The organism is Rhizobium sp. B21/90, assembly GCF_019355815.1.
Lineage (GTDB): Bacteria > Pseudomonadota > Alphaproteobacteria > Rhizobiales > Rhizobiaceae > Rhizobium > Rhizobium rhododendri.
Window position 1 is genome coordinate 748,885 of the sequence record NZ_CP072163.1, and the last position, 57,360, is coordinate 806,244.

The 57,360-nt window shown below is 59.4% G+C and carries 53 protein-coding genes and 2 pseudogenes (1 of these 55 only partly in view); 23 read left to right on the top strand and 32 right to left on the bottom strand.

The genetic code is table 11. The features are described 5' to 3' along the window. The 3 genes in view from J5278_RS21615 to J5278_RS21625 are tightly spaced (at most 37 nt apart) and all read left to right on the top strand, a layout consistent with a single transcriptional unit that may run on beyond the window. Nucleotides 1–617 carry the 3' portion of an ABC transporter substrate-binding protein gene (locus J5278_RS21615; protein ID WP_209185837.1) on the top strand. It extends 724 nt beyond the left edge of the window, so 617 of the gene's 1,341 nt are visible here — the last part of the coding sequence; its start codon lies off the left edge, out of view; its stop codon occupies nt 615–617. Between the two features lie 19 nt (nt 618–636). Continuing rightward, the gene (locus tag J5278_RS21620) at nt 637–1,407 is read left to right on the top strand and encodes an ABC transporter ATP-binding protein (protein ID WP_209185836.1); all 771 of its coding nucleotides are present in this window, start codon (nt 637–639) and stop codon (nt 1,405–1,407) included. 37 nt (nt 1,408–1,444) lie between these two features. Beyond that, on the top strand, nt 1,445–2,677 hold the full coding sequence (locus J5278_RS21625; RefSeq protein WP_209185835.1) for an acyl-CoA dehydrogenase family protein: 1,233 nt from the start codon (nt 1,445–1,447) through the stop codon (nt 2,675–2,677). Between the two features lie 34 nt (nt 2,678–2,711). On the opposite strand, the pseudogene J5278_RS21630 reads toward J5278_RS21625, so the two are convergent. The 4 genes and pseudogenes from J5278_RS21630 to J5278_RS21645 form a co-directional block, all read right to left on the bottom strand. After that, nucleotides 2,712–2,933 (bottom strand): annotated as a pseudogene (locus tag J5278_RS21630) (VIT1/CCC1 transporter family protein); the annotation flags it as partial. A gap of 414 nt (nt 2,934–3,347) precedes the next feature. After that, complete coding sequence (locus J5278_RS21635) at nt 3,348–6,449, bottom strand: efflux RND transporter permease subunit (protein ID WP_209185834.1); 3,102 nt, start codon at nt 6,447–6,449, stop codon at nt 3,348–3,350. Further along, on the bottom strand, nt 6,446–7,579 hold the full coding sequence (locus J5278_RS21640; protein ID WP_219259092.1) for an efflux RND transporter periplasmic adaptor subunit: 1,134 nt from the start codon (nt 7,577–7,579) through the stop codon (nt 6,446–6,448). The genes J5278_RS21635 and J5278_RS21640 overlap by 4 nt, the downstream gene beginning before the upstream one ends. Beyond that, complete coding sequence (locus J5278_RS21645; RefSeq protein ID WP_374108315.1) at nt 7,576–8,985, bottom strand: efflux transporter outer membrane subunit; 1,410 nt, start codon at nt 8,983–8,985, stop codon at nt 7,576–7,578. Before J5278_RS21645 ends, J5278_RS21640 begins: the two co-directional genes overlap by 4 nt. A 345-nt stretch (nt 8,986–9,330) precedes the next feature. On the opposite strand from J5278_RS21645, the gene J5278_RS21650 reads away from it, so the two are divergent. The 3 genes from J5278_RS21650 to J5278_RS21660 all read left to right on the top strand — a co-directional run bounded on the left by J5278_RS21650 (nt 9,331) and on the right by J5278_RS21660 (nt 11,949). Next, nucleotides 9,331–10,014 (top strand): response regulator transcription factor, encoded by a 684-nt coding sequence (locus J5278_RS21650; protein WP_209185833.1) that lies wholly within the window; start codon nt 9,331–9,333, stop codon nt 10,012–10,014. Beyond that, nucleotides 10,014–11,279, top strand: a complete 1,266-nt coding sequence (locus tag J5278_RS21655) for a HAMP domain-containing sensor histidine kinase (protein ID WP_209185832.1) — start codon at nt 10,014–10,016, stop codon at nt 11,277–11,279. Before J5278_RS21650 ends, J5278_RS21655 begins: the two co-directional genes overlap by 1 nt. 172 nt (nt 11,280–11,451) lie before the next feature. Continuing rightward, the gene (locus tag J5278_RS21660; protein ID WP_219259187.1) at nt 11,452–11,949 is read left to right on the top strand and encodes a TetR/AcrR family transcriptional regulator; all 498 of its coding nucleotides are present in this window, start codon (nt 11,452–11,454) and stop codon (nt 11,947–11,949) included. Between the two features lie 140 nt (nt 11,950–12,089). On the opposite strand, the gene J5278_RS21665 is transcribed toward J5278_RS21660, so the two are convergent. The 5 genes from J5278_RS21665 to J5278_RS21685 all read right to left on the bottom strand — a co-directional run bounded on the left by J5278_RS21665 (nt 12,090) and on the right by J5278_RS21685 (nt 14,146). Next, the gene (locus J5278_RS21665; protein WP_142831663.1) at nt 12,090–12,368 is read right to left on the bottom strand and encodes a hypothetical protein; all 279 of its coding nucleotides are present in this window, start codon (nt 12,366–12,368) and stop codon (nt 12,090–12,092) included. A gap of 9 nt (nt 12,369–12,377) precedes the next feature. Further along, complete coding sequence (locus tag J5278_RS21670; protein WP_219259094.1) at nt 12,378–12,677, bottom strand: DUF982 domain-containing protein; 300 nt, start codon at nt 12,675–12,677, stop codon at nt 12,378–12,380. 74 nt (nt 12,678–12,751) lie between these two features. Further along, entirely contained in the window at nt 12,752–13,225 is a 474-nt protein-coding gene (locus J5278_RS21675) for an Hsp20 family protein (RefSeq protein WP_219259096.1), read from the bottom strand. 262 nt (nt 13,226–13,487) lie between these two features. Then, on the bottom strand, nt 13,488–13,778 hold the full coding sequence (locus J5278_RS21680; RefSeq protein ID WP_219259098.1) for a hypothetical protein: 291 nt from the start codon (nt 13,776–13,778) through the stop codon (nt 13,488–13,490). A gap of 95 nt (nt 13,779–13,873) precedes the next feature. Continuing rightward, complete coding sequence (locus J5278_RS21685; RefSeq protein WP_219259100.1) at nt 13,874–14,146, bottom strand: usg protein; 273 nt, start codon at nt 14,144–14,146, stop codon at nt 13,874–13,876. Nucleotides 14,147–14,414: 268 nt separating this feature from the next. On the opposite strand from J5278_RS21685, the gene J5278_RS21690 reads away from it, so the two are divergent. From J5278_RS21690 to J5278_RS31180, 3 genes and pseudogenes are all read left to right on the top strand, one after another. Continuing rightward, nucleotides 14,415–14,729 carry a co-chaperone GroES gene (locus J5278_RS21690; RefSeq protein WP_219259102.1) on the top strand — a complete coding sequence of 105 codons (315 nt, stop codon included), beginning with the start codon at nt 14,415–14,417 and terminating at the stop codon, nt 14,727–14,729. 53 nt (nt 14,730–14,782) lie between these two features. Continuing rightward, on the top strand, nt 14,783–16,411 hold the full coding sequence (gene groL / locus J5278_RS21695; protein ID WP_219259104.1) for a chaperonin GroEL: 1,629 nt from the start codon (nt 14,783–14,785) through the stop codon (nt 16,409–16,411). A gap of 195 nt (nt 16,412–16,606) precedes the next feature. Beyond that, a pseudogene (locus J5278_RS31180) lies at nt 16,607–16,825 on the top strand (type II toxin-antitoxin system VapC family toxin); the annotation flags it as partial. Between the two features lie 100 nt (nt 16,826–16,925). Here J5278_RS31180 and J5278_RS21700 read toward each other — a convergent pair. After that, nucleotides 16,926–18,029: an alanine racemase gene (locus J5278_RS21700; protein ID WP_374109217.1), complete on the bottom strand. Its 1,104-nt coding sequence runs from the start codon at nt 18,027–18,029 to the stop codon at nt 16,926–16,928. 365 nt (nt 18,030–18,394) lie between these two features. Between J5278_RS21700 and J5278_RS21705 the strand changes: the two genes are divergently transcribed. The 5 genes from J5278_RS21705 to J5278_RS21725 all read left to right on the top strand — a co-directional run bounded on the left by J5278_RS21705 (nt 18,395) and on the right by J5278_RS21725 (nt 23,199). Next, complete coding sequence (locus J5278_RS21705) at nt 18,395–19,534, top strand: ROK family transcriptional regulator (RefSeq protein ID WP_142831656.1); 1,140 nt, start codon at nt 18,395–18,397, stop codon at nt 19,532–19,534. Next, nucleotides 19,531–20,301: an ATP-binding cassette domain-containing protein gene (locus J5278_RS21710; RefSeq protein ID WP_219259106.1), complete on the top strand. Its 771-nt coding sequence runs from the start codon at nt 19,531–19,533 to the stop codon at nt 20,299–20,301. Before J5278_RS21705 ends, J5278_RS21710 begins: the two co-directional genes overlap by 4 nt. A 32-nt stretch (nt 20,302–20,333) precedes the next feature. Further along, the gene (locus J5278_RS21715; protein ID WP_142831655.1) at nt 20,334–21,374 is read left to right on the top strand and encodes a sugar ABC transporter substrate-binding protein; all 1,041 of its coding nucleotides are present in this window, start codon (nt 20,334–20,336) and stop codon (nt 21,372–21,374) included. A 62-nt stretch (nt 21,375–21,436) separates the two neighbouring features. Next, complete coding sequence (locus tag J5278_RS21720) at nt 21,437–22,432, top strand: ABC transporter permease (protein ID WP_219259108.1); 996 nt, start codon at nt 21,437–21,439, stop codon at nt 22,430–22,432. Continuing rightward, nucleotides 22,429–23,199, top strand: coding sequence for an SDR family oxidoreductase (locus tag J5278_RS21725; RefSeq protein WP_142831653.1), 771 nt, complete (start codon nt 22,429–22,431; stop codon nt 23,197–23,199). Before J5278_RS21720 ends, J5278_RS21725 begins: the two co-directional genes overlap by 4 nt. 27 nt (nt 23,200–23,226) lie before the next feature. On the opposite strand, the gene J5278_RS21730 is transcribed toward J5278_RS21725, so the two are convergent. From J5278_RS21730 to J5278_RS21740, 3 genes are all read right to left on the bottom strand, one after another. After that, on the bottom strand, nt 23,227–23,838 hold the full coding sequence (locus J5278_RS21730; protein ID WP_219259110.1) for a TlpA disulfide reductase family protein: 612 nt from the start codon (nt 23,836–23,838) through the stop codon (nt 23,227–23,229). Next, complete coding sequence (locus J5278_RS21735; protein WP_257623473.1) at nt 23,831–24,343, bottom strand: hypothetical protein; 513 nt, start codon at nt 24,341–24,343, stop codon at nt 23,831–23,833. The genes J5278_RS21730 and J5278_RS21735 overlap by 8 nt, the downstream gene beginning before the upstream one ends. A gap of 121 nt (nt 24,344–24,464) precedes the next feature. Then, nucleotides 24,465–24,905, bottom strand: coding sequence for a DoxX family protein (locus J5278_RS21740; RefSeq protein WP_219259112.1), 441 nt, complete (start codon nt 24,903–24,905; stop codon nt 24,465–24,467). A gap of 115 nt (nt 24,906–25,020) precedes the next feature. On the opposite strand from J5278_RS21740, the gene J5278_RS21745 reads away from it, so the two are divergent. Then, nucleotides 25,021–25,914, top strand: a complete 894-nt coding sequence (locus J5278_RS21745; RefSeq protein WP_219259114.1) for a LysR family transcriptional regulator — start codon at nt 25,021–25,023, stop codon at nt 25,912–25,914. A gap of 192 nt (nt 25,915–26,106) precedes the next feature. Further along, nucleotides 26,107–26,583 (top strand): Hsp20 family protein, encoded by a 477-nt coding sequence (locus J5278_RS21750; RefSeq protein WP_142831692.1) that lies wholly within the window; start codon nt 26,107–26,109, stop codon nt 26,581–26,583. Nucleotides 26,584–26,644: 61 nt separating this feature from the next. Here J5278_RS21750 and J5278_RS21755 read toward each other — a convergent pair whose 3' ends face one another. From J5278_RS21755 to J5278_RS21790, 8 genes are all read right to left on the bottom strand, one after another. After that, nucleotides 26,645–27,451: an ABC transporter permease gene (locus J5278_RS21755; protein WP_219259116.1), complete on the bottom strand. Its 807-nt coding sequence runs from the start codon at nt 27,449–27,451 to the stop codon at nt 26,645–26,647. After that, on the bottom strand, nt 27,448–28,317 hold the full coding sequence (locus tag J5278_RS21760; protein ID WP_219259118.1) for an ABC transporter permease: 870 nt from the start codon (nt 28,315–28,317) through the stop codon (nt 27,448–27,450). The genes J5278_RS21755 and J5278_RS21760 overlap by 4 nt, the downstream gene beginning before the upstream one ends. Before the next feature lie 59 nt (nt 28,318–28,376). Next, nucleotides 28,377–29,552, bottom strand: a complete 1,176-nt coding sequence (locus J5278_RS21765; protein ID WP_374109209.1) for a PotD/PotF family extracellular solute-binding protein — start codon at nt 29,550–29,552, stop codon at nt 28,377–28,379. Nucleotides 29,553–29,620: 68 nt separating this feature from the next. Next, on the bottom strand, nt 29,621–30,679 hold the full coding sequence (locus J5278_RS21770; protein ID WP_219259123.1) for an ABC transporter ATP-binding protein: 1,059 nt from the start codon (nt 30,677–30,679) through the stop codon (nt 29,621–29,623). A 2-nt stretch (nt 30,680–30,681) separates the two neighbouring features. Beyond that, a complete protein-coding gene (locus J5278_RS21775; RefSeq protein WP_219259125.1) occupies nt 30,682–32,739 on the bottom strand; it encodes a hydantoinase/oxoprolinase family protein in 2,058 nt (685 codons plus the stop codon). Next, entirely contained in the window at nt 32,736–34,430 is a 1,695-nt protein-coding gene (locus tag J5278_RS21780) for a hydantoinase B/oxoprolinase family protein (RefSeq protein ID WP_219259127.1), read from the bottom strand. Before J5278_RS21780 ends, J5278_RS21775 begins: the two co-directional genes overlap by 4 nt. Nucleotides 34,431–34,539: 109 nt before the next feature. Next, nucleotides 34,540–37,215 (bottom strand): LuxR C-terminal-related transcriptional regulator, encoded by a 2,676-nt coding sequence (locus J5278_RS21785; RefSeq protein WP_219259131.1) that lies wholly within the window; start codon nt 37,213–37,215, stop codon nt 34,540–34,542. Nucleotides 37,216–37,547: 332 nt separating this feature from the next. Further along, complete coding sequence (locus J5278_RS21790) at nt 37,548–39,248, bottom strand: PAS domain-containing methyl-accepting chemotaxis protein (RefSeq protein ID WP_219259133.1); 1,701 nt, start codon at nt 39,246–39,248, stop codon at nt 37,548–37,550. Nucleotides 39,249–39,628: 380 nt separating this feature from the next. On the opposite strand from J5278_RS21790, the gene J5278_RS21795 reads away from it, so the two are divergent. From J5278_RS21795 to J5278_RS21825, 7 genes are all read left to right on the top strand, one after another. Next, on the top strand, nt 39,629–41,371 hold the full coding sequence (locus J5278_RS21795) for a sensor domain-containing diguanylate cyclase (protein WP_219259135.1): 1,743 nt from the start codon (nt 39,629–39,631) through the stop codon (nt 41,369–41,371). 166 nt (nt 41,372–41,537) lie between these two features. After that, a complete protein-coding gene (locus tag J5278_RS21800) occupies nt 41,538–42,146 on the top strand; it encodes an outer membrane protein (protein ID WP_209187786.1) in 609 nt (202 codons plus the stop codon). 150 nt (nt 42,147–42,296) lie between these two features. Further along, nucleotides 42,297–42,770 (top strand): hypothetical protein, encoded by a 474-nt coding sequence (locus J5278_RS21805; RefSeq protein WP_209187785.1) that lies wholly within the window; start codon nt 42,297–42,299, stop codon nt 42,768–42,770. Nucleotides 42,771–43,066: 296 nt separating this feature from the next. Further along, nucleotides 43,067–43,216, top strand: a complete 150-nt coding sequence (locus J5278_RS21810; RefSeq protein WP_153816505.1) for a hypothetical protein — start codon at nt 43,067–43,069, stop codon at nt 43,214–43,216. A 94-nt stretch (nt 43,217–43,310) separates the two neighbouring features. After that, nucleotides 43,311–44,033 carry a response regulator gene (locus J5278_RS21815; protein WP_142832606.1) on the top strand — a complete coding sequence of 241 codons (723 nt, stop codon included), beginning with the start codon at nt 43,311–43,313 and terminating at the stop codon, nt 44,031–44,033. Next, nucleotides 44,030–45,358, top strand: coding sequence for an ATP-binding protein (locus J5278_RS21820; RefSeq protein WP_142832607.1), 1,329 nt, complete (start codon nt 44,030–44,032; stop codon nt 45,356–45,358). The genes J5278_RS21815 and J5278_RS21820 overlap by 4 nt, the downstream gene beginning before the upstream one ends. Nucleotides 45,359–45,481: 123 nt before the next feature. Beyond that, the gene (locus J5278_RS21825) at nt 45,482–46,138 is read left to right on the top strand and encodes a DUF3313 domain-containing protein (protein WP_219259137.1); all 657 of its coding nucleotides are present in this window, start codon (nt 45,482–45,484) and stop codon (nt 46,136–46,138) included. 101 nt (nt 46,139–46,239) lie between these two features. Here J5278_RS21825 and J5278_RS21830 read toward each other — a convergent pair whose 3' ends face one another. From J5278_RS21830 to J5278_RS21880, 11 genes are all read right to left on the bottom strand, one after another. After that, complete coding sequence (locus J5278_RS21830) at nt 46,240–48,738, bottom strand: ATP-binding cassette domain-containing protein (RefSeq protein WP_219259139.1); 2,499 nt, start codon at nt 48,736–48,738, stop codon at nt 46,240–46,242. 69 nt (nt 48,739–48,807) lie between these two features. After that, nucleotides 48,808–49,875, bottom strand: coding sequence for a substrate-binding domain-containing protein (locus J5278_RS21835; RefSeq protein ID WP_142830999.1), 1,068 nt, complete (start codon nt 49,873–49,875; stop codon nt 48,808–48,810). Nucleotides 49,876–49,900: 25 nt separating this feature from the next. Continuing rightward, a complete protein-coding gene (locus tag J5278_RS21840; protein WP_209186492.1) occupies nt 49,901–50,896 on the bottom strand; it encodes an ABC transporter permease in 996 nt (331 codons plus the stop codon). Nucleotides 50,897–51,050: 154 nt separating this feature from the next. Next, nucleotides 51,051–51,200: a hypothetical protein gene (locus J5278_RS21845; protein ID WP_209186491.1), complete on the bottom strand. Its 150-nt coding sequence runs from the start codon at nt 51,198–51,200 to the stop codon at nt 51,051–51,053. Between the two features lie 316 nt (nt 51,201–51,516). Beyond that, nucleotides 51,517–52,575 (bottom strand): ketopantoate reductase family protein, encoded by a 1,059-nt coding sequence (locus tag J5278_RS21850; protein ID WP_209186490.1) that lies wholly within the window; start codon nt 52,573–52,575, stop codon nt 51,517–51,519. Nucleotides 52,576–52,650: 75 nt separating this feature from the next. Further along, nucleotides 52,651–52,950: a Dabb family protein gene (locus J5278_RS21855; protein WP_142830997.1), complete on the bottom strand. Its 300-nt coding sequence runs from the start codon at nt 52,948–52,950 to the stop codon at nt 52,651–52,653. A 17-nt stretch (nt 52,951–52,967) separates the two neighbouring features. Continuing rightward, complete coding sequence (locus J5278_RS21860; protein ID WP_209186489.1) at nt 52,968–54,047, bottom strand: maleylacetate reductase; 1,080 nt, start codon at nt 54,045–54,047, stop codon at nt 52,968–52,970. A gap of 2 nt (nt 54,048–54,049) precedes the next feature. Then, a complete protein-coding gene (locus J5278_RS21865; protein ID WP_142830995.1) occupies nt 54,050–54,964 on the bottom strand; it encodes an intradiol ring-cleavage dioxygenase in 915 nt (304 codons plus the stop codon). 93 nt (nt 54,965–55,057) lie between these two features. After that, a complete protein-coding gene (locus J5278_RS21870) occupies nt 55,058–56,041 on the bottom strand; it encodes a zinc-binding dehydrogenase (RefSeq protein WP_219259141.1) in 984 nt (327 codons plus the stop codon). 13 nt (nt 56,042–56,054) lie between these two features. Then, complete coding sequence (locus J5278_RS21875) at nt 56,055–57,068, bottom strand: Gfo/Idh/MocA family protein (protein WP_142830993.1); 1,014 nt, start codon at nt 57,066–57,068, stop codon at nt 56,055–56,057. Then, nucleotides 57,065–57,349, bottom strand: a complete 285-nt coding sequence (locus J5278_RS21880) for a YciI family protein (protein ID WP_111221658.1) — start codon at nt 57,347–57,349, stop codon at nt 57,065–57,067. The genes J5278_RS21875 and J5278_RS21880 overlap by 4 nt, the downstream gene beginning before the upstream one ends. Nucleotides 57,350–57,360 lie beyond the last annotated feature (11 nt).

Below are 57,360 nucleotides of genomic sequence, written 5' to 3' on the forward strand. Positions count from 1 at the left end.
GGGGCGTGATGTCGCCGGTTGGCCTGAAGACTGCGGCCCGCGTCGGCTTCCCGGCCGACCACATCATAGGCGATATATGGACCGGATCGGAAGAAGACGCGCGTCCCGCCGGACCAGCCGCCAAAAATTATCTGGCGGTCTCCGTGTTCCCGTCTGGGACAGATTTCAAGGTCAGCCAGGAGATTAAGAAGAACATCATCGATGCCGGCAAGGGAGATCTGAGCGACGGCTCGAAGTTCGGTTCGGTCTATTACAATGCCGGCCTGCTGCAGGCGATCCTCTACACCGAGATCCTGCGGACGGGACAAGCCAAGTACGGAAACCGGCCTTTGACTTCAGCCGAAGGGCAGTGGGCCGTTGAACATCTCAACCTGACCGCCGAGCGTATCGAGGAACTCGGTGCCACGGGCCTCATAAGCCCAATCAAGGTGACGCCACAGGATCACGAGGGCAGTCCCGCTGCCAAGATCGTCCAGTGGGACGGCACGAGATGGACGGCAAAAACCGATTGGCTGAAAGGAGATCGACCGCTGTTCAAGGATGCCATCTACGCCAGGGCCGCAGCCTACGCGAAAGAAAAAGGCATCACGCCCCGTCCGTCCGACGCGGTCAACTAACACTAAAAGGATATGTGACATGACCACACAGGCGGAAGGGTTTCTCGAAGTCAAGGAGATAGAGGCCGTCTACGGGCAGGCCGTTCTCGCCGTGCGGGATGTGTCGCTTTCGGTCGGGGAAGGCAAGATAGTTGCCCTCCTCGGCGCGAACGGCGCCGGTAAGACGACAACCCTGAAGGCGATCTCCAATCTCTTGGGCTCCGAGCGCGGTAAGGTAAGTCGTGGCAGCATCAGTTGGCGCGGCCAATCCGTTAGTACGTCGTCAGCTTCAAGGCTGGTGGGCAAAGGACTCGTTCAGGTTCTGGAGGGTCGCCATTGCTTCCCGCAACTGACAGTCGAAGAGAACATTCTCGCTGGCGGATTTGTCCGAAAACCGTCGCGCCGGGCGTTACTCGACGATCTCGAGCAGATCTATGCTTGGTTCCCGCGTCTTCGCGACAAGCGTCGAACAAAAGCTGGCCTGACCTCGGGCGGCGAGCAGCAGATGGTGGCAATCGGTCGAGCATTGATGACAAAGCCCAGCCTCGTACTGCTGGACGAGCCGTCAATGGGCCTGGCACCGATTATCGTCCAGGAGATATTCGAGATCATCCGGGCGCTGAACAGACAGTCTGGCGTCAGCTTCCTGCTGGCTGAGCAGAATGCCAATCTCGCGCTCAAATACGCCGACTACGGCTACATCTTGGAAAATGGGCGCATCGCCGTTTCGGGGACTGCAGCTGACTTGCGCGCTCGCGAGGATGTTCAGGATTTTTATCTTGGCGGCGCGGCAGCAGTCACAATTAACTGACGGTTCCTTTAGATCCAAAACTGACAAGGACTTCATGATGACCACCCAGATAGATCTTGCATGGGGTGCAGGCCCAACCGAACGCTATGAGGAACTGGCTTCGAGCTTCCGCCCTCTGTTCAACGATATTGCCAAAGGCGCGCTCGACCGCGAGTTGATGCGTACCTTGCCACAGGCCGAGATCGACCGGTTGAAGCAAGCGGGACTGGGCGCACTGCGCATACCGGTCGCCGAAGGCGGAATGGGTGCGAGCTTGCCGGAACTGGCCAACATACTGATCGAGCTTTCCAACGCCGATTCAAACATTACCCAAGCGCTACGCGGGCATTTCGGATTTGTCGAGGATGTCGTTAACAAGGCGCCCGGCGGGTCTCGCCAGCGCTGGGTCGAACGCATTGTCCGAGGCGAGATAGCTGGCAATGCGTGGACGGAGGTCGGGGCCGCCAAGCAGGATGCCTTCTCGACGCGGGTCTCGCGCAAGGACGGCGGGCTCGTCGTTAACGGCACCAAATACTACACCACCGGATCCATCTTCGCCGACTGGATCGACGTCGGCGCGACAGGGCTGGAGGGAGAGGGCGTCTCGCTACAGGTTCGGCGTAACGATCCCGGCGTCAACGTTGTCGACGACTGGGACGGTTTTGGCCAGAAGCTGACGGCGAGCGGCACGACCGTCTTTACGGACGCGGTTGTCGATCCCGGTGACATTGTCGTCGACGACGACAAGTTTCGCTACGGCGCTGCCTTCTACCAGCTGGTCCATCTTGCCACTCTCGCAGGTATCGGCCGTTCGCTCGCTAACGAGGTGGCGCAGGCTGTAGCGGCGCGCACTCGCCATTATTCGAACAGCGCCGGGCCGCGCTCAAGCCAGGACCCACAGGTTCTGCAGGTAGTCGGTCGCTTGCGGTCCAACGCTTATGCTGCAAGTGCGATTGTGCTGCAGGTTGCCGCCGCCGTGGAGCGGGCCCATAAGGCCCATTTTGCCGGCGATCCAGAGGCCGAGGAGAGGGCCAATGCCATCGCCGAGCTGGAAACCTCGCAGGCCGTCACCGTCACAAGCAATCTCGTTCTCGAAGCCGCAACGATTGCCTTCGACGCGCTTGGGGCGTCCGCCACCCGGATTTCAGCCGGCCTCGACCGCCATTGGCGCAATGCCCGCACGCTGGCATCACATAATCCACGCATTTACAAAGATAGAATCGTTGGCGATTTCGCCGTGAACGGCACGCCGCCGCCTTATCAGTGGCGGATCGGATTGGCCCCGACCTGACCTGGCCAGAAGAAGCTTGAACTATGCAGTGTTCACGCTGACTGACGGATACATACTTGCCAGCCGCCATCGACATTGCACCCGCCACCATGCCGGCGATGGCGGCCACGAGTATATCCGAAGAAGCAGTGGAGGTGGACGCTACACCAACGATCAGGCTCGCCGTCGCGACGATACCGTCATTTGCGCCGAGAACCGCGGCGCGAAGCCAGCCGATGCGAGAGACAAGATGGTTTTCTACGTGCAATCGCTGAATGAGAACAGCCAATTCCGGATTGAGACAATTCAAGATTCAAAAAGACCGCATCCAGAGCGCCTATTGAGGTCATAATACAGGAACAGGACGGAAAGAACGAGCTCGTTGCGCAGAATGTCCAGGACCTAGGCGTCTGTGTCCCCGAATAAGCGGTCAAGACCAAGGTCAGCCGAGCGTTATTCCTCCAATCGGAAATCTCCTCGGCCCATAGCGCGTCATTTCGAGGGTGATGGGTGCCGAATTGAAGGTTAATCGGCTGCAGCGAGTCGTCGGCGCGCGCAAAGCCGCCAGCGGGCCGATGAGAATGACCGGCTTGCGGCTGCATAGGGGCGAAAGGCCGGCTTTGGACGCACGAAATCGGCGAGGGGCTTTTACCGTCGAGCCGAAGTCCCCCCGTGACTGGGATGATCCAGATCATTTTGTTGCCGTTGCCGTCGTCGTTTGCAGGCCCTCTGCCGACTGCTCCGCCTTGCTTGCGAACAGTCGTTTTAGCAGGCCGACGAGGTCGTCCACGAAGGTGTAGACGGTCGGGATGATGAGCAAGCTGAGGAACGTCGATGTAATCAGGCCTCCCAGGACCACGATCGCCATCGGCTGGCGAAAGCTAGAATCGCCGCCACTCAGGCTCATGGCGGCCGGCATCATGCCTGCTCCCATGGCGATGGTTGTCATGATGATGGGCCGGGCTCGCTTGTGGCAGGCGTCGACCAGTGCCTCGAAGCGCGCCATGCCGTTTCGGCGGGACATGATCGCGTACTCGACGAGGAGAATCGAGTTCTTGGACACCACGCCCATCAGCAGGATCAGCCCGATAATGGCTGGCATGGAGAAGCTCGTTCCCGTGATGAGGAGCGGTGCCAATGCACCGCCGAGTGCGAGCGGAAGCGCCATCAGGATGGTGACGGGCTGGAAAAAGTCATGAAAGAGCAAAACAAGGACCGCATAGATGCAAAAGATCCCGATGCCCATTGAGGTCCCGAAGCTGGTGAAAAGCTCGGAACTGCGCTGCAACTCCCCCTGCTCCACCTGGTGAACACCCTGAGGAAGCTGGCGAAGTGCGGAGAGCGCCTGGGCCTCCTTGTTGACGTCCCCCAGAATGCGCCCGTTCAACTCGATGGACAGCGTGATGTTTCGAGCACGATCGATGCGATCGAGCTCGGATGGACTGCCGCCGATCGAAATCGCGGCGATGCTTCCGAGCGCGACCTTGCCGTTCGCGCCGGCCACCTGCAGCTGCGATATGGCATCGATATCCTCGCGGGAGTTTGCATTGAAACGCACGCGGATTGGAATTTGGCGTTGCGGCAGATTGAGTTTGGCCAGTGCGCTGGAGTAATCGCCATTGGTGGACACCCGGACCGCCTCGGCGATCGTCTCGGATGTGATCCCCAGCGCCGCAGCCTTTGCGAAATCAGGCCTTATCTGGATTTCTGGGGCTTGCAGCGATGCACTCGATGTGACCGCACCGATGCCCTTGAGTGTCCGGAGCTGTTCCTCGAGCGCACTTCCCGCCTGCTCCAAGCTGGTGGGATCATCACTGGCCAGCGTCAACTCGAGCTTGGTGCCATTGCCGCCGGTCCCGACCTCGACGCGCACGCCGGCAAGAGAGGAGAGCGCGTTACGGATGTCGCTCTCGATCGCAGCCTGCTTTCTGCTGCGCTTCTTGATGTCGGTCAGGTTCACGACGAGGGTCGCCTTCGTCACATCCGCCGTTGTCGTGGAATCTATCCCGCTGCTGCTTGAGGAACTGCCGACGACGCTGAAGACCTGCGTGACATCGGTGAGTTTGGAGACGATGTCGCTCGCACGTCTCGATACGGCATCCGTCTGGTCCAGTGTGCTGCCGGGTTGAAGCGTCAGGGTGACCTGCGTCTGGGCATCGTCCGAGGCAGGGAAAAAGCCGGTTTGCAGGAACGGGATGCTCGACAAGGACAGGACAAGGAAGATGCCGGTCACTAGCATCGTCATCTTGCGATGGTTGAGGCAGGTTTTGACCAGCGCGATATAGGCCCTCATTATTCGGCCGTCCGCCGCTTCAGCCTGACCCGGCTTCAACAGATAGGCGGCCATCATCGGCGTCAGAAAGCGGGCCACCAGAAGCGAGGATAGCACGGCAACGGAGGCAACGATCCCGAATTGCCGGAAAATCAGACCGGGAATGCCGCTCATGAAGGCCGTTGGTAGAAAAACCGCAACAAGAGTGAATGTGGTTGCGATGACGGCCAGACCGATTTCGTCGGCAGCTTCGATCGCCGCGTTCATCGGCGTCTTGCCCGCCTGGAGATGGCGGGAAATGTTCTCCACCTCGACGATAGCGTCATCGACCAGAATGCCGACCACGAGCGACAATGCCAGGAGTGTAACGGTATTGAGGCTGTAGTCGAAGAAATGCATCACCAGGAAGGTGGGGATGATGGACAGCGGCAGGGCTATTGCGGACAGGCATGTTGCCCGGAAGTCCCGCAGGAATAGCCATACGACGATGACAGCGAGAATGGCGCCTTCGTAAAGCATCTCCATCGAGCCGTCGTAATTTTCGATGACGGGATTGACTGTCGTATACGCATCGACGATCTCCACTTCGGGATGCTGCGACGCGAACGCCTTCATCTCCTTTTGAATATCTTCGGCAACGGCCGTGTCCGAAAACCCATTGGATCGCTTGATCTGAACGGCAATCACCCGGTCTCCATTCAGATAGGCAAGGGACGAGCGCTCCGCAAAGCTGTCCGTCACTTTCCCAAGCTCGTCGAGCCGGACACTCTGTCCCGTCGAGAGGGGGATCGCCAACGTCGCTATATCCTCGACGGACGGAACGGCACCGAGCGTGCGAATGGTCTGACGCGAAGAGCCGATGTCGCCGCGACCGCCGGACTTGTCCGACTGCACAGATTTAACCCGTGCAGACACATCTGATGCGGTCACCCCGAGCGAGGTCATGGTGTTGGCATCGAGGTCGATATGGACCTCGCGATCAACCCCGCCCAGCCGATCGACCTCCCCTACCCCGCCGACCGACAGGAGCGCCTTGGTCATGTCGTTGTCGACGAACCAGGAGAGCTCGGTCTCGTTCAGTTGCTTCGAGCGCACGGCGTAGGCGACGAGGACGGATGATTGGACCGTAACCTTCGAGACCGTTGGCGAATCCATTTCCGACGGAAGATCGCTCTTGGCGCTGTCGACCGCGTTGCGCACTTCGTTCAGTGCGCTTTCGCTGTTTTTTTCGAGCTTGAACGAGACGCTGATGGCGACAGACCCGTCGGTGATCGTCGTCGTTATGTGATCGAGAAGGCTCAGGGTCGCGAGCTTGTCTTCGATCTTCCGTGCCACCTCCGTCTCGAGCTGGGTCGGCGCCGCGCCTTCCAGCGATGCGGCAATCTTGATGGTGGGAAGATCCATGTCCGGAAAATTCTGGACCTGCAGCTTGGAGAACGCCAGCAGCCCACAAACGGTCAACAATGCGAAAAGCAGGATTGGCGGGACAGGGTTGCGGATGGACCATGCGGAAATATTCATTGTGCCGCCCCGTAAACCTTCACGAGCGCGCCTTCCGACAGGAAAGCACCGCCAGACTGAACGATTGCCTCATCGCCCTTCAAGCCAGAAGAAATTTCGACCCGGTTGTCCCTGCGGCGACCGACATCGACGCGTGTCCGGTGAACCTTGTGCGCCTGATCGATTGTGAAAACGTAATTGATGCCGTCTTTGAAGACCAAGCTGGATTCCGCCACAGTCAGGGCGTCCTTGTTGCCGATATCGATTGTGCCCGACACATAGAGGCCCGACCTGGGCTGCGGCTCCTTGGGCAAGGCCACGTACACGATCGAGCGACCCGTATCGGTGCTGACTGTCGGCGCGATGAGCCTGACGGTACCCTTGAAAGTTGCGCCGTCGGGACGTCTGATCTCCGAGGTTTGCCCCTCTTTGATTTTCATAAGATATTGGGTCGGAATCTCAGCCTGCCACTCGATGCGTTGCTGACGCGTGAGACGAAACAACTCCGTTCCTGTGGATACCACGGCACCCAAGGACGCGGATCGCGACGTGATGATGCCGTCATCGACGGCGGCAATCGTGGTTTGCGCAAGTTTGATGCGCTGGCTTGTAAGCGTAGCCTGTTCGGAATCGAGGTCCGCCTGCGCACTTTGTTCTGTCGTGAGATATTCAACTTGCTTCTGATCGGAAAGTGCTCCCGAACCGCTCATTTGGCGGGCCCGGTCAGCATCCGCTTTCGCCTTTGTCAGGGATGCCTGCTTGGATACGACAGCGGCTTCCTCCTTGCGCAGATCCGCAATTACTGTCTCCTGGTTGAGCCGAACCAGAATGTCGCCCTTTTTTACAACGCTGCCGACGTCCGCCAGGACCTCGGTGATACGCAGCCCACTCGTTTCGGATTCAATGACGGCTTCATGCCACGGCTTGAGCCAGCCGGTCGCCGGCACGGTTTCGGGCCAGTCCTTGGTTTCCGGCTTGACCGCGACCACCGTCAATGCAGCTGCTCCCTCGGTCTTTGCCTGTTCTTCCGCCGAGACCTGTGCCACGCCTACCCAACAGGTGACGATGGCAGTCGCCAGCACCCGATGAACGAGACGGTTAGAGCGATGTCGGGAATTTTCAGTCGGTTCGATTTGGCGCGAATTTGTCATTGGGCGATTGGCTTTGCTGGTAGGTGCGGCGCTTCGACCAGGTCGCGCGCGGCAGGCTGTGAAATGTCAATTGGGCCGGTCCAACCGCCCCCGAGGGCTTTGTTCAGCGAGACGTAGTAAGTGGCGATATCGGTCCTGGTCTCGATGAGGTTCTGTTGAGCGGAGTACAGCGAGCGCTCGGCGTCCAGCACATCGAACAGATCGCCTTCACCGGATGTCTTGAGCTTTTTGGAGAGATTGGCGGCCGTGCGATAGCCTTCGACAGCCTTGCCGAGGTCCACCGACCGGGCACGCGATCGATTGAGGGAAACGATGGCGTTTTGAACGTCCTCCAAAGCGGAGAGGACGGCTGACTGATAAGCGAACACGTATTGGTCGCGCTGCGCCTTGGCGACATCGACCGCTGCCTTCAACTGGCCACCCTTGAAGATTGGGATTGTAAGCGACGGCCCGAACGACCAGCCGATCGTGGATTTCTTTCCGAGCTCCGAAACGCTCGCAGCAGATGAATTTATGGATCCCGTCAGGCTCACAGAAGGATACCGGTTGGCCTCGGCCTCACCGATCTTTGCGGTCGCCTGGGCCAGTTGCCGTTCAGCCTGGCGGACGTCGGGTCGGGTGTTCAAGATGTCAGCGGGTATTCCGACCGATAGCCTCGGAGGAGGCGCTGGAAGCCTCGATTTTTTGCCAAGAAGGCCGTCAAGCAGGAGAGGGGACTTGCCGAGCAGCACACCCAACCTGTTGACGGACTTGGCATAGGAGATTTCATAGGTCGGGATATCGGCATGGGTGGAGGCAGCCTGCGCCTCGGCCTTGGAGACATCCACCATCGATGAGCCGCCCGCCCCATATTCCGTCCGTGTGAGCGATGCGGTCTGGCTCTGGGATTTGGAAGAATCGCGAGCCAGTTCGGTGAGCTGCTGGTATTCCCGTGCCTGAATGTAATAGGTGGCAACGTCCCCGATCAGGGTCACGAGCGTATCGCGCAATTCCTCGTCTGCCGCATCGACCCCGTATTTCGCGGCTTCCGCCGCGCGCTTGTTGCCTCCGAACAGATCGAGTTCCCAGCTTGCATCGAAGCCCGGCTGGTAATTGTTGTAGATCGTCGCCGGCGCGCCGGCGGCAGCGGCGGTGCGATTGCGCGTCGCAGATGCCGTACCCTCGAGCGTTGGAAGCAATGTGCCCACCTGCTCTCGATAGCTGGCACGCGCTTCGCGCACCTTGGCCTTTGCGGTGGCAACATCTAGGTTCGCGGCAACGGCCTGCGCGATGAGATCGTCCAGAATTGGGTCCTTCATTTGCTTCCACCACTCAGCCAACTGAGGCGGCTTATCGGCATGGACGGCCGCCTTCCCGCTCCAGCTTGCAGCCATAGGGAAGCTTGGCTTCTGGTAGTCCGGACCCACGACGCAGCCACTGAGCCCGCCGGCGACCAGAAGCAGCGCGCACAACTGGCGGGGCGCTCCGTTAAGGCCTGCCCAGAGACGATGATGTCGGGCAACATGGAAATGGCGGTTGGCCGGTAATGCGCCGTTGGACCTGGGAGGAGCATTTTCACGGACGCTCGGCCAGAGAAACCGGGCTTGGGCTATGGTCATCTTGGTCAAACTGGCTCCGAGGCAATTGCCGACGGATCTTCTGATAGCGACTGCGATGTTAAGCGCCGTTAAGGAAGTGTAAAGTTGTGTAAAACTTCTACCGGTTCGCCATCTTCTGTATATTCGTTTATCTCTGACAACGTGGAAGCCAAGATGCCGAAAGTTCTTCTCATCGACGATGATATCGAGCTGACGACGCTTCTCAGCGAATATCTCGTGGAAGAGGGATTCGACGTCGAAACATCGACTGACGCCCGGGTCGGCATCTCCGGTGCCGCCGACCAATCGGTCGACATCATCGTTCTCGACGTCATGATGCCGAGAATGAACGGCATCGATGCGTTGCAGCGTATCCGCCGCCTTGGCAATGTTCCCGTCCTGATGCTCACGGCGAAAGGGGACGACATCGACCGGATTTCCGGCCTTAACCTCGGCGCCGACGATTATGTCGCCAAGCCCTGCTCTCCGGGTGAGCTTGTCGCGCGCATCCGCGCCATCCTCCGGCGAGCCGGAGGCCGACTTGATGAACAGGATATTCTTCGTGTCGGCGACCTGATCCTGAATTCTGCGGGGCGAGCAGCGCAATGGCAGGGAAAGCCGCTGGAATTAACGGGTGCCGAATACAATATTCTCGACGTGTTGGCGCGCAACGCCGGACAGCTTGTACCGAAACAGGAAATCTCCCGGCGTGCATTCGGTCGACCGCTGACGCCGTTTGACCGGCGCATAGATGTGCACATCAGCAGCGTCCGTCAAAAGCTCGGTGTTCGTGCTGACGGCACCTCGTGGATCCGCGCGATCCGTGGGCAAGGATACCAGCTGGTGCAGGCACTCTGATGCGGAGGCTCTTCTGGAGAATTTTCGCGATTGTCTGGCTGACGATGGCGGCGTCGCTTGCGCTATTGTTCGTCATCAATTCCCTTTTCGGCGTATTACCCCTCCCCGAGGAACTTCGCGATCAAAGAACAGGCCTGGCACTTGATACAGCCGCAGTGCTCTTGGCGAAAAACGGTGTTGGGATAACACAACAATACCTGACGGCAGTCGCCACGACACCCTCACCCGTTCATCTGAGCCTGGCGGTCATTGGAGATTCCATGGCATGTGCAACAAAGGTTACGGGTCAATTCGAGCGACGTATCCTCTATGGTGGCCAGTGCTATCAAGTGATCGCAGTCACAACAGAAATCGATTTTTTGGCGCGCACTCTGCCAAAGCTCGTCCCCTGGACGTCGGCAATGCTCGCTGCTGCGGTTACGGCCTATTGGCTAGCCCAGTATCTGACACGACCGGTAGAGCAGTTGCGAGGCGGTCTTCGCGCACTTGCGCAGGGTCACTTCGATGTCAGGATTGGCGGCGACACCAATCTGAAAAGAGACGAGATTCAAGCGCTCGCCCATGACTTCGACGTGACAGCCGCCCGTCTTCAGGATTTCCAGGATATCCAGCGACGTCTTTTCCACGACGTGTCTCACGAGCTTCGGTCGCCCCTATCTCGACTTCAGGCGGCCGTGGGGCTGCTGAAGCAGAATCCCAGCCGGTTGCAGGCTATGGCCGAGCGCCTTGAGCGCGAGATCGCGCGGATGGACGACCTCGTCGGTGAAGTTTTGACGCTCGCGAGACTGACGGCGAGCGACAAACAGCCAATGGAGCGGCAGACTGTCGATCTGGTCGATTTGCTTCAGGAGATTGTCGATGACTGCGCTTTTGAAGGCGCCTCCCGCAACATCCACGTCACCTACGAAGGCGCGAAATCTTTCGTCACATCGGTAAATGGTGAGCTTATTTACAGGGCTATCGAAAACGTCGTGCGCAATGCCGTAAAATACGCGCCGCCGGATTCAAGGGTTGTCATTTGCGCAGAAAGAGCCGGCCAAAACTTCGTCATCACAGTCCTCGATGAAGGACCCGGCATAGCGAAAGACATCCTCGCCGCCATATTCCAGCCGTTCCGCCGTGGAAACGATGTGCCTGAAGGTACCCCCGGCTTCGGACTCGGATTGGCAATCACCAAACATGCTTTCGCCAGCCACAGCGGCCATGTGGAAGCGGAGCTTCCTGCCAAAGGCGGTCTGCTCATGCGGATGACACTTCCCGTTTGACCTGTCTTCTTGGAATGACAGCAGGCAACTGAGCACCCCGGTTATGCCGGAGTGCTCTGGTTGCGTCAATTCAGACGACGGGCCGCAGATCGCGAACCGTACTGACCGATTCCAGCAGTGCAGCAAGGTGCAGGATCGTCGATGAGTTGTGCTCATGTGAGGCTCCTTCGAGATTTGCCTGCATATCGATCTGGCGGCGGAGGTTGGCATCAAGGCCGCAAGCCTCTACTACCACTTCCCGAGCAAGGCGGATCTCGCGATCGCCGTGGCGAAGCGATGCTGGCAAGACTCGGCCGAATACCTTGAGGGTCTGCTGGCAGAGACGCCGCACGATCCGGGCCGCTCCCTGCATCGATATCCTGAGACATTTCGTTGGGCGTTGCAGAACGACAACCGCATGTGCCTCTGCAGCTTCATGGGTGCCGAGTACGACGACTTGCCTGAGGCGCTAAAAAAAGAAGTGCAGACGTTCGCCGATGTCAACGTGGCGTGGCTGAGCAAAACCCTTTTTGCTGCAGGGATTGTCGGCCATGAAGAGAGCGAAGCACGAGCTCATGCCGTCTTCGCCGCCGTGGCCGGCGCCCAGCTAATGGCAAGGAGTCGATCAGACATAACACTCTATGATGCCTTGATCGACGCCTATCGCATTGCCGGGCTCCTTCCGGCATAGTGACAACAGAGTGCCCGGCAGTGGGGTCCCCAAATGTCTTGCTAACGTCGTATCGCCCCCTGAAACCCGTGAGGTGCCGATGCGACGGTCAGCGGTCGCTCGAACAGGCGATCAAGCAGTTAGCCTGAACACGCAACCCATCAGATCCCATACCGCCGATCGAGCTCTTCGAGGCCAGATTGCACTTCATCGATCGCGATTGGCTCTGGCGTTCCAGGCAGTTGACGAAGGCCGGGCTTTGAGTCGATCGCATAGAAATCCGACGCCCACGCCGCGAGGATGGCGCGCTTGTCATCGACGGAAAGAGTCGGCGCTCTCACCACGTCGATCGGCCTCCGAAGCTTCATGCCCTGAATAAGAACCGACGGCCCCATCGCCATTGCATTGTTGGCGGCCTGCTGCAACATTGTGTGCATCATCGGTCTACCTCATCGTACCTGAGGATCCCGGTCACGCCGCTGGCGTGACGCGGCGATCACGTTTGTTTCGGGCGCCAGCAGATCGTGTTTCTCGGCAAAGGCGGCAAACAGTCCCCGCACGGTCTCTCCTTCGATCTCACCCCGCAACGCGGCATTGCATGCCTTGAGCACAACCGAATGGGCTGGGTCTCTAAGTGAGGCAGGCCATTCGATGAGATGCCGGTAGGCGTCCATCACGCCGCTTACTTCCGTCGGAAAGCCAAGACCGACAAGAATGGAAACGGGCTGTCTGAACATATCGGATTTCATAGCTCTCTCCTTTCCAACCCCGAATGTTGATGGGCGCCGCTACAACTGCGCCCGGTTTAGCCAAGACGACAGAGTCAAGCGGCCTTGCGAGCTTCGATCTGCGCGTGAGCGGCAGAGGTCAAAGCGGCCTCGTTTTGGATTGAGATTTTGCGCGGCTTTAGGGCCTCTGGGATCTCGTGAATGAGATCGATCGACAGGACACCGTTGCTCAGATCTGCTCCGTTCACCCGGACATGATCGGCAAGCTTGAACCGGTGCTCGAACGGACGGGCGGAGATACCGCGATGCAGGCAGCAATCGGTGGATGCTTCCTGCTTCCTGCCAGTGACAGTCAGCAGCTTGGACTGTAAGCTGATGTTGAAGTCGTCCCGGGCAAAGCCAGCCACCGCGATCGATATCCGGTAGGTGTCGTCATCGTTCTTGACTATGTCGAAGGGCGGCCAGTCGTTGGTCAAGCGGGCGCGCTCAGCGTTTTCCAGAAGGTTGAGCACCCGTTCGAAGCCGACGCTCGAGCGGAACAGCGGTGCATAGTCGTAAGATGTTGCCATAGCCATATCCTCCTCTAAGCAACATGGTTACGGAAGCGCCAAAAGGCAGCGTCGGACCGGTGTCGGACCTGTCATCAGCGGCTGACCTCATTCGAATTGGTTTTTGCAATTTTTAAGTTCAAGGGCCATTGTGAAAAAAATTCGCTCGCCTTGTCCCGGACAAGAACTTCTCGAATGACACGCAGCCTGAAACACGCGCGGCAACGACCGCGCCGATCGTCCTTGCGAACCGGTCGGTTGGTCCGATTGTCTGCGTCGCAGCTTAATGTACAGAGCGGCTGATAACGCGATGCGGATAAGCTGCCTTGAATTGCGATATCATCGCAAAGGCCTGCTGCAACACCCGCTCGGCAACCTCGGGCCTGTCACGAGCAAGTTCATCGGCATGGATGCGGATTGCTTCTGCCATATTGGCCGACAGTGCCGCAAAACGTCCCTCGCCATACACCACAGCCTCCTGTGAGGCGGTCTCAAGCCAACGGGCAAAATCGACGATGATCTCCTCCCGCTCAGGGATGCTCGCGCTTTTGATGATATTGATGTTTTCTTCCATGCGGCCTCACTCCATACAAACGTGGACAAGTCGGCAGAGCTCATCAAGACTCGGCCGCCCGATGAGCTAGGAAGTGAGGAAATAAGCTTCAAGCCTCAGTGGAGTTTGAATTCCCCGTCGACGCGCCGCCACTCATTGGGGCCGATTAGGCGCTGGTGGCTATAACGCACCGAATGCAGCGGCCCATCGAGGGAAGCCTGCCAGAAATCCAGGAACCTGCGCATTTCGGGAAAGTCAGGGGCGAGATCGTAATCCTGCCAGACATAGGTCTGCAGGACGGATTCGAAATCCGGGATGCGATAGAGAATATGCGCGGTTGTCAGCCCATAGCCTTTCAGCTGGCGCTCCAGATCAGATGAAAAATTCATGCTTTCATCTCCGTTTTGTGACATCAGGAGGATGCCTCAACTGTGCGCCATCATCAACCTTTCCAAACGAAAAAATTGATATTGTCATTCCTTTACAGCGTGTTAGCAGCCGTCAAAACCGAGTGCTAATTTTTTTCCGCTACCCTCTTGAAATCAAAAAAATACGAAAATAAATTTTTGCGCGAAACGCTCAAAGAGGTTTCGTTCCTGCCCGACTGGGCATCCGGCCGGGCAACAACGTCATCATTGTTTGTCCATGGAGGAAAACATGTCGTTTAGACCGCTTCATGATCGCATTCTCGTCCGTCGCGTCGAATTTGAAGAGAAGACCAAGGGCGGCATCATCATCCCCGATACCGCCAAGGAAAAGCCGCAGGAAGGCGAAGTCATCGCCGTCGGGCCCGGCGCGCGGAATGAAGCCGGTCAGATCCAGGCGCTCGACGTCAAGGCCGGGGACCACATCCTGTTCGGCAAGTGGTCCGGCAATGAGATCAAGATCAACGGCGAAGACCTGCTGATCATGAAGGAAAGCGACGTCATGGGCGTTATCGAGGCCCAAGTCGAGCAGAAGAAGGCCGCCTGAGCCTGACCTGTCTAACCATCAGTCAAATAGCTGCCTATTGAGGAGTTAAAAAAATGGCTGCGAAAGAAGTCAAATTCAACACCGATGCCCGTGAACGCATGCTGCGTGGGGTCGACGTTCTGGCGAATGCCGTGAAAGTCACGCTCGGCCCGAAAGGTCGCAACGTTGTTATCGACAAGTCGTTCGGCGCACCGCGCATTACCAAAGACGGCGTATCTGTCGCCAAGGAAATTGAGCTTGAAGACAAGTTCGAAAACATGGGCGCACAGATGCTACGCGAAGTGGCGTCAAAGACCAACGATCTCGCCGGCGACGGCACCACCACCGCGACTGTTCTGGCCCAGGCGATCGTCAAGGAAGGTGCCAAGGCGGTGGCATCCGGCATGAACCCGATGGACCTAAAGCGGGGCATCGACATCGCCGTCGATGCGGTCGTCAATGAACTGAAAGCCAACGCTCGCAAGATCACCAGCAATTCCGAAATCGCCCAGGTCGGCACCATCTCCGCCAACGGCGACGAGGAGATCGGCCGGTATCTTGCTGAAGCAATGGAAAAAGTCAGTAATGAGGGCGTTATCACGGTCGAGGAAGCCAAAACGGCTGAAACCGAGCTGGAAGTCGTCGAAGGCATGCAGTTCGACCGCGGATATCTCAGCCCCTATTTCGTCACCAATCAGGACAAGATGCGGGTTGAGCTTGAGGATCCCTACATCCTCATCCACGAGAAAAAGCTTTCCAACCTGCAGGTGATGCTGCCGGTTCTGGAATCGGTGGTGAAATCCGGTAAGCCGCTACTGATCATTGCAGAAGACGTCGAAGGCGAAGCGCTTGCAACGCTCGTCGTCAACAAGCTGCGTGGCGGCCTCAAGATTGCCGCGGTCAAGGCTCCGGGATTTGGTGATCGCCGCAAGGCGATGCTTGAAGATATCGCCGTCCTGACGGGCGGAACAGTCATCTCGGAAGATGTCGGTATCAAGCTTGAAAACGTCACGCTGAATATGCTCGGCCGCGCCAAGAAGGTGGCAATCGAGAAGGAAAATACCACCATCATCGATGGCGTTGGCTCAAAGGTCGAGATCGACGGTCGCGTTGCGCAGATCCGCGCTCAGATCGAGGAAACCGCTTCGGACTACGACCGCGAAAAGCTTCAGGAACGTCTTGCCAAGCTCGCTGGTGGTGTGGCCGTGATCCGTGTCGGCGGATCGACCGAAGTCGAAGTAAAAGAGAAGAAGGACCGCGTCGACGATGCGCTGCATGCGACCCGCGCCGCCGTCGAAGAAGGTATACTACCCGGTGGGGGCGTGGCACTCCTGCGCGCGGTCAGGGCCCTGGATGGCCTGCCTACAGCCAATGACGATCAGCGCGTGGGGATCGACATCGTTCGTCGGGCGATCGAGGCACCAGTCCGCCAGATCGCGGAAAACGCCGGCGCCGAGGGTTCGATCATCGTCGGCAAGCTGCGCGAAAAGACCGATCTATCCTTTGGCTGGAACGCCCAGACAGGCGAATACGGCGATCTTTATGCCCAGGGCGTCATTGATCCCGCCAAAGTGGTGCGCACCGCGCTGCAGGATGCAGCCTCCGTCGCCGGCCTGCTGGTCACGACAGAAGCAATGATTGCTGACAAGCCCAAGAAGGACGCCGCACCGGCGCTGCCTGCCGGCGCTGGTATGGACTTCTAGCATCACGGAGGCCCGCCCGTGTACGCGGGCGGGCCTCCAGGGACGATCCCGAGCGGATTGACCTTCGGCGTTGAACTTGGAAACACGCCAAGCAAACCGAGATGGTGGATCGATGCCGGGCCGTTACCGATCTAGGACGCCAGCCAAAGCCTTCTCTCTTTGAAAACCAAGGTGCGTCGCGGGCGAAGGGGCACAGCTCAACGCGAAGCAATGATCGCGAGCCATGCAAGAGGTAATGACGATAATTGATCGCCATTCGATATTCAGCATGGACTTCGGTTACAACGACGCACGCTTGTTGACTTCAACAAGCTCGACCAGGGGTCACGATTGTGGACAAGAGATAAGCGCCTGGCGGCAGCAGCACAAAAAGTTGGTGCGACGCTTCAACCGCATGCGCAAGCCTCTCGTTAAAACCGAAACGCAGGACCGGTCGGCAATATTTGGCTCTTGATGAGAGCCGAAACTCGACCCTGCTGTTTCGCTTCACGGAATAGCGCCAATTTTTGGAACATTACCAGACCATGCCGCGGGCGGCGATGTCTTCGGTGCGGGTGACGATGCCGTGGCGATGGAAGATCATGGTGTCGAACATGTTTGTCACGACGCAGGTGTGGTTCGGGATGATGCGGATCTTTTCACCGATGGCGGGAAAGGTGTCGCTGCAGGCGGAGATGTCGATGACGCCGTGCTCCTCGGAGAGCGCCTTGATGACGGCATCCGGAAAGTCGACAATGAGGCCGTAGTCGGAAAAGCCGAGCAGATCGCTGGTGAGAACCTTCACTCCAGCATCGATCACGGCGCGGCCGGGTGCCGGGCGTGAAACGACGGTGGCAAGAATGGTCATGGCGCAATCGGCCTCGGTGCAGTGCCCGGCGCGGATCAACGAGCGGTCGTTATAGACGTAGGTGCCTGCCCTGTATTCGTTTGCCGCCTTCACATCGTGACCATCGAACAGGCTCGGCGTGCCGCCATGGCTGATGACAGGGCATGGGATATCGGCATCTGCCAGCAGCATCGCAGCACGGGCGAAATAGGCCTGGACCGCCTGCGCCGAATCCGGCTTTGGATAGGTCAGCAGCCCGCCGAAGACGAGCCCCGGGCTCTCATGGATATATCGCGCCAGATCAAAGGCTTGATCAGGATCGGCGACACCGCAGCGACCGGCACCGGTGTCGCATTCAACCAGGACATTCAGCGTCTTCGAACCGTTGAAACGGCCCGATAGTCCGTCGACCGTGGTCCGGCTGTCGGCCACGACCTTGAGGCTCGATATGCGCTCGTTGAGGGCGGCCAGGCGATCGAGTTTCTCGGCGCCGAGGATGTTGAAAGTAATCAGGATATCGTCGAAACCGGCATCGGCGAAAACTTCCGCCTCGGTGACCTTCTGGCAGTTTATCCCCTTGGCACCGGCTGCAACCTGCTGTGCGGCAACGCTGATCAGCTTGTGTGTCTTGATGTGTGGGCGAAAATCCAGTCCGTGGCTGTCCGCATAGGCCTGCACCCGCTCGATGTTCGCCGTCATCCTGTCCTCGTCGATGACCGGTCGCGGCGTTGAAAGGTCGGCAATCGCGTCGCCCGGCTTGGGCATCATTTCGAAGGGGCGGGCATGCAGCATCATCTGTACTCCTGGCGCTATCGGCAACTGGGTGGCGACTCGTCGCCTCGCACGCGAGCGTCCCCAAGGCTGGACGGGCTGTCAACCGAAGATCACACAAGAGCGATGTTCCGAGCATCTCTGACCGTCCGCCAGACAATGGATGGCGCCGAACTGATCGCTCACGGGGCACGGGGCCTGCTCGACCATTTCCCCTCCAATCCATCGGCGTGCCATGCGGCAAGCCTGCGATAATGATGGGTCGCGACAGAAATATTCAATTTTTTGCCTAGGAAACCGGCAGAAGCAACAGTCATCATTATTTATGAAAACCATTTGACTAAATAGAATTGTGCTGCCATCCTGAGCTTGCATGGAGTTTTGGGATGGCATTGCGGGGCACCAATCAGGAGTCGGGAAGGCCCTACAATAGGCGGATCGTGCTTGAATCGATCCGGCTTCTGGGTCCGACCACCCGTGGCGATATCGCCACTCGAGTAGGACTGACGGTGCAGACCGTTTCCACCATCGTCCGCGAGCTTGAGGAACAGGGTCTCATCCTGTCCGTAAAAGAGGAGCCCCGGGGACGCGGCATTCCGCCCTCGACGCTGACCATCAATCCCGACGGCGGGCTTTCCATCGGGATCCACATCACACCGCTTTTCATCGAAGCGGCGCTGGTCAACCTGCTCGGTGACGTTGTCGACAGCCGCCATCGCGTCGCCTTGAATCCAATTCCGGACGACGCTTTCGCGCTGATCGAAGAGATGATCTCCGAGCTGAAGGCAGGCCTTCGCGGCGGCCGTTTGCTGGGTGCCGGCCTGGCGCTGCCGGGACCCTTCGACGTCGAATCCATGAGCTTCGTCGGCTCCACGACGATGATCGGCTGGAAGAACGTCGACATCCGCCAGCGCCTCGCCGATGCCACGGGCCTGCCTGCGTTCTTCGAGAACGACATGGCAGCCGCAGCGCTCGGCGAGCAGCTTTACGGCCTCGGGCAGCAGCTTTCGGATTATTACTACCTGTTCTTCAGCGTCGGTCTCGGCGGCGCCATGATGCATGACGGCCTCGTTATGCGCGGGGCCTGGGGGAATGCCGGGGAAATCGGCCACATGCCGGCCGTCCCCGACGGCGAGCCTTGCCCGTGCGGCAACCGCGGCTGCCTGGAGCGCTATCTGTCCCTCGATGCCTTCAACAGGCGCGGGCTGTCGGAGGCCGACTGGGTGCGCGAGATCGCGCCGATCTTCCGCAACACGATCCGCACCATCGAGAACCTTTTCGATCCCGAAACCGTCGTCATCGGCGGGCTAGCACCACAGCCGCTGATAGACGAGCTGGCGTCGCTGGTCGACGGGCTCAATAGCTCAGTTTCCGACCGCTCAGACCGCGCCCATCCACGCGTGATGGTGGCGAGCGATTGCCAGCATTCAGCGCTCCGCGGTGCGGCGGCGCTTGCGGTCTTCGGGGCGCTCTCGCCACGCTTCGGCCAGATGTTTGAAACTTCAGAAAAAGGGATTGCCGTATGACTGAGAAACTGCTCGTCCTCGATGGTGTTCGCAAGAACTTCGGCGCGATCGAAGCCCTGAAGGGTATCAGTTTCTCGATCGGCAAGGGCGAGGTCGTCGCCCTTCTCGGTGATAACGGCGCCGGCAAGTCGACACTGGTGAAAATCATCTCCGGTGGCCTGCAGCCAACTGCCGGACACATGCTTTTCGAGGGCAAGGAGTTCCAGGCCAAAACCCCCGCGGAGGCAAAGGCAGCCGGTATCGAGACCGTCTACCAAGACCTGTCCCTTTGCACCAATGTCGATGTGGTCGGCAATTTCTTCATGGGTCGCGAGATCACCCGCAAGTTCGCCGGCATACCGTTTCTTGACGAGAAAGCGATGGAGAAAATCACCAGCGAGGCGCTGTCCAGCGCCGGAACGCGCATTCCTTCCATGCGCACCAAGGTCGAGCACCTGTCCGGCGGCCAGCGCCAGGCGATCGAGCTCAACCGCTTCGTCCACTGGGGCGGAAAGCTGGTGCTGCTGGACGAGCCGTTCGCAGCGCTTGGCGTAGAACAGACGCGGCGCGGGCTCGACATGATCCGCCACGTTGCCAACCAGGGCATCGGGGTCGTCATCATCACCCACATCATGCAGCAGGCCTTCCAGGTCGCAGATCGCATTGTCGTCATCCGCCACGGCGTCGTCGCCGGCGATGTCGAATGCAGCAAGACAAGCCCGGATGCAGTGATCCAGATGATCACAGGGCAAACTCTCGCCGGAGCCGGACCGGTGGGCAGACAATGAAAGGGGTCCGGCTCAAACTGGAGAGAACGATCATGAAGCGAATAATGCTAACCTTGCTGAGCGTGATGGTGCTCGGCTTGTCCATGCTCACGACAGCCGCCGCCGAAAGCAAGGGCACCGTTTATTACCTCGTGCCCACCCTGCTCGACGAATTCCAGACCGGCTCGGTCAACGCCCTGCAACTGTTCCTGAAGCAGGCCGGCTATGACATGAAGACACTGAATGCCGACAACAAGACTGACGCCCAGCAGTCGCAGATGAACGACGTCATGGCGCTGAAGCCTGCGGCGATCATTCTCGCTGCCGTCGATTTCAACGCGCTGAAGCCCTCGATTGAATCAGCCCGTGCTGCCGGCATTCCTGTCGTCGAATTCGACCGCCAGATCACCTCGACGCCGTCTGATTTCACCTCCGTGGCCGGCACGGTCGAGATCGGCCATATCGCCGGAGATCAGGCCGAGGCGATGCTGAAGGCCAGGAAAGGTGACGTGAAGGGCAAGATTCTGCAGGTCCTCGGCGACCCTGGCGACCCCTACACGCTCGATATCCAGAAGGGCTTCGAGGAAAAGATGAAAGCCTTTCCCGGCGTCAAAATCATTTCGGTTCCCGCCATGCAGTGGGAAGCGAGCAATGCCGGTACCATCGTCTCCGACCAGATGCTCGCCAATCCCGATATCGACCTGATCTTCCTGCATGCCGCCCATCTCTCGGTGGCAGCGGTGGCTTCGCTCGAGGCAGCCGGCAAGAAGCCGGGCGATGTCATGATTATGAGCTCGAACGGCGCTCCCGTCGGTCTCGACCTGATCCGCAAGGGCTGGCTCAATACCGAAGTCGAGCAGCCGCTCTACGCCCAGGCCGCCGCCGTTGCCATGTTCATGGACAAGGTGGTCGCCAAGCAGGAGATCAAGGCCGGCACTTATGACGTGCTGGGTCTGAAGAGCGAGGTAACGATCGAGCCATGGGGGCCGAACATCAAGGTCCCGGGCTCCGCAATCACCAAGGCCAATGTCGACAACCCCGCATTCTGGGGCAACCTCAAGCCACCTGCTGGAACGATTGAATCCGTAAAGTAGTCGGACTTTCCGTCCGGGGTCACAGTACCCCGGACCCCTCCCCTCCAATTCGGATTTGCCTGATGACGCCTCGTACACGCAAAACCCTCGAATACGTTCTCGATAATCTCGTCTGGTTCATGCTTATCCTCGTGCTTGCCGTATTTTCGGCGGTGATCCCGAACTTCTTCCAGATCGGCATCTTTACCAACATCATCGAAGCGTCGAGCGTGCTCGGCGTCATGTCGATCGGCCTGGCGCTGGTGATCATCACCGGTCACATGGACCTCTCGGTTGAATCAGTGGCCGCACTCTCGGCGATGGCCGTCGGTATCCTCTTCTGCTCTGCCGGCATAGGTCTCGGCATCAAGCTGTCGCCCGAATGGCTCATGGTCCCCGTTTCCCTGCTGATCGCCTGTTCCATCGGCGGGCTGATCGGGCTCCTCAACGGAGTGCTGGTCGTCAAGCTGAAGATGAGTGCCTTCATCATCACGCTGGCGTCGTTCATCTGGGTGCGCGGCATCGTGCTTGCGATCTCGGGCGGACGATCGGCCCAGGACCTTGCGCCGGCCATCCGCTGGTTCGCCATCGAGCGTTTCCTCGGCATTCCGCTTTCGGCCTGGATCGCCATCTGCTGCTTCCTGATCTTCTCGGTTATGATGTCGAAAACGAAATTCGGTCGGCATCTGGTCATGATCGGCGGCAACGAAACCGCGACATACCGGGCCGGCATTCGCGTTACCCGCAACCTGATCCTCGCCTTCGTCATGGCAGGTGCCATTGCCGGGCTCGCAGGCTGGTTGCTGGCCATTCGGACATCGGGTTCCACTGCCAACCTCGGCGTCGGGCTCTTGTTCAATGCCTTTGCAGCGGTGGTGATCGGCGGCGTCAGCCTCAAGGGCGGCGTCGGCGGCCTGCCGGGCGTCTATGCCGGCGTGCTGCTGCTTTCCTCCATCAATACCGCCATCAACCTCATGGGACTGCCGGCAAACTACACCCAGGTCATCCACGGCTTCCTGGTACTCGCCGCAGTTCTTCTCGATACATTCAAACAAAGACTTCGCCAGAGGCTCGCATGACAGACAGACTGAAAGACAAGGTGGCATTGGTCATCGGCGCATCGCGTGGCATCGGCAAGGCCGTCGCCCTGCGGTTCAAGGAAGAGGGTGCGAAGCTCGTGCTCGCCGATTTCGAAGAAAACGAGGGCGAGGCAACCGCCAGCGAACTCGGAGCAGATTTCATTCGCACCGATGTCTCATCGATGGAGGAGACTGTCGCTGCCGTCTCGCTCGCCATCGAGCGTCATGGCCGCCTCGACATCATCGTCCAGAACGCGGGCATCTATCCCTGGCAGTTGATCGAACACACCACGCCCGACGACTGGGACCGGGTGCTGGCCGTCAACCTGCGCGGTTGCTTCAACGCCGCGCGCGCAGCCCTTACGCCAATGAAGGCGCAAGGGTCAGGCACCATCCTTTTCACCTCGTCGATAACGGGGCCGCATGTCACCAGCCCGGGCCATGGCCACTATTCGGCCAGCAAGGCCGGCATCAACGGCTTTATCCGCTCGGCCGCGCTGGAATTCTCGTCCTACGGCATCACCGTCAACGGCGTCGAGCCGGGCAATATCCTGACCGAGGCCGTACAGATGCACCGCAGCGCTGCCTTCATCAAGAACATGGAGGATTCGATCCCGCTCGGCCGTCTCGGAACACCCCGGGATGTCGCCAACGCCTTCCTGTTCCTCGCATCGGACGACGCGAAATACGTGACGGGCACGACGATCGTCGTCGATGGCGGACAGCTGTTACCGGAAGGCGCCGACTTCAAGATCCTGCCGACCTGAGCGGATTTGCGGACCGCGGGCTGACAGCTAACTGTAATAGGATAGCAGGTCCTGGCCCGGTTTGCTTAGCCAGTCTGCTGTCCCTGCGATGTAACCGGCTATGTGCTGATCAGGGGTTACCAGATAGGTAATCGGCATTCCGTAAAGCGGAAACTGCTGGCCTGAGGCAGCATCCGTTCCCGCTACTGTACCGTTCGGATCCAGGTAGATCGGCAAGCCCGCGACGGAGAGATCGGAGAGGAAGAGCTTGACGTCTCCGCGATCGCCCTTGTCGATTGAAACTGCGGCGACGTCGATCCGCTTTCCCATGGAAGCCTTCAGTTTCGCCAGGGCAGGAATATCCGTCTTGCAGAAGACACACCACGTCGCCCAGAAGCTTACCAATGTTACTTTGCCACTGGCTGGCTTCAGGATTTTTGGCTTGCCGTCGAGGCCAGACAGCGTCGTCGGCGCCATGACAAGCGATGGCTCCAGAATGGTGAACTGGTGATGGTCAGAATAAAGCACCGGCGGATTGTCAAAAGAGCGGGCCGGCGCAACGTGCGGATATGCAAGGGTCGCTGCCGCGCCAAGGCCGCCTGCAACTACGCTCCGCCGCGTTACCGGCTTGCGCAGCCCGCGCGTCGTCAAATCATGCATGAATATAGCTCCATCCGGCTTCCTGGAGATCGACCAGTCTCCCTACACCATAAGGGACGACCTTCACGCCCTCCAGTAGCGTTATTTCCTGTCCCTCCTTTTTCTCGGCAATCGCCTTCGAGGAACCACAGACACTGAGCGTCAGCCCGGGGATGAGTTCCCGCAGCGCGCGGATGGGATCGGCAAGGGGAGATTTGTCGGCGCGAAACATCGCGATGCCCGCGGCGTTTGCGACGATCTCGATCAGCGGTGGCTCGCCCTTGTCGCCATAGTATCGGCTCAGATTCATGGAGCCGCCGATCGCGTGACCCATGATTGCCTCATCGCTGCTATCGACGTGGAATATCACGCGGTGAGGCTTCTTCCATTTTGCGGCGGGCGTGATGGCGGGGCTTGGCTCGGACGCCAAGGCAGGCCTTGCGGTGGCAAAGCCGACGAGCCCAAACGACATCATCGTCATCACGCTACGCCGCAGGAGCGGAAAACGGTCCTCCTCGAACTTCATACGATTTGCTTCCTCACACGATAGGCGACCGCTTCGGGTTCAACGCGGGTTCGAAGGGTGTCGTTTTGCACTTCATGGGTGATATCGAGGAAGGACTGCACAGCAAGCAATCCTCGCTCCGTCAGACCTGGTCTGTCCGAGACAAAATCGGAAAGCGCTGTGTGCGACCCCAGACAATGAACAGGCAGAGTGCCAGCAGAACGACATTCAGCGGCAACACCGCGAATTCGCCACGGGAAATGTGGAACGCTGAGGCACAGATCTGCAGCGCCGTGCAGCCAAATGCTGCAGCTACGGTGAGCCGGGGCCGGATTCGGGTCAGCGCCGGCATGAAGATGCCGATGCCGCCGGCGATATCGATGAGCCCCATCAGGCGCACGAAGCTGGAGGGAACGGCACCTGTCCACGGCATCATGCCGGCCAACTGGGAGATCGGTGTGGTCAGCTTGGTCAAGCCGAAGAAACAGAAGCTGGCGAAGAGCAACGCCTGGGCTGCCCAAAGCGCGCCTTTGAGCAGCTTGTGACTATTTCTGGTCTCGATGCCGATTGCGGAGGGGATCATGTCGTGCCTCTTCACATCTCTGGTGAATTCATCTGCTCGGCGAGAACTTGCCTTCGCCATGCGTGAAATGAAATTGGGATAGTTTCGAAGGAGACGTTCGGATAATCTGAACAGTATGAACGCTGCATCCTTCGACCAATTCGCTGTTTTCGTAGCCATCGTTGACGAGGGCAGCTTCGCGGCGGCAGCCAAAAGCATGAACCGGGCGCACTCGGCGATAACCTATGCCATCCAGAAACTAGAGGACCAAACGGGCGCGCTGCTCTTCGACCGCTCCGCTTACCGTCCGGTGCTCACCGAAGCGGGCATTGCGCTGTTGCCGCGCGCGCGAAGGATCCTCGATGTCGTCGCGGAATATCAACTCGTTGCCACGGGATTGGCAAAAGGCGTGGAGACGGAGGTCAGGCTCGTGATCGATCCGTTCATTCCGATGGACCTCGTGACGACGATCCTAAAGGCTTTTCACGAGACCTTCCCGACCCTGCAGGTGCGTCTGATGGTCGAGCCGGTCGAAACGTCTGTCCGGGCGCTGATGGATGGTTGGGCAGATGTCGCGATTACCGTCGATTATTTCCCCTTGACCAACCAGCTGGAACGCAGTGCGTGCGGATTGATCGAACTCGTTGCAGTCGCGGCACCTGCACATCCTCTTGCCAGGATCGCCGGCCCCATCCAACCTGAAGTTCTGCGAGATCACCTGCAGCTCATTCTTGCAGCACGTCCCTCCGTTTCGACAAAGCAGGATCACGGGATCATCGCCGTCAATCGCTGGTATACGACCGAACTCGAGACCAAGCACGCTATGCTGCTTGCCGGCCTCGGGTGGGGTAGCATGCCACGGTCGCGAGTGGCAGCAGATATCGCAGCGGGCAAGCTCGTCGAGCTCCACCCGACAGAATGGGATGGACTGGACAGGATGCCGCAATTTCCCTTCGTTGTTGCACGGAGAAGGGGCACGGCCCTGGGCACAGCGGGTCGCTGGCTCGTGGAGAGGCTGTCGGAGAAATGACACCGGGTGCAGCGCGGCGAGACCACATTCAGTCCGTCGGAAGCCCTCACTTTTTTTTGCAAAACAACTCTTGAAACCGAATTTTTGGAAAACCATATAATTGTTGCTGGATGCCAGAAAGGGCCAGCGATCACCGAGGCGCCGGTTGCTTCGGCGTCTTCGTACCCATGTTGCTTCAAGGAGGATATGGCTATGGCAACATCTTATGACTATGCACCGCTTTTCCGTTCGAGCGTCGGTTTCGACCGCGTCTTCAACCTTCTCGAAAATGCTCAGCGCGCGCGTTCGATCAGCGACTGGCCGCCTTATGACATCGTCAAGACGGGCGACGATACCTACCGCATATCGGTCGCAGTCGCCGGTTTCTCGCAGGACGAGCTGAGCCTGACGTTCCAGTCGAACCTGCTGACGGTTACCGGAAACAAGGCGGAAACGCAGGGTGAAGGTTATCTGCACCGCGGAATTGCCGGTCGCCCGTTCGAGCACCGCTTCGAATTGGCAGATCACGTCCGCGTCTCCGGCGCTGGTCTGTCGAATGGCCTGCTGTCCATCGATCTGGTCCGCGAAATTCCGGAAGCGATGAAGCCGCGCAAGATCGAGATCCAGACAGGCCCGACTTTGGCCGCGAGCACGACCGCTCCACAACTTGAAGCCAAGAAAGCTGCCTGAGGATGTCAGTGAACATATGAGCATTGGGGGGCGCTGGCTTCCAGCGCCCTTTCCGGCGCAATCAGCCGGTCGCCGGTTCTGACCTGCGAATGAGAGAGCGGATCGCGATGAGCGTGACGCAGGCGACCGAGACCAGGAATATGGCGCCGGACATCGCGTAGATGACTGGCGACGCACCGGAATTCATCTTGCCGAACAGCACCACCGGAAGGGTGTTCTGGCGGCCCGCCAGATAGAAGGCCCGGGTGAATTCGTTCAGTGAAAGCAGGAAAGAGAATATGAAAGCGCTTATCAGGCCCGGCCGGATGAGCGGCAAGGTAATATCGATGAACTGGCGCCAGCGGGTGGCGCCGAGATCGGCGGCCGCGACGAGATAGGACCGGCGCACGGCAGCAAAGCTCGTCAGGATAACGATGAAGGCGAACGGCATCGCCCACAGCACATGGCCTGCGATGACCGTCATGCTCGACGCCTTGATACCGGCGCGCGTGAAAACGGCCGATAGAGCCAGCCCCTGGATGACGCCCGGCACGAACATCGGCAGGATGACGGTCAGGAACCATGCCCGCCGCCGGGCTCGCAATTCGAAATAGGCAAGGGCTGCGAGCAGCGACATCCCTGTCGCCAGAACCGCCGTGACCGTCGCAATGATCAGGGACTGCTCCAACGCCGATATCAGCGCTGTTTCCTTCGGCAGCGCGAGGTACCACTGAAGACTGAGGTTGGAGAGGCTCGGAAGACCCGGCTGCAGCGCCGGATTGAACGACACGGCAAGCAGATAGAGTGGCGGCGCGTAGATGACGAGTAGTCCCGCAATGGTGACGACCCAGAGCAGGATGCGGTTGGAAAGTCCTTCACGGATCATCATGGCGACTGATCCTCGAAGAGCGAGGCAAGGTCGAAAAGCCGGTTGCCGACCAGCACCAGACCGAAGATGACAGCAAGCACCACCGTCGAAATTGCAAATGCCAACGGATAGTTGGCGACACGCATGACGTCGTTGATCATCACCGAAACGATCGAAGCGCCCGCGCCGCCGAGCATCTGGACCTCTGTCGAAGACCCGACCACCATGACGAAGACGAACAGGAAGCCGGCAAAGATGCCCGATAAGGTCAGGGGAATGAGGACGGTCGCAAGGCTTCTCCAGAAGCCGGCGCCGAGATCCTGAGCCGCCGCCAGCAATGTCGGATTGACGCGGCGCATCGACAGCAACAACGGGAAGGTCGCGAACGGCAGATAGGACGCAACAAGCCCGACGACGACTGCGAAATTGCTGAACAGCAACCAGTCGAGGGGTGCTTGAGTGATGTCGAGATCCTGCAGCATCGTATTGATGACACCTGTGCGGCCGAGCACGAGCCGCCAGGAAAAGGAGCGTATGAGGTATGACGTGAAAAAGGGAGTGGTGATCAGCGCTAGAAGCAGGATGCTCAGCCGCCGTCCGGCGAGAAAATGGATCGCATAGGCGGTCGGATAGGCAATCAGCAGACAGAGGAACGCCGTGGCAAAAGCCTTTACCAGCGTCGAGACGATGACGGTCCATCGGCCTGCGTCCAGAATAGCCTCGTATCCGGCGGGGTTAAGATCCGGCCTAATCCAATAGGTCTGCGGATCCCAGCTCCAGAAACTCCAGACGATAACGACGGTCAGCGGCACCAGCCCAAGCGTCAGGATCGCCAGGAGCGGCGGCGTCATCAGCATCGACGATAGGGGCAGGCGCAATCTCGCCATCGGCATCTCCGGGGTTCGGTGGCAGCGGTGGTGAAAACGACCGCTGCCGATTGTGGGGCTCAGGCGTTGCGCAGCTTCTGCCACCACTCTTCGTAGAGTTGGAAATTATCCGGCCGGGCGTTCTGCCAGTAGATCTTGCCGGCGAACTTGGCTTTCACGTGTTCCGCCAGCTTCTCCACCTCTTCCGGCTTGTACTCTTCCGGATGCGCCTTGGCATAGGCGACATTGTTGTCGGTCGGCACGAGATAGCCGCGCGCCTGGCCGAGCTCGCAGCCGTAGAGGCCGCCTAGCAGGCCATTGACGAAGCCATGCGCAGCGTCGGCTACACCGCGATCTGCAGCCCCCTTGAGGAGAACGGTGTTGTTGCCCCAGCCCTCGTATCCTTCGACGGGGGCGGCATATTCCACCTGGAGCCCGCGCTTGCGACCTTCATAGACAATCGGCTCCCATCCGGTCATCGCATCGACTTCCTGGTCGGCAACGAGTTGCACACCCTGTTCCCAGCCATTCCAGAACGTGCGGAACTGACCGTCGGTCTTGTGCTTGATCAGAAACTCCATGACCATTCCGAGTTCGGACTCGGTCAGGTTGCCGGGATCAACGATCGGCTTGTTTTCGCTTTCCTTCAGGTACATGGCAGTGAAAATGGCGCTGTTGATCCACGCATCTTCCATCGCAACGCGACCTTTCAGCTTCGGATCGAAGATCGCACCGTAGCTGTCGATCTTGCCCAATTTGTCGGGCCGGTAGATTATCGAGTCGGCGTTGACCACGGTCGGAATGCCGTACTGCTTTCCGTCCTGCTTCAAGTAGGGGATGTTCTTTGCCCACTGCCAAAGGCTCTCATAGTTCGGGATCTTTGCAAGGTCCCAGGGAACGATGACGCCCTGGCGTGCAAGTTCCTTTTCGGCGCCGCCCTGGAAGCCGCCGACATCGAAGAGATCGTTGGCATTGCCTGCCGCGAGGCGGGCGATCACCGGGCCGAGGTCGTTGCCGTTGTCGGTAAACTCGGGCGTCACGCCGCTCTGCTTGGCGAAGGCCTGCCATTTGTCGCCGATGTCCAGCGTCGCCGTCGCCCAGAAGGCAACCGTGCCGGCCTCTTGTGCTAAAAGACGCGAGGCGAAACCGAGGCCGCCGGCGGACAGGGCAGCCCCTGCGCCCATCAACTTGAGGAAATCGCGCCGCTGCACATTGCTGTGCCGATTGGATGAAAGTGGTCTGTCATGGATCGTCATTGTCATTCCCCTTTTTTGTTGTTGCATGCATTGCTTGCGGAGCTTGCAGAACCGTCAGGCGGCAGTCTCTAACTTGCAATCAGCACGGCGGCATCGGGCTTCAGGCCGACCGAAACCTCCTGCCCGATCGCGAGATCCGCACTATCAGCATCAATCGCGATCATCAGCGTCTGCCCATCGGCAAAGGCGAGTTTCAGATCGCGGTGCAGGCCCCGGAATGTCGTACCGACAACGGTGAGCCGCAGCGACGGAGACGCGCCCGACGGCGCCACAAATAACCGGTCCGGCCGGATGGCAACGACGCTTGCAGTTGGGTCCAAAGGTCCGGCCATGCGCACGGGCATCGTCTGACCGGCGACAGTCGCCTGCGCATGATCGCCCACCGACATCACCGCCTCCGGCCGCAGCACCGTGTCGATGCCGACAAAGCGGGCGACAAAAGCATTGGCCGGCGTCTCGAAAAACCGCGCCGGCACGTCGACCTGCTCTATGCGGCCGCGATGCATGACCGCCATGCGATCTGAGAGGCTGAGGGCCTCATCCTGATTATGGGTGACCAGAATGAAGGTCGCGCCGGTGCGTTTGTGCAAGCGTCCGAATTCGTCGCGCATCTGCTGGCGCAAGCGTTCGTCCAGCCCGGTCAGAGGTTCGTCCAGCAGCAGGATGCCCGGCTCCATGACCAGGGCGCGGGCGAGCGCCACCCGTTGCCGCTGGCCGCCGGAGAGCAGATTGACGTCGCGTGGGCCGAAGCCGGAGAGTTCGACAAGATCCAGCGCATCGTCTACTTTTGCCTGTAGTTCGGCATTGGACATCCCCTTCAGGCGAAGCCCGTAACCGATATTCTGGGCAACGGTCATATGGGGAAACAACGCCAGATTCTGGAAGACGGTATTGACCGGCCGACGATTGGCCGGAACATCGCCGACATCCTTGCCGTCGAACGCAACACGACCCGAGGTCTGGCGGTCAAAGCCGCCGATCAGCTTCAAAAGCGAGCTTTTCCCGCATCCGGACGATCCGAGTAGCGTGAAGAATTCACCCGCCTTGATCTCGAGCGTCACATCGTCCAGCGCCTTGACAGGCCCATACTCCCTGCTGACATGATCGATCTGGATCGATATCGCCATCTTTATCCTGCCTTGGCGCTGTTTTCGCGAACGATCAGAATGCCGCTATCCGTGACGCTCAATGTCTGATTTTCCTGGATCAAGGTCGTTGCCGTCGCCTCCTCCACGATAGCCGGTCCTACGATCTGCTGGCCACCGCCGAGGTTTTCACGCGCATAGACCGGGCACGGGATCCATCCCTTCGAACCGCCGAAATAGACATTTCTTTGTTCGCTGGGCGCCACGCGCTCGACGGACGACTTTATCTTCGGCAATGCGATGACCGTTCCGTTCAGGACCGCTTCGAGGTGCAGTGTCGTAATCTCGATAGCCGCATCCGCGAGCCTGAATGAATAGGATCGTTCATGCGCCGCATGGAAGCGTTCCGCAAGGCTGTCGACATCGTCTTCGTGCTGGAAGTGCACGTAGACACCATGCTCCTGTCCGCGATAGCGCGCTTCGACCTGATAGGTGAACCTGATATCGGCCTCCTGCCCCTTGGCGAAGTATGCGATGGCCTCCGTCTCCAGGCTCTCGAACCGTAGCGCCAGTTCTGCCAGAGACCCTGCCGACAACTGCGCGAACCAAGTGCCGCGAAAATCCGCCCGAGGTTCAGCCGCAAGCATGCCCCATGCGGAAAAGATCCCGGGATGCGGCGGGATGATCGTCGCCTTGACGCTGAGATCGCGGCCGAGACGGGTCGCGAGTGCAGGTCCGGCACCGCCGCTGACAACAAAGACGGCATCGCGCGGATCATGACCGCGCTGGACGGTCACCAGCTTGAGGGCATTGATCATGCTCGCATGGGCAATATCGATGATCGCCAGTGCTGCATCCTCGATGCTCAGCCCCAGCGGCCTGGCGACAGTCGCGATCGCTTCTTCCGCCTTCTGCTTGTCCAGGCGCATACTGCCGCCGGCAAATGTCGCGGGATCGAAGATGCCGATGGCGAGGATGGCATCGGACAATGTCGGCTGCGTGCCGCCGCGCCCGTAGCAGGCTGGACCCGGTGTCGAGCCGGCACTTTGCGGGCCCACGATCAGCGCTCCGCGATCGTCGATGCGCGCAATTGAGCCACCGCCGGAGCCGATTTCGACGATATCGACAACCGGAACCTGGATGGCATGGCCGGGCGCAATCCGTGTGTGCTCCAGTTTGTATTCGACATTCAAGGTCGGGCGGCCATCGTGGATCAGCGAGCATTTTGCCGTCGTGCCCCCGACGTCCAGCGACAGAACCTCACTTTCGCCAATGGCGGTACCAATACGTGCCGCCCCGGCAACACCACCCGCCGGTCCCGACTCCACCAGCGTCAGCGGGCTGTTGACGGCCTGGTCGAACGTCGAGATACCGCCGTTCGATTGCATGGCGTAATAGGGGCAGGTCAGGTTGCGGCCCGTCAGCGAGCTTTCCAGCTGGGCAAAGTAGTTGCGAATGATTGGCTGTACGTAGGCATTCAGCACGACTGTGTTCGAGCGCTCGTACTCCCGCCACTGCCGCGAGACTTCATGGCTTGCACAGATGGTCGTAAACGGTAGCGCATCGGCCAGAATATCGGCACACAGAATCTCGTGCTCGGGGTTCGCGTAGCTGTGGAGAAAGAGAATGGCAACAGCATCGACATCCTCTTCGAGGCATTTCGCGATGATCGGCCGCAGGTCGTCGCATTCCAGCGGCATGAGCACCTTGCCGGAAGCATCAAGGCGTTCCCGAACCTCGAAACGGAGATGCCGGGGGACGAATGGCTCGGGGCTGTGAAACTGGAGGTTATAGAGATCGGGCCGGTTGCCGCGGCCGATTTCCAGAACGTCGCGGAAGCCGGCAGTGGTCACCAGCGCAGTACGCACGCCCTTTCTCTCGGTGATGGCATTGATGACCGTGGTGCCGCCATGGGCAAAAAATGTCACGTCCCGCGTGCGCAACCCGTCTTTCGCTTCGGCAGCAGCGATGGCGTCGAGTACGCCGATCGACTGGTCGTCGACAGTCGTCAGGCTCTTGGCGGTGAACAATTCGCCACTCTGCTCGTCATAGCCGACGAGGTCCGTGAACGTGCCCCCCACATCCGTTGCAAGTCTGATCATCCCGCAATCCTTCTCTCGTATCCGTAAAGCCTGGACGCGTCGGCCTCCGTCAAAAATCCGTCCTGCAGATCCTGTTCGATCTTGAAGGTTTCGCGGTCGCGCGCGTCTCCCCATCCGCCGCCGCCGCCGGTGACAACCCGCAGGATGTCGCCGGTCGCAAGATCGATATGGGCGACGCGGCCATGCGATTGCGGCGCACCTCGATCTGCCGGCGCAATCTGCAGCACATTCGCAGTGCCGCTTCCGCCGCCATCCATGCCCCATGGAAGGGTGCTGGTGCGTCCGAAGCTGCCGTAGGCCGATGCACCGCCGCTCAAGATCTCGTACTCACGCACGATGCCGAAGCCGCCGCGTCGGCGCCCCTCGCCGGTTCCACCCTCGACGTTCAAGGCATAGCGTTTGACGCGCAACGGGAAACGGGCTTCGATCAGCTCGACAGAATAGTTGTAGGTGTCGCCGTCGGTGAGTGCGATGACAGCATTGGCGCCATCTCGATGCTCACTGGCACCCCAGCCGCCGTGATGCGGCTCGATATGGATAAACGGTTGCCCGTTGGCATCCCTGCCGGAAATATAGACGACGCAAAGGCTGGAATAGGAACCGGCGGAAAATCGCGACGGCACCAGGGCGGCGAGCGCCTTCCAGACCAGCTCCGATGCATGCACCGATCCCTCGTAGTACCAACCCGTCGGCGAGGGTTTTTCAGCCGTAAACAGCGTACCGGACGGCGCGATCACCGTCAGCGGCCGGAACCAGCCTTCGTTGGAGGGCTCCTGCGGCCCGACCATTGCCTTGACGATGGTCTTGACTGCGGACTGCAGCGCGCCGCGTGCACAGTTGATAGGTCCGGCCACGGCCGGCGGGCACCCGGTGAAATCGGCTGTAATGCTGTCCCCGGAAATCGTCACGGCAACTTTGACGAAAATAGGCGCCGAACTGACGCCGTCGCCATCGATGATATCGGTTGCCTCGTAACAGCCGTCGGGGATGAGGGAGATGGCAGCCCGGCTGCGCTTTTCGCTGGCATCGAGCAAACTGGTGAACGCAGCACTAACCGTTTCGGAGCCGTATTTCGCCGATAGCTCCATCATCCGCCGCGCCGCCACACGCACCGTCGCGACCTGCGCATTGAGGTCACCAAGCGCGATCTCGGGCAGGCGGACGTTTTCACTGATGATGTGGAGGATTTCGTCGGAAAACACGTCCGAGCGCACTACCTTAACGCCGGGCAGCCGCAGGCCTTCCTGAAAGACCGAGGTGGCATCCGGCGCAAGGCTGCCGGGCACCGATCCACCGACGTCGAGATAGTGGGCGACGTTGATCGCATAGGCGACGATCGTACCATCGGCGAACAGCGGCTTGACGATGGCAAAGTCGCAAGCGTGCGTGCCGCCGGCGTAGGGGTCGTTCGAAAGCAGGATATCGCCATCGACAAGATTGCCGTCAAATCTACCGATCAGCGCCTTTACCTGGACGCCAAACGTGCCGGTAAATAGGGTGATGCCATTCATCTGGGCAACGAGTTCCCCCTCAGCCGTCAGCAGGCCGCAGGCAAAATCCAGCACCTCGTAGATCACGGGGCTCATGCTCGTGCGCGCCATGACGATCCCCATCTCGTCGACGGTCGCCATAAGCTTACCTTCGATGATCTCCTGAGTAACGGGATCGACAGTCATGTTCCCTGGGGTCATTTTCTACCCTCATCATTCATATTGAGGGCAGATTAAGCGACCTCGCGCATTGCGGGTAGCCTGCCATATGGGTGGGCTGCCTTCGCGGCACCCCACCCATATGGATAGGTCAGCGGTGCCTGATCGCCATCACGGCAGCGGTGCGTGTCGTGACATTGAGCTTGGCGAAGATGTTGCGCAGGTGGAATTTGACCGTGTTGTCGCTGAGGCTCAGCTGTCGGCCGATTTCCTTGTTGCTCAGGCCTTCGCTGAGTAGCTGCATGACGCCGCGCTCACGTTCCGTCAGTCCGCCCGGCTCGACCTTGGCAATGACAGCCACCTCCTCTACCGGCGGATCGAATTCGGGCTCGAGTTTCAGAGCGTCGGCAAGTCGTTGCGACACGACGTCGGGCACGTCCATTGACGCCGCAAGGCCAACCAGCTGCTCGGCGAATTCCGCACCTTCCACCAGAAGTATGGCGCGGTAGTCGAAGACCGGCAGCGACAGCAGCATGTCCGATAGTTTCGCCGCTGCCTCGTGCGGCTTGTCTTCGGCAAGCAGGAGGCGGATATCGAGAAAGCCGAGCTCGATACGGCGGGGGATGTGCGGCTTTGCTGGCTGCTGGGCCATCAGCCGCTGAAACCCTGCGCGCGCTGCCGCGATTTCGCCGCGCGCCGCATCGATACGGGTCCATAATAACGCCGGCACGGCTCCCCGCAGATGGTAGGCGAACATGTTGAAACTATCGGTGGCAGCGCTTTGCCGGCTCATTCCCTGGACCTCGGCAAATCGGGCTGCTTCGTCGACGTGGCCTGAGGCGATCAGCAGAGTGACACGCTCGCCGTCGATCAGCCGCGTCAAGCGGTCAAAGCCACGACGGGCAGCCACCGCGCGAGCGCTGTCCATGGCGGCGTGGGCCGCAATGATGTGACCGTTCAGCCGGTGCACGCGCTGCTGCGCCATGAAACCAGCGGCGAGCAGGTCGAACCAGGTGTCGTGGCGCTCGAGATGCGGCAGAGCCCAGGATAGCGCCGATGACGCGGCCTGCCGCTCGCCGCGCATGGAGAGTATTTCGCTTTCCAGCACCTGCCCGACGGCATCGAGATCGCTTCCCTTGCCAATATGCGTCTGCGCCTCGACGATGAGGTTACGATAGGCTTCGGCGGCGCCTATGATGTCTCCGCTGAAAAACGACGCCTGACCGATATGCGTGTAGAGGTGCATCGCCCCGAAATCGGCGCCGCCATCGCGGAAAGCCCGAAGCGCGAGTTGCCCGTAATGCAAGGCTCGATCGAGCTCGGTCCGGATCAGGAAATTGTAGGACAGCATGTTCAAGGCCAGGGCGCGATGGATAAGCTCCATGTCGCTAGCCTGCGACAGATCCGCTTCCAGAGCCGATAGATCGCCAGCACTTGCCCACCGGTCGGTGTAGAGCGAAAGAAGCACCCGGACGACCCGCAAGTCGCGGGACAATTCCCCTTCACCACAGGAGCGCTCGGCCAGCGTCAGGTAGTGATTGGCCGTATCGAGCTGCCCGGCCTTGGCGCTGATGACGCAAAGCCCGAGCGTCGTCAGTGGGAATGCCGAGAGATTGATGCACGGAGCCTTTTCGATCAGCGCCTGAAACAAAAGTGCGCCGCCTCGTGTCGTCGCATACACCCGCCGCCATCCGCCGGCAGCCTCGATGATCTCGGCCGCCAGCGCGATATCGCCCGCCAGCATTGCATGCCGGACGGCCGCGTCGCAGTCGTTAGATGCCTGGAACCACCGTGCCGCCTTTCTCAGCACTCGACCTGGATCGATACCGATCCGGGCAGCCTCCTCCTTGAGGAAACCGTTGAACACCGGATGATACCGGATCCATGCTCCATGCCTATCGAGCACGGCGATCGGCAGCGCAAAAGTGCCTAGCCGATTGAACAGCCCGACGGCATCCGGCAGATCGCAAACGGCGGCGACAAGCGTCCGGCCGATAACCGGAAGCGTGGCGGTCTCGATCAGAAACCGCTGGATGTCTTCCGGCAAGCTGGAGAACACTTGCTCCGACAGGTATCGCCCCATCTCAGCATTGCTGCCATCGAAAGAATTGAGGATCGCGGCACTGTCGGCGGTATCGTTGACGAGGACCCGGACCATCTGCAGGGCGACGACCCATCCTTCGGTCCGCTTGTTCAACTCGCCGACCTGCCTGCTCGTCAGCAGCGTCGAGCGACCCGCAAAGAATTCCTGCGCTTCGCAGTCTGAAAAGCTGAGATCGGCAACGCCGATCTGCCTGAGTTCGCCGTTGAGGCGCAGTGCGGACAGCGGAAACCGGGGCGCGCTGCGGGAGATGAGAATGAAGCTGATATGGGTGAGATCGGCTGCGGCAAGCAGTCTTGCCAGAAGTGCTTCCGTCGTGTCGGTCTGGGCGAAATGATAGTCGTCGACGAACACAGTGACCGGCATCTCGATTTGGCGCAGCCGCGTGATGAACACCGAGAGGACTGACGGCACGGCCATGCTGCTGGCATCGAGCCCCCGCCCTTCGTCCGGCAAGAGCGGCGCAAGCGCATCCATCAACGCCAGTAGAAACCGACGCTCGTCGCAATCTTCGGCATCAAGCGTCAACCAGACCGGCCGCTCACCCTCGCTTTTCAAGAGTTGGTACCACTGTGCGGCAAGCGACGTCTTGCCGTAGCCAGCCGGAGCGACGATCGTCGTCAACCGCCGCGATCCAGAACGCTGCAGCTGCGCCAGAATATCCCGACGCACTATGTCCGCGTAATTGCTCGCTGGTGGCTGAAACAGGTGTCGGTCGATTGTCATTCCCCATGATTGCTGGCGCCAGCGCCAGTTGCAAGTCGAGGAAGCAAAATGACGTGTTCTATCTACGCAAATGAAACCAGTGTACGGTCAGCCCTGGACCCATTATGAACTTATTCTGACTAAGAATTGGCGCCCGCTCCGCGTGGACACTGCTCGCTCGGCACGACCTTTACAAAAAAACGATCACTTCAACCGATCGCAAACCGCCAGCGTCGAGATACATAAGGCCCGACCACACGGCTTGCAGCCGTGTCCTTGTTCGCTAGATGCCAAGCAGCGGGGCCAATGGCGGGCAGGATTAGCAACCCTTTCGGGCATGTTTCAGAAAGCGATCATGCGACCTTTCGCAGAGCGGCGTTCGTCGTAGAGCGCTGCGACTTGGTCGCGGCACCATCGGCAAATCTGAACTGGTCGAGCAGGCTGAAGAGTGCGGAGGCTTCGCTGGCGAGGCTGTGGCTTGCAGCAGTCTGCTCCTCAACCATTGCCGCGTTCTGCTGCGTGCCCTGATCGACCGTATTGATCGCGCGATTTATCTCCGCCAGAGCCGTGGACTGCTCCCTGGAGGCATCAACGATTGCCGAGATATCGGCATTGATGTTTTCGACATGCTGCGCGATTTCCTGCAAGGCGCCGCCGGCCTTAGTGACCAGTGCAACGCCGTTGCCGACCTGGACACTGGAGGCGGTGATCAGCGCCTTGATCTCCTTTGCCGCCGTTGCCGAACGTTGTGCCAACTCTCGCACTTCCTGCGCTACGACGGCAAATCCCTTGCCTGCCTCGCCGGCACGAGCCGCTTCCACTCCGGCGTTGAGGGCAAGAAGGTTGGTCTGGAACGCAATTTCATCGATGACGCCAATGATATTGGAGATCGCCCGCGAGGAGTTCTCGATCTGGTCCATCGCCCCGATTGCCTCGCGCACAACTGCACCGGAATGGTCCGCATGATCCTTGGTCCGGGCAACGAGTTGTCCGGCTTCCTCTGCGCGTCGGCTGGAATCCTTGACGGTCGTGGTAATTTCCTCGAGAGCTGCAGCCGTCTGCTCGACGGATGCCGCCTGCTGCTCGGTCCGCTTCGCCAAATCATCGGCGGATGAGCGAATCTCATTGGATCCCGCCGAAATCGCCTTTGCGTTTTCAGCGACGGTTCTCATGGCATCCTGCAGCTTTCCTGACGCTGCATTGAAATCGGCCCGTAGCTTTTCCAGCGATGAGATAAAGGGGGTGTCGATCTGCTGGGAAAGGTCGCCGGAAGCAAATTTCGTCAGGCAGCCGGCAAGTGTCTCGACGTTCTCAACGCGTTGGGTGACATCCGTGGCGAATTTCACCACCTTGATCACTTTGCCCTTGAGATCGAAGACCGGGTTGTAGGACGCCTGAATAAAGACCTGATGTCCCGACTTGCTGACACGGGTAAACTCGTCCGCAACAAAGTCTCCGCCTCGCAGACGCGTCCAGAACTCTGCATATTCATCAGAATTGGCTTCGGCGGCAGAAACGAAAAGCCGGTGATGTTTGCCGACCACCTCTTCGAGAGTGTAGCCGAGCGCCTTCAGGAAATTTGCGTTCGCCGAAAGGATTTTTCCGTCGGGCGTGAATTCGATCATTGCCTGCGCACGAGACATTGCGGTGATCTTCGCGGCGCTGTCGAGTTCGTGGATCTTGGTCTGGGTAATGTCGTTGGCGAATTTTACGATCTTCAGGACTTTGCCGCGACTGTTCTTGATGGGGTTATAGTTTCCGCGAATATAAACCTCATTGCCGTTCTTGGCGACGCGCGTGAATTCCCTGCAATCGAATATGCCGCTCTGGAGCCTTTTCCAGAATGCGACGTATTCGGCAGAGTCCGCATACTCCTTGTCGAGAAAGATCCGATGATGCTTCCCGATAATTTCCGACGGCGCATAGCCCATCAGATCACAGAAATTCTTGTTGGCCGCCAGAATATTTCCGTTGATGTCGAATTCGATGACGGCAAATGAGAGATCAAGGGCGTCGAGGACTTGCTTGGAATTTGAAGAAAGAAAATTTACCACCGCGCGGCTCCAAGGATGTCAGTGTTAAGATGCTGGCCCAATTGTCTGACATCTTGCTTAAAAAGCGATTAATTGTGAATGCCAGCCCTTCGTGCTGCTTAAGATATTTGGCCGGATCAGTACCGTCTCGACAGCATTCACAGCAATTTGCCGCAGGATGGCTATGGACCTGTAACAACGAACGTCCCAATGTGGGCGTCGCCGGCGCGGTAGACGTGCGTGAATTTTAAATGGTTGTGTGGTTTCTGTCGGTCAGCCTCGTCAAAACGGGCGTTAATTCTGAAGGTGGGTTTCTTGCAGGCGAGGTTTTCAACGTGCATGTTTCGCTAGGCAGTTGGTCTTTCCAAAGTCTTCGCGACCGGTTGACGATCAGGGCACAGATGGCACTGCTGACAGCGGTTACCTGCGTCGGAGCCGTTGGCATTGCTGCTTCCGGCGCTGCAATTCTAGCACGTCAGAACGCGGTCTCCAGCGCAAACCAGGAGTTGCTGACCCTGGCACGCCACATGGCAGAACGTCTCGACCAGCACATGTTCGAACGCTACCGGGAAATCCAGAATATCGCCAACCTTGCACCGCTTCAGTCGATCTGGGGAAGCGAACCCGATGCGGTGCGCGTCGTTCTCCAGCGGCTCCAGGAGAGCTTGTCGGAATATGCCTGGCTGGGCTTTGCATCGCCGGACGGGATCGTGCGGGCTGCCACCAAGGGCATGCTCGAAGGTCAATCCGTGTCTGCACGCCCCTGGTTTGTAAATGGCCTGAAAGCGCCCACTGTCGAGGACGTGCACGAAGCAAAACTGCTTGACAAACTGCTGCGCTCCTCTTCGACCGAGGCCCCGTTTCGCTTTGTCGACGTTGCCATGCCTGTGCGGGACCGGCAGGGAACGCTTGCCGGCGTGCTTGGCGCCCATATGAGCTGGACGTGGGCGGACGATGTGCGACGGACCGTTCTCAGCAACGAGGATCAAGCCTCGCCTTCGGATCTCTGGGTCGTCGGGCGTGACGGTTCGGTTCTAATCGGCGATAATTCGGCGAAGATCGACGTTTCCCGTCTCGGGGCCGCCGGGACGAGCCGGGGCACGGTCTTCATCGATCACGCGGACAGCAAGGACATGCTAACCGCGCTGGTTGCGACCAAGGGATATGGAGACTACCCGGGTCTCGGCTGGACAGTCGCCGCCCGCAAGCCGGTCGATGTGATCTATGGGGCGGCGAACAAACTGGTGCTGCAGATTTTGCTGGTTGGCCTTGCAGTGGCCGGCATTGCCTCCTGCCTCGCCTGGGTGCTGTCAGGCGCTGTCACAAGGCCGCTGCAAAACCTGGCCGAGAGCCTCGATCTCGTCGGACGCAAGACAGATGGCACGACTGTGGAGCGTGAACACGGGTCTTTGGATATTCTGCAGCTTTCCGCTGCGGTCCGCTCCCTGCTGCGAAGACTAGGATCTGCCGAAGCCGGCCAGCAGGATGCCTACAGCACGATCGATACGCTGCAGCGCGAAGTGGAGGTTCAAAAGAGAACCAACGAGGAGAAGATGCGTCGGTTCGGGCAGGATCTCCACACCCTTCAGGTCCTCGCCGATACGGACGGCCTCACCGGCCTTCTCAACCGGCGGGCCTTTCTGGAATTTGCTGAAGACGCCTGGAATTACTACAAGAAGAGCAATGGCACCTTTAGCATTCTCATGTTCGACATCGATAATTTCAAACGAATAAACGATGCGTTTGGCCACTCGGCGGGTGACTATGTCATCCGCACCATGGGCAATATCATTAGCGCCGGTATCCGCTCCACCGACAAGGTCGCACGGTTCGGAGGTGAAGAATTCGTGGTGCTGCTTCGCGAGACCGACGAAGCGGCGACCGTCATGCTCGCAAATCGTCTTCGGGAAGAGATTGCAGCGACCATGGTCAACACCGGCGCTCACAGAATCACTTTCACAACCAGCGTCGGATGCGCCATTAGCACGCCGGTTGCCCGCGATCTTGAAGACGTCATCCACAGCGCCGACAAAGCACTCTACGCCGCGAAGACGAGTGGCCGGAACTGCGTTACGTTCGACAGCCGGGTGACCCCGAACCTACAGACGGCAGATTCCGGTGCTTCAGGGTCGACGCAACATTGAACGACGAGACGGCGCGCGAACGAAAACGGTCGTCTTGTTCGCGCCGCAACATAACTTAATACAAAAAGACACTCTGCAATATTGCTCTCCGGCATAGTGCAATGCGAACCGGCCTCCCGTCGTGGGGTCAGCCTCTGCATCCATTTTATGAAAGAGAGTTATTCCCTTGCACATCAAGTCATTCGTATTTGCCATTATCGCTATTTCGTCGGCAGCACCCGCAATGGCTGCGGACCTGTCCGTTGTTCCGGAGGCCGCGCCTGCTGCCTATTCAGCCTATGACTGGTCAGGTTTCTACATCGGCGCCCAGGGCGGCTATAGCTGGAATCAAACGACCGTTCTCGGCACCAAGGAAGATCTGGACAACGGCTCCGCAGGCATTCACGCCGGCTATAACTTCCAGTCGGGCAGCATCGTCTACGGCATCGAGAACGACTTCAACTACAACTTCGCCAAAGACAAGGACACCGACCTTGAATGGGATGCATCCGGACGCGGTCGTATCGGTTATGCCCTCGACCGAACGCTGATCTTCGCAACTGCCGGCGTCGCGGCGACAAGCGGCAAGCTGGACCTGCCCGCCATACGCAAGAAAGACGACATCCTTATTGGATGGACTGCGGGTGGAGGTGTCGAACACGCTATTACGGACAACGTCCTGGTTCGTGGCGAATATCGATATTCGGACTTCGGCAAGAAGGATTTCGGCGCCGGCGTCGGCGATTTTGGCGCCACACAGAACAAGGTCATGATCGGCGCGAGCTACAAGTTCTAGCCGCGGACAGGATGGCCCGGGAAGCACAAAGGCGAGACTTTCTCGGCTCATCCGGGATGGTCTCACCTGCCTCCCGCCGCCAATCGCAGCTCGGCAATATTGACGGAACAAAATCCAACTAACAGACGGATCAAGCAAGGAGACTTTGCCGTGAGCGGACCTGCGAGCAAAAATAACAGACGACCCATTCTTGTCTTTCTTCCGGCCAACGCGGCAAACACCATCGTCGCCAAGCTCGAACTTGCGGGCTATCCCGCCGTGGCAGTCACGACAGTCCCCGACCTGTTCGACGCGCTTCGTACGGATGCATTCGCGCTGGCAGTCACCGTCCGGCCGCAGATCGATATCGTCCGAAACATCATCACAATCCCGGTCGTCAACCTCGAGGTCTTCTTCCATATGTCGCTCACAGCCGACAGCGGTGAGATCAGCAGCAAGCAGTTCGACGTCAATGCCTTCGTCAACCGCATAAAGACGCTCACTGCGCCCCGATCAGGACGGGAGCCTGAGAAAGTCACGGAGTTCGGGCGCAAGCCGACTGGAGCGAACCCCGCCTACGCGGGATGGCGCAAGGCAGCGGCGCATTTTTTCAAAAGCCGCTCCATGGCGAGGATGGACGTCTGAGCGTGCTTATTTCCGATCTCTCTTGCCATCGTCCGGGTTTCATGACGCGTCATGGGAGCGCAGACACGATGTCTCACATTGGTCGCTTGAAAACTTTGGCAACTGGCCGAACCGCTTTTACCTGGCTCTCCCAGGGATTGGATCCTGCACAGGCCGCCGCGGTAAAATGCGAACTCCTCTTCTGGATAGGGTCTCTTTTGATGTTGTGGATAATTGGCGCTGCCTCGGTCAGCGGTTTCGTTCTGACAGCCTTCTTTTGCCTTCTGACTTTTGCGAAGGTTCTGAGGATAACGCTCATGAAGATCATCGAAGGCATGCCGAAGTATTCCCGTGGGCGCCACTACGCGACACTCACTCTTGGAATTGCCTTTTTTGTCCTGGTTGCGGCACGCGCCTGCTATATCTCGATGATCATTGTCGATACGGGGATGTCCGGTGGGATATGATCTGGAGCTTGCAAAAAAGACCGGAGCGGATAAATCCAGCAATCGGCTTGCAACTGCGATAAGACTGGCCTCTGAGATCGGGGAGCCCGCCGAGATGACATTTCAAGACCAAGCTCACATCCTCATCGTTGAAGATGACACCGAAATCGCCGGAATGCTGGTCGAGCTGGCCTGCGCCAATGGCTACAAGGCGACGTCGGCCGACAGCGGTGCGGACATGGACCGCCTTCTGGCGCGCTACAAATACGATCTGATCGTTCTGGATGCGATGCTCCCTGGAGAAGACGGCTTCAGCATTTGCAGAAGGCTGCGCTCCTCCGGCACCATCCCAATCATTATGCTGACGGCGCTCCAGGAGGATATCGATCGTATTCTCGGCCTCGAGCTGGGAGCCGACGACTACGTCACCAAACCGTTTAACTCGCGCGAACTCATTGCCCGCATCAAGAGCATACTGCGTCGGGCTTCCTATGTGCGTGAACAGGATGGCGGGCTCGCTGCCCTGACATTTTCCGGCTGGCGTATAGATCCAAACAGTCGCCAGCTGCACGACGCCGAGGGCGCGCAGGTGTCGATGACGACTGCCGAATTCGACCTGCTACTGGCCTTCTGCCAAAATCCCAACAAGATCCTGACGCGGGAACAATTGCTGTCGATGACCCATGCGGGCACTGCGGGACCGATCGAGCGCAGTATAGACGCGCACATCAGTCGGGTTCGCCAGAAGATCGAGCCGAACCTCAAGGAGCCGACGTTTATCAAGACGGTCCGGCTCGGCGGCTACATGTTTGCCGCAAAAGTGGAGCGGATATTGTGATATCGCTGCGTTCTGCGTCCCTTCGCATACAGATACTCCTGCTTGCCATTCTCCTCGTTGTTCTCGTATCCGCTGTCGCGACGATTACCGAGCCGTTCATCTATGGCCGACATGACAAGGGGATCGAGATCGGCTTGTTCGCCGGTCGCGTGGAGACGGTGCTGCAGCAATTCAAAAAGGCCAGTTCCCGGGCAGACGAGGATGCAGCACTTGCCAATGCGGCCGCCGTCGGGCTCCGCATGGGGCGGGTCGATCCCAGGCAGTTCGCGGACGCAGCCGCCGTCGTGCCGATCCAGGCAGACGTTCGCCCGGGCATTCGCAGGCTATTGGACAAATCCTTTGCCGCGGAGATCGGCGAAATCTTCTCGCACGCCAGTCCCCGCCATAGCCTTCTCGTCATGCTCGACAACAACAACGCGCTTGCGATTGAAGCCCCTGCGTTTCCGAAATATCTCTGGTTTGCTCCAGCTGTTGCCAGCGGGCTTTTGAAGATCATCATTCCCCTGGCGATCATGGCCTATCTCAGCAGCCGGCTGATAACCCGGCCGTTGGAGCGCATCGCGACGGCGGCCCAGCGAGAAACGGTCCTGAACGAAACCTATGCGGAACCGTTCACGGTCGAGGGTGCGAGCGAGATCCGAATTCTCGCAAACTCTCTCAATACCATGCGCAGCCGTATTCAGCAGATGACCGTCGATCGCACGAGGCTGTTGCGCGCCATCAGCCATGACCTCAGAACGCCCCTCACCCGGCTTCGCATGAGAGCCGAACGGCTGGCAGATTCCGACCTCAAGGATCTGATGCTGAGAGATGTCACCACTCTCGGCTCGATGATCGACGAAAGCCTCTCATTCCTCAACGACAAGGTCGAAAACACCCGCAAAGTCGATCTGTCGAGCCTCCTCCAGACCGTCGCCAGCGATTTCGCCGACACTGGCGTCAACGTTACGTTCGAAGGTCCGCGACGTGTCGTGTACATCTGCAAGCCGCAAGGCCTGACGAGAGCCGTGAGCAACCTGGTGTCGAACTCCGTCCGTTATGCGGATCAGGTCTGCATAACGCTGGAATGCCTGGACGACGGCAGTGTCCGGATCGCAGTGAAGGACAATGGGCCGGGCCTTCCCGACGAGATGAAAATACGCGTGCTCGAGCCGTTCTTCAAGGCGGATGCATCCCGGCAGGGCGGAGCGATGGGGAGCGGATTCGGCCTTGGCCTGACGATCACGAAGGGCATCGTTGAGAAAGGTCACAACGGCACGTTCCAGTTGCTCGACAATATGCCGAAAGGACTGATGGCCGATATCCGGCTGCCGCCCGCAACCTGACAGGCTTGCAGCGCCCCGTTTGTTCATTCGTGGCTGCGAATATTTCAGAACATCAAAGAAGACACGACAATACACAAATGTCGGATGGTCATTCCTGAATCTTAGCTCGGAGACTATCTTTCTATGCCAACAATCAAAACCTTTTTCGCGATTGCATTTGCGTGTGCAGTGACTGCCGGATGTACGACGACCGGTCCTGTCGTCTACGACGGGCTCGCCTCAGCGTCGGTGCTGAAACCCAATCCCAATGACCAGAATGGTCGCGAACCCTTTGTTTTCCGGGGCGACATCAGCTTTCGACAATACACTAGAATGATCGTTGACCCCGTGACTGTCTATGCTGGCGCCGACGCTCAGTTTGGCAAGGTTTCCGCCGAGGACAAGCAGGCTCTCGCGCGCTACATGCAATCGGAATTCACCGACAAGCTGAAGACGCGGTTCTCGATCGTGACGGCTCCGCAGCCGAGCACACTCAGGCTGCACCTAACGCTCACCGGCGCGAAAGCAAATACCCCCGTGCTCGGCACGCTTTCCCATTTCGACGTCGCGGGCGGCGTCTACAACGGCGTTCAGGCAGTCCGAGGGGGCGAAGGATCGATGACGGGATCGGTCAACTATGCGGTCGAGGTCTACGATGCAACAACGAGCCGCCTGCTGCTTGCCTATGTCAGCAAACAATTTCCGGGAGCAATGAATATCGGCGCTAGCATGGGATCGATGCAAGCTTCGATGGTGGGCGTTGAAAAAGGTGCGGACGCGCTGCTGGCCAAACTTCGCTAGTGCCGAGCACCCTCAACTAGCCCCGACCGAAGCCTTTGCCCCCGGCAGGGTCAAAAACCGGATCCTAGCCGTAGCCATCGGCGAAAAGCGTATCCGCTATCTCAGTTGGCGGCGCGTCGGCGAACACCGGAATAGATGAGCGCAGCCGCGACGACCAGCAGACCCTGGAAGAAATACTGGAACGTTTGGCTAAGCCCGAGGAAAGTGACTGCGTTCAGAACCTCGGTGAGCAGGACCGCACCCAGCAAGGTTCCGATAAACGTTCCCCGGCCGCCGGTGAGGCTGGTGCCGCCAAGGACCACAGCCGTGATGCTTGAGAGCGTATAGTTGATCCCCTGGCGTGGATCTCCGACGCCAATTTGCGTCATCAGCATGATTGCGCCGAGGCCGGTGAGCAGCGAACAGGCGATATAGCCAGCAATGAACGTCAGGTCGACACGGATGCCGGCCCTGCGCGCCGAATGCTCGTCAGAACCCACGGCACGCAGCCGCCAGCCTGCCTTTGTCTGGCGCAGCACATATTCGCCGCCGACCGCGATTGCAACCAATGCGAGGAAGGCGACCGGGAAAGGCCCCCACTGCCAATTGACCCAATCGGTGACGGTCGCGCTGATGTAGCCATCGGGATTGTCGCGCAGCAGGAAGCTCAGCCCCTGTACGGCAATATACATGGCCAACGTGGCTGCGATCGGCGTAAAATTGGCAAAGCGGATCAACAGCCCGTTGATCGTACCGGTGATGAAAGCACCGGCAAACATCAGCACGAAGCCCGCCAGCATCATGACGGAGGATTTATCGTCATTGATGAAGAAGGAGGCCACGACGACGAGGAAGCCGGCGAGCGGGCCGACGGAAAGATCGATGCCACCCATCAGCAGCGCGACGGTCTGCCCGAGGGCGATGAACCCAAGCGCCGTTGCGAGAAGAAAGATATTGTAGATGTTGTAGATCGAAGAGAAGTTGTCGTTCTGGCTGTAGACATAGAGCCCGAGCAGGATTGTGACGAGCGCAAGGGGCACAGCAGGTGCGTTGTCAGACTGTAGGAAATGACGGAATGCACTGGTCTTTTCAACAGCCTTGGAAACGCTGGCGCCTCCATGGGTACTGGCATTGACGGCAGCAGCAACGATGCGTCCTTCGGTGACGTCGTCGCCGGTCAACGTCGCAACGAGATGGCCACGCGACATGACGATGACCTTGTCACACAGCCCCTCGAGTTCGACGGCATCCGAGGAGTTGACGATGACCGGTGTGCCCCGGTCGGAGACTTCGCGCAGGATACGGTAGATTTCGAAGCGGGCACCGACATCCACGCCTTGCGTTGGCTCGTCGGCAATGATGAGGCCGGGATCGGATAGCATTGCCCGCGACATCACAACCTTCTGCTGATTGCCACCGGAAAGCGACAGGATGGGCGCCTCCAAGCCGGGTGTCTTCACCGCAAGCTCGCTGAAAATCGCGTTGACCTGCTCGAGTTCCTTTTTGCGGCTCATGACGCCGCCGACAGAGAATTTTTCGAGAGCCGAGAAGGTTGCGTTCTCGCGCACCGTGAGGCTGCTTGCCACCCCTTCCACATGCCTGTCGGATGGCATGAAGGCTGCTTCGCGCAGCAATTCGCTCTGCGTCAGCTGCCGACCACGCAGCGTGATAGTCCCTTCCGCTACATGCAACCCTGCAAGTACGCGCATGAGTTCCGGCTGGCCGTTACCAGCCACGCCGGCGACGCCGATGATCTGGCCGCGCTGCATGTTGAAACTGATGTCTGTCAGCTCCTTTGAGCTGATGCCGCTAACGGAAAGGCTGGTTTCGTCCTCTGCCCGCTGCGACTTTGGGGGAAAGGCCGATTTCAGTGTGCGCCCGACGATCATGTTGACGAGATCACCGTCGCTGATGTCCCGCACCATTTCCGCACCGCGCACCTTGCCATCGCGCAATACCGTGACACGATGGGCGATCTGCCGAAGTTCTGCCAGGCGATGGGTGATATAGATGACCGCTGTGCCGGCGCCCGCAATTTCGCGGATACGTCCGAACAACATGTCGGTCGAATCCTGGTCGAGGGAAGCCGTCGGCTCGTCGAGGATGAGAACCCGTGGCTTCAGCGCCAGGGCCTTGGCGATTTCAAGCAGATGCTTCTGCGCCACCGTCAGGCTATCGGCACGCATGACAAGCGGCACTTGAAGCCCGACCGTATCGAGAACCTCCTGTACGACCTCCTGCGGCGACCGGCCGGCAAAAACCGAAGACGGAAGCGCCACACGCAGATTTTCCATGATTGAAAGATCTTCGAGAATGGCCGGATGCTGGAAGCAGATACCGATCCCCAGCGACTTCGCAATCTCGGGTGTCAATTGCTGGAGCGGCCGACCCTCGAAGCTGATTTCGCCGTCGGTCGGGCGCAACGTGCCGGAGATGATATTCATCAGCGTCGATTTGCCGGCGCCGTTCTCTCCGAGAATGGCGTGAACTTCGCCCTTGCAGAACTCGACGTTCACATCGCTGAGTGCGGGGATGGCAGAGAAATACTTGGAGATACCGGAGAGACGGATAATCACGTCTCTTGTCTCCGCCTCGACCGCTTTAACGCCTGTTTGCAACATCTGTTATCCGTCCTCGAAAACTTGCCCCGGAGAGTGTTCTCTCCGGGGAAATCCATGCCTGTTCGTCGGTTACTTGGTGACCGCCTTGGCCTGGTCTTCTGCCGAAAGTGCGGACGACAGATAGATTGAGCCAGGCAGGTCCTTGCGGCACTTGACGGGGTTCGGCGTGCCGGAGACCGAGTCTTCGAATGCGGGGGCCTTGAAGATTTCGTCCTTCGGCTTCTCTCCGCCGGTTGCAAGCGCAATGGCCCATTCTACGGCAAGCCGCACGTTGTCGTTGCCGGTCGCGACCGTGAACAGCTTGAAATCAGGGTTCTTGGCCTTGCTCTCATCGAACAGGCAACCCAGCGAATTGCCGTCGGATGTTGCCAGCGCCGGGATCGACTTGCCCTGCTTGGTGAATGTCGGCAGCGCACCTACCAGCGACGGGCCGAAGTCCGACACGATAACGTCGATCTTGGCATTCTTGGCAATTTCCGCCGTCAGAACCTTCTGGGTCAGAGCCGGATCCCAGTTGGTGACCGCGAAAGGCTGCGGGTTGACGAAGACATATTCCGGACCGAGAACGCTCTTCAGGCCCTTGAGTTCATCGAGACCCTGGCTGTTGCCTGCCGGACCGCTGAGGAACAGCAGGTTACCGCCCTTGGGGAGGATACCCTTGATCCAGTTGCCCCAGGTCACGCCATCGTTCTCGAACGACGAGCCGATGAACTTCGAATAGTTGACGCCCTCCTTGCCGCCAACGGCGACCCGGTACGGCACGATGACCTTGCCGGACTTGTAAACGCTGGTGATGGCCGGAAGCACGGCAGGGCCGGCGTCGCCGAACACGACCAGTGCGTCGATACCCTTGGCCGCCATGCCCTTGATGTCGGAAATCGACTTTTGCGTATCACCTTGGCCATCTGCATATTCATATTTGGTAATGCTCGGGCAGAGATCGACGACCTGCTTGCCCGATGCCGTCGTCACCTGACGCCAGCTATTGCCTCCGTAGCCGTCGAGCAGTGCCAACGAGGCCTTTTTCGGGCCGCACCACGAGGGCGTCTCGGCCTTGGCAAGACCCGCGCTGCCAAGCGCCATGACGGCGGCGGCAACGGAGAGCGCAAAGCCCTTCTTGAATGTCGAATGTTTCATGTTTTTCTCCTCCACAGTTTTTCGTTCAGGTCGTTTTTCTTACGTTTCTTCGCCAACGCAGCGAGTAAACACCGATGCCAAAACCCAGGGCCAGCGCCTGGATGATGGTCTGAGCCGAATACGGAACCCCCACTGACAGGGCGAATTGGCTCAATTGATTGAGAAAGAAGGCCGCGATGACAGTCGAGATCGGGAAGCCCCGGCCACCCAGCAGCGAAGTGCCTCCCAGCACGACGACCGCGACAGACGGCAGCAGAAGCGTGTCTCCCTGAAACGCGGTTGGCTCGCGGGTGATGCCGGCGATCAGGATGCCGGCCGTGCAATAGAGCAGCTGCGCGAAGACATAGGCCATCATCTGGTGGACACGAACGCGAAGTCCGGCGGCACGACCGGCCGGCGGGCTGGCCCCGATGGCCTCGAAGCGGCGCCCGACCAGTGTTTTCTTGAGCACGAACGAAACAACCACGGTGGCGGCAAGCGCGAAATACACCGCATTCGGAACCCGGAAGGTCTCACCACCGGCAATCTCCGCAAGGAGGTTCGTCGTGATCGAGGGAACCCCGCCCGAGGTGGCAAAGACTGCGCCGTAAAGCAGCGCATTGACACCGATCGTCGCAATGATCGAGTTCAACCGGAAGAAGCTGACGAGGATTCCGTTCGCGAAACCTGCAATGAGGGCCATCCCGAGCGCGATCAGAACTGCCTGATAGAGCAGCGCATCGTTCTGCTGAGGATAGTGGGTGGCAACCACGACGGCAAGCGAGACGGAGCCGGGAAGTGAAAGGTCGAATCCGCCCTGCTGCACTACGAGCAGCTGCCCGAGACCGACGACCGCGATAATCGCTGCGAACGGCAGGCTTCCCGACAGCGCTCCCCAGGAGACACTCGAGGGCGCGAATACCTTGCACACGACCAGCAGCAGGACAGTCGAAAAGACGACCGTCATGAAGCTCCGCGCCATCGGGATCCGAAACAGGCTTTGCTTCTGCAAGCTGGTCGATGTCATCGAGCTTGAGTTCATCTCAGCTCACCTTTCTTGGAATCGCTCACGAAAAACACCTCTGCTGCCCGGGCGGCCTCTGGTCGTATGCTGAAAAACTCGGGCACCCGGGATACGCGGATGCGCCATGCCGGAACGACCACGCATGAGCCCACGTGCCTGACACTACCCGCGGTTACTCGTGGGCATTTACTGCCAATCCTGAATTTTGTACTTCACGCGCCTGAGCGGAAATGTGCCTATCGCCCGAAAGCACGGTCATTACCTGCAGTTTCAATTGTCCGGCGCAATTGCAGGCAGGCGAATTGTAGATTTGGTCGTCCATATCCATGCTCCTCCAAGCAACTGCAAAATAAAGTCACAGAACAAGAGACCTTCCCTTTCGAGAAAGCTACGGCTTCGATCTATTTGTTGAGGTAAGGGCACTCCTCCCAACTCCTCGCCTCCACCTTTATGCATTTTGAAGCGCGAGAAAACATCGAAGATGTCCGGATTGGATAAGGCGCATTTTCAAAGCTTGATCGCTGGAATTTCATGGAAAGAAATCAAAAACTTGGGTGCATCTCCGCCTGCGTATCGAGGCGGCACAAACCCGACCATCTGGACTGTTTCATCAATAGACTTGCCCTGGTCGGCAGCTGTCATCTCTTGCCGGCAGCCTCATAGGCCTCGATCAGCAGCTTCGAATTCTCCGGCCTAGCTTCGAGCGTGCCGTTTTCGATCTCGTAGGCGATTTCCATGACGCGCTGGTTCACCGGAGCCGGCCGGCCGTGCGCTTTCAGGATGTCCACGACCCAGCCGTTGACCTCCTGGATCTCGGCACGACGCCCTTTTCGCCAGTCCTGCAACGACGTCGTCAACGTGTCGGCCTGCGAGAAGACCGTCAGCACTTCTTCGAAGATTTTGTCGACATAGCGCTCCGGGTCGTTGGTCGTGACCGGCGGCATGCCTATGATGGGCACGATCCTGGCGCCATCGGCGAGCGCCGCATGCATGGCCTCGTAGCCGGCGGCACGCATCGTCTCCAGCATGCCGGGAGTTCGTGCTGCGTCTCCGAGCGGCAGATTGATGATCGCCGAAGGAATAAGTTCGGCCGCGTTGACGACGAGCTTCATCCATTTCGCCGAACGGATATCGTCCGTGACCTCGACCGTGCCTGCATTGCGCAGCAGATCGGCAACGGCCTCGACCCTTGGCTGCGTTTGCGGATCGAGCGCGCCGAGAGCGAACCAAGAGGTGTCGTGGTCGTTCTGACGGTTGGTGACACCGGGCACCCACATGTTCGAGGCGATCTCGATCACCGCGCCGATGGTCCGCTCCCGGCCGACGATCGCAGCAATATCCTCATGGGTCATGCCATTCTGCAGGCCGACAACCAGACCGTCTGGCGCAAGGACCGGCTCAATGAGCTGGCAGGCCCACTTCGTATCGTAGGCCTTGACCACCAGGAAGACGACATCGAAGGGTTCCTTGATTTCCGCTACCTGGCAAAGATGCAATGCCGGGACTTTGGCATTGATCGTTCGCGTCGGCAGGTTGACGGTGATGCCATGCTCGCGGATTGCGGTCACGTGATCCGGCCACTGTTCGATGAAGGTAACGTCCAGGCCCGCAAGCGCGAAATCTGCGCCGATGGAAGCGCCTTGCGCGCCCGTACCCAGAAACGCGATCCTCGGACCGCCCTTTTTATCCCAGCTCATGCGGTATCTCCTTCGGGTATGATCGCGCCCGGTCGTCAGCGCATGTGAGAGAGTTCATTAGCCTCGTCTCAGGGGTCAGGGGATGTAGTCGACCTGATAACGGTCCGTGCGGACCCCCTCGAGCTCGTTTCTGACCTGCAGGTGGGCCGGATGCTCCGCGTATCCCTTCAGATCGGCCTCGCTTTCGAATTCGGAATACAGCACCACGTCGCAGGCGTAGGAAATCCGGCTGATATCGATGCCGATCTCCAGCGTCCGCAAGCCCGGGACCTTCCCGACCAGACCCTCGAACTTGCGCTTGACCTTCCAAGCCGCCTCTTGCTTTTCCGCGGCAGTGACACCGCGGACGTTCCACATGACGATATGTTTGATCATCGTTTCTGTTTCCCGGGTCAGCTTGACGACGCAGACGCGCCTGCTGGCCTTGCGCCCTCATAGGCGCGAGACAGCAATTGATGGAGACCATCCTTTTCCAATGTGCGCGGGTTCCAGTAGGCATTGGACATAGCCTGCTCGAGCGCCGCATCGATCCCGTCGCCGGGCATGCCCAGTGACTTGAGGGCCATATCCGCACCGAGACCAGAGGCGAGATCGAACAAGCCCGTCGCCGCATCCTCAGCGCCGAGCGCTCTGGCAATCCGCGCCATCGCTTCCGGTGCCGCTGGCGCGTTGTAGGCGACGGCGTGCGGCAGGACAGCGGTGTGCATTGGCGCATGCGGTAGGTTGAACATGCCGCCGAGGGTGTGGCAAAGCTTGTGGTGGAGCGCCATGCCGACGGAACCCAGGCAGACGCCGCAAAGCCACGCTCCGTATAGCGCATCGGCTCTTGCCTCGGGATCTTCCGGGTTTTTGGCGATAACCGGCAGGGCGCGCGAGAATGCCGCGATCCCCTGCTCGGCCAACAGCGAAATGATCGGATTGGTTTCGCGCGCGTACAGTGCCTCGACCGCATGGGCCACGGCATTGAGGCCTGAAGTGACGGACATTGAGACCGGCAGTGTTAGGGTAAGGTCGATGTCGTAGACGATCACCTCAGGCAGAATGCGCGGGTCTGACTTGGTGACCTTTCGACCATTCTCCGTTTCGCCAAGGATCGGCGTCGCCTCGGAGCCGGCATAGGTGGTCGGCACCACGATCTGCGGAATATCGGTGCGAAAGGCGATGGCCTTTCCGAGCCCCGTCGTCGATCCGCCGCCGATTGCCAGCACCGCGTTGGCCTTCAGCCGCTCGACTTCACGCATCGCATCGACGGTCACGTCGACTGGCGTGTGCATTTGCGCCTTCGTATAGATGCCGGCACAACGCGGTCCGAGATGATCGGCCACGGCCCGCGCCTGTTCGGCCTGCTCCGGCGTCGACAGAACGAGTACCTTGTCGGCTGACAGACGGTCCGCCTCTTCTCCAAGCCTTGCGATCGTGCCGTGCCCGAAGATCACGCGCCCGGGATTGGCGTTATAGGTGAAGGCCTGCATCGCTATGCCTCCAGCTTCTGCTGCGGCGTGACCAGCACGAAGTCACAAGTCACGGCCTCGAACGGATTGTCGAAGCCGAGCTCGGCAGCGCGCTTCGGATCGTCCAGCTTGCCGAAATCGGCAATCAGGTCTTCCTTCACCCCGAAAACCGCATCAGAATGAAGGTAGGGGCAATCCGGCGTGAAGATATGCGTTGTGATGGGCTCGAAGCCGGCAGCCCCGACGATGAAGTGGATGTGGGCTGGCCTGAATGGATGGCGCCCCATCTGGCCGAGCAGCTTGCCAACAGGGCCGTCATCGGGGATCGGATAGAATTTTGGCCGCACCGACTTGAACCAGTATGACCCGTCGGCATCCGTCTTGAAGATGCCGCGCAGATTCATCTCGGGCTGCAGGCCCTTCTGCTGGACATCGTAGAAGCCCTCGTCGTTGGCTTGCCAGACATCGAGCATCGCGCCGGCGATCGGCTTTCCGTCGGTATCGGTAACGCGCCCCCGCACCAGCAGCGGTTCGCCCTTGCCATCCAGACAGATATTGGCGCCATTCTCGTATTGCGGTGCGTCCATGACATGAAACGGACCGAGCACTGTAGTCTCAGTCGCCCCGGATGGCTTGCGGTTGTTGATTGCATCGACCAGCATGGAAACGCCCAGAATGTCGGAAAGCAGGATAAACTCCTGCCTCCATTCGTTGCAGATCTGGCCGGTTTCGGTCAGGAAATCGATGGCCATGCCCCATTCCTGCTGATTGGGCTCCACCTCCTTGACGAATGCATGCAGGTGGCGGATTGCTGCGCTCATGACCTCGCGCAGACGCGGATCGGTTTTACCGGCCATCCGTGCCAGGACCACCTCGACCGAGCTCTCCTCGGAGAAGTATCCGCTCTCGGCGTCGTGTTTCGTCTGCTGGTCAATCATTTCCGTTGTCCTTTCCCATGAGCCCCGCGGCACGATCCGGTCGCATCCGTGAGGGTTTGGCCGTTCCCTGATCGCCGCCGCGCGAGGCGGCGGTCAGTTGTTCAGGAGAGTGATCTTGATGCTCTTGGTTGCGTCCTTGCCGAAGCTGAAAGCATCGACGGCGTCCGTCAGCGCATAGTCGTGGGTCTGGATCGGCGAAAGATCGATCCCAGTGCGTTCGAGAAAACGGATTGCTGCAGGCCACACGCCCGGCGAACCGATGCATCCCCTGACGGTCAGGTTCTTCATCTGGATCTGGCCGATGACGACCGGCACCTTGCGCCCGATATTGATCCCGACCATCGACATGCGGCCGTCTTCCCGTGCGTAGTCGAATGCCGCAGCCAGCGATGCATCGTGACCGGATGCCTCGACAACCAGGTCGGCGCCGTGACCGCCGGTCATTTCGCGGATACGGTCAGCAGCTCCTCCATCGGACGGATCAAGCGCGGCGTCTGCCCCGAGCCTCAGGGCCACGTCGCGGCGGGCAGCCAGCGGGTCGACCACGATGACGCGTGCGCCCATGCCGATGGCAGCCGCTGCGGACACGAGGCCGATAGTGCCGCCGCCAGAAACGACTACGGTCTCGCTGGCATTGGTGCCGCCGGAGCGCAGCATCGCGTAAAAGCCGCATGTAAAGGGCTCAATCAGCGCCGCCTTCTTGTCATCGACGGCATCCGGCAGCTTGTGCAGCCATTCCGGATTGACGTTGAAGAATTCGCGATCGGCGCCGCTCATCGAAAATCCAAAGTGATGAAGGCGCTCCGGCGTGCGAACCACGCATTCGCCGACGACGCGGTCGCCGACCTTGAAGCCGGTGACGTTGCGCCCGACCTCGACGATCTCGCCACTCCACTCGTGACCCGGCGTCACCGGATAGGAGATCGGGATGATGTATCGTCCTGCGAGCAACTCGTAGTCCGAGTGACAAATGCCGACAGCGCGCGTGCGGACGAGCACTTCGTTGGCAGAAACCTCCGGCATCGCCACATCGACGATTGCCGGCCTGTCAGGGGCCTCGAATACCAAAGCTTTCATGACACTCTCCCTGTCAAAGTTGCTCGACGACGCCGGAGCGTGCGGAGCGGATAATCGCTTCGAGAAGCGCGATGTTGTTGATCATCTCCTCGCCGCTGATCGGATATGGATCGGTGCCGCGCACGGCTCGGGCAAAAGCTCGCAGGTTGTCGCGAACCGGCTCGGCCGGCGCGACTTCGCGCACGGTGATGGGCTTGCCCTTCCAACCCTCGGTAACGATCCAGCCGTCCGGCGACTCGACGTGCGCCTTGTCGCGTACCTCGATCCAACCCAACGTCCCGAACACCGCGAACCGCGAGATAAAGGGTGTGGCCAGCGTCGCGGACACATAGGCTGAACCGCCGTTTTCGAAGCGGATATGGGCGCTCATCGTATCCCCCTGCGGGATCTCCGAAGCGAGGTTCTCGCAGATGACACGGACATCTTTTGCGGGCCCCATCAGCTTCACCGATAGGTCGGTCAGATGGATGCCGGTTGCCGTCATGCCACCGGCAGGCGCCTGCTCCGCGTTCAGCCGCCAGTTCGACGGATCGAGCGTGAGGAACTTGTCGTGGCTGAAATTGGACTCGATCTGCAGCAGACGACCGAGCTTGCCGCTATTTGCCGCCTCGAGGATCTCGGCAATCGGCGGCTCGAAACGACGCTCGTGGCCCATACCGAGAACCAGCCCGGCATCCCGGCACAACGCCACAGAGGTTTCGGCATCCTTCCTGGTCATCGCCAGCGGCTTTTCGCAGAACACATGCTTGCCGGCAGCCACTGCCTCGGCAATCTGCTTCTGGTGTAGGGAGTGGGGCGTTGCAAGGACAACAGCCTCGATGTCGGGATCAGCCAGCGCATCGGCGAGATCCGGGGAGAATTGCAGGCCCATTTCGCCGGCGAAGCTTTCTGCCTCCGGGCTCGGATCGACAGCACGAACGAAGTGCATTTCCGCACCCCCGGCATTGACCAGTGTCGCCATCTTCTTGCCCCACCAGCCGAGGCCGACGATGGCCGCAAGCACCGGCTTGTTTTCGATCATTGTCATCTGTTGTCCACCCGCTTGCTGAAGGGATGGATATTCACCGACTTCCAGACGCCGGCTGCCGTGAACGGATCGGCCTTGTTGAAAGCCACGATCTCTTCGATGGTGTCTGCCTCAAACAGGAACAGCGAACCGATCATCGTTTCGTTGTCATCGGCGAGGAGAGGCCCCGAAATGATTGTTTTGGTCTTTGCGGCCCCGAGATAGGCCTTGTGCGCTTCATAGTTGGCAAGCCGCTTTTCCACGGCGCCCGGATGGTCCAGACAGTGAACGATATAGTGCATGACAAAACCTC

Coding starts and splice junctions, on each gene's coding strand:
- J5278_RS21620 (WP_209185836.1), top strand. CDS start 637: ATGACCACACAGGCGGAAGGGTTTCTCGAAGTCAAGGAGATAGAGGCC.
- J5278_RS21625 (WP_209185835.1), top strand. CDS start 1,445: ATGACCACCCAGATAGATCTTGCATGGGGTGCAGGCCCAACCGAACGC.
- J5278_RS21635 (WP_209185834.1), bottom strand. CDS start 6,449: ATGAATATTTCCGCATGGTCCATCCGCAACCCTGTCCCGCCAATCCTG.
- J5278_RS21640 (WP_219259092.1), bottom strand. CDS start 7,579: ATGACAAATTCGCGCCAAATCGAACCGACTGAAAATTCCCGACATCGC.
- J5278_RS21650 (WP_209185833.1), top strand. CDS start 9,331: ATGCCGAAAGTTCTTCTCATCGACGATGATATCGAGCTGACGACGCTT.
- J5278_RS21655 (WP_209185832.1), top strand. CDS start 10,014: ATGCGGAGGCTCTTCTGGAGAATTTTCGCGATTGTCTGGCTGACGATG.
- J5278_RS21665 (WP_142831663.1), bottom strand. CDS start 12,368: ATGATGCACACAATGTTGCAGCAGGCCGCCAACAATGCAATGGCGATG.
- J5278_RS21670 (WP_219259094.1), bottom strand. CDS start 12,677: ATGAAATCCGATATGTTCAGACAGCCCGTTTCCATTCTTGTCGGTCTT.
- J5278_RS21675 (WP_219259096.1), bottom strand. CDS start 13,225: ATGGCAACATCTTACGACTATGCACCGCTGTTCCGCTCGAGCGTCGGC.
- J5278_RS21680 (WP_219259098.1), bottom strand. CDS start 13,778: ATGGAAGAAAACATCAATATCATCAAAAGCGCGAGCATCCCTGAGCGG.
- J5278_RS21685 (WP_219259100.1), bottom strand. CDS start 14,146: ATGAATTTTTCATCTGATCTGGAGCGCCAGCTGAAAGGCTATGGGCTG.
- J5278_RS21690 (WP_219259102.1), top strand. CDS start 14,415: ATGTCGTTTAGACCGCTTCATGATCGCATTCTCGTCCGTCGCGTCGAA.
- groL (WP_219259104.1), top strand. CDS start 14,783: ATGGCTGCGAAAGAAGTCAAATTCAACACCGATGCCCGTGAACGCATG.
- J5278_RS21700 (WP_374109217.1), bottom strand. CDS start 18,029: ATGCTGCATGCCCGCCCCTTCGAAATGATGCCCAAGCCGGGCGACGCG.
- J5278_RS21705 (WP_142831656.1), top strand. CDS start 18,395: ATGGCATTGCGGGGCACCAATCAGGAGTCGGGAAGGCCCTACAATAGG.
- J5278_RS21710 (WP_219259106.1), top strand. CDS start 19,531: ATGACTGAGAAACTGCTCGTCCTCGATGGTGTTCGCAAGAACTTCGGC.
- J5278_RS21715 (WP_142831655.1), top strand. CDS start 20,334: ATGAAGCGAATAATGCTAACCTTGCTGAGCGTGATGGTGCTCGGCTTG.
- J5278_RS21720 (WP_219259108.1), top strand. CDS start 21,437: ATGACGCCTCGTACACGCAAAACCCTCGAATACGTTCTCGATAATCTC.
- J5278_RS21725 (WP_142831653.1), top strand. CDS start 22,429: ATGACAGACAGACTGAAAGACAAGGTGGCATTGGTCATCGGCGCATCG.
- J5278_RS21730 (WP_219259110.1), bottom strand. CDS start 23,838: ATGCATGATTTGACGACGCGCGGGCTGCGCAAGCCGGTAACGCGGCGG.
- J5278_RS21735 (WP_257623473.1), bottom strand. CDS start 24,343: ATGAAGTTCGAGGAGGACCGTTTTCCGCTCCTGCGGCGTAGCGTGATG.
- J5278_RS21740 (WP_219259112.1), bottom strand. CDS start 24,905: ATGATCCCCTCCGCAATCGGCATCGAGACCAGAAATAGTCACAAGCTG.
- J5278_RS21745 (WP_219259114.1), top strand. CDS start 25,021: ATGAACGCTGCATCCTTCGACCAATTCGCTGTTTTCGTAGCCATCGTT.
- J5278_RS21750 (WP_142831692.1), top strand. CDS start 26,107: ATGGCAACATCTTATGACTATGCACCGCTTTTCCGTTCGAGCGTCGGT.
- J5278_RS21755 (WP_219259116.1), bottom strand. CDS start 27,451: ATGATGATCCGTGAAGGACTTTCCAACCGCATCCTGCTCTGGGTCGTC.
- J5278_RS21760 (WP_219259118.1), bottom strand. CDS start 28,317: ATGGCGAGATTGCGCCTGCCCCTATCGTCGATGCTGATGACGCCGCCG.
- J5278_RS21765 (WP_374109209.1), bottom strand. CDS start 29,552: ATGACGATCCATGACAGACCACTTTCATCCAATCGGCACAGCAATGTG.
- J5278_RS21770 (WP_219259123.1), bottom strand. CDS start 30,679: ATGGCGATATCGATCCAGATCGATCATGTCAGCAGGGAGTATGGGCCT.
- J5278_RS21775 (WP_219259125.1), bottom strand. CDS start 32,739: ATGATCAGACTTGCAACGGATGTGGGGGGCACGTTCACGGACCTCGTC.
- J5278_RS21780 (WP_219259127.1), bottom strand. CDS start 34,430: ATGACCCCAGGGAACATGACTGTCGATCCCGTTACTCAGGAGATCATC.
- J5278_RS21785 (WP_219259131.1), bottom strand. CDS start 37,215: ATGACAATCGACCGACACCTGTTTCAGCCACCAGCGAGCAATTACGCG.
- J5278_RS21795 (WP_219259135.1), top strand. CDS start 39,629: ATGGCACTGCTGACAGCGGTTACCTGCGTCGGAGCCGTTGGCATTGCT.
- J5278_RS21810 (WP_153816505.1), top strand. CDS start 43,067: ATGAAGATCATCGAAGGCATGCCGAAGTATTCCCGTGGGCGCCACTAC.
- J5278_RS21815 (WP_142832606.1), top strand. CDS start 43,311: ATGACATTTCAAGACCAAGCTCACATCCTCATCGTTGAAGATGACACC.
- J5278_RS21825 (WP_219259137.1), top strand. CDS start 45,482: ATGCCAACAATCAAAACCTTTTTCGCGATTGCATTTGCGTGTGCAGTG.
- J5278_RS21830 (WP_219259139.1), bottom strand. CDS start 48,738: ATGTTGCAAACAGGCGTTAAAGCGGTCGAGGCGGAGACAAGAGACGTG.
- J5278_RS21835 (WP_142830999.1), bottom strand. CDS start 49,875: ATGAAACATTCGACATTCAAGAAGGGCTTTGCGCTCTCCGTTGCCGCC.
- J5278_RS21840 (WP_209186492.1), bottom strand. CDS start 50,896: ATGAACTCAAGCTCGATGACATCGACCAGCTTGCAGAAGCAAAGCCTG.
- J5278_RS21845 (WP_209186491.1), bottom strand. CDS start 51,200: ATGGACGACCAAATCTACAATTCGCCTGCCTGCAATTGCGCCGGACAA.
- J5278_RS21850 (WP_209186490.1), bottom strand. CDS start 52,575: ATGAGCTGGGATAAAAAGGGCGGTCCGAGGATCGCGTTTCTGGGTACG.
- J5278_RS21855 (WP_142830997.1), bottom strand. CDS start 52,950: ATGATCAAACATATCGTCATGTGGAACGTCCGCGGTGTCACTGCCGCG.
- J5278_RS21860 (WP_209186489.1), bottom strand. CDS start 54,047: ATGCAGGCCTTCACCTATAACGCCAATCCCGGGCGCGTGATCTTCGGG.
- J5278_RS21865 (WP_142830995.1), bottom strand. CDS start 54,964: ATGATTGACCAGCAGACGAAACACGACGCCGAGAGCGGATACTTCTCC.
- J5278_RS21870 (WP_219259141.1), bottom strand. CDS start 56,041: ATGAAAGCTTTGGTATTCGAGGCCCCTGACAGGCCGGCAATCGTCGAT.
- J5278_RS21875 (WP_142830993.1), bottom strand. CDS start 57,068: ATGACAATGATCGAAAACAAGCCGGTGCTTGCGGCCATCGTCGGCCTC.
- J5278_RS21880 (WP_111221658.1), bottom strand. CDS start 57,349: ATGCACTATATCGTTCACTGTCTGGACCATCCGGGCGCCGTGGAAAAG.